The 57671-nt window shown below is 40.9% G+C and carries 53 protein-coding genes and 1 pseudogene (2 of these 54 cut by a window edge); 47 read left to right on the top strand and 7 right to left on the bottom strand.

Translation table 11 applies throughout. From position 1 onward, the window contains the following. The 14 genes and pseudogenes from KBU52_RS07670 to purB all read left to right on the top strand — a co-directional run. A protein-coding gene (locus KBU52_RS07670) for a phosphoribosylformylglycinamidine synthase (RefSeq protein WP_254724627.1) crosses the window boundary here: on the top strand, positions 1–634 show its 3' portion. 3092 nt of this gene lie to the left of the window's left edge; 634 of the gene's 3726 nt are visible here — the last part of the coding sequence; the start codon falls outside the window, past its left edge; its stop codon occupies positions 632–634. 168 nt (positions 635–802) lie between these two features. Next, on the top strand, positions 803–2245 hold the full coding sequence (purF, locus tag KBU52_RS07665; protein ID WP_254724628.1) for an amidophosphoribosyltransferase: 1443 nt from the start codon (positions 803–805) through the stop codon (positions 2243–2245). Positions 2246–2281: 36 nt separating this feature from the next. Further along, a complete protein-coding gene (purM, locus tag KBU52_RS07660) occupies positions 2282–3304 on the top strand; it encodes a phosphoribosylformylglycinamidine cyclo-ligase (protein ID WP_254724629.1) in 1023 nt (340 codons plus the stop codon). After that, positions 3304–3858: a phosphoribosylglycinamide formyltransferase gene (purN, locus tag KBU52_RS07655; RefSeq protein ID WP_254724630.1), complete on the top strand. Its 555-nt coding sequence runs from the start codon at positions 3304–3306 to the stop codon at positions 3856–3858. Before purM ends, purN begins: the two co-directional genes overlap by 1 nt. Positions 3859–3933: 75 nt before the next feature. Beyond that, entirely contained in the window at positions 3934–5481 is a 1548-nt protein-coding gene (gene purH, locus KBU52_RS07650) for a bifunctional phosphoribosylaminoimidazolecarboxamide formyltransferase/IMP cyclohydrolase (RefSeq protein WP_254724631.1), read from the top strand. A gap of 121 nt (positions 5482–5602) precedes the next feature. Beyond that, positions 5603–6865, top strand: coding sequence for a phosphoribosylamine--glycine ligase (purD, locus tag KBU52_RS07645; protein WP_254724632.1), 1263 nt, complete (start codon positions 5603–5605; stop codon positions 6863–6865). Between the two features lie 121 nt (positions 6866–6986). Then, positions 6987–7076, top strand: a pseudogene (locus KBU52_RS08875) (phosphoribosylaminoimidazole carboxylase). Between the two features lie 31 nt (positions 7077–7107). Then, positions 7108–7596, top strand: coding sequence for a 5-(carboxyamino)imidazole ribonucleotide mutase (gene purE, locus KBU52_RS07640; RefSeq protein ID WP_000805604.1), 489 nt, complete (start codon positions 7108–7110; stop codon positions 7594–7596). Further along, positions 7583–8656, top strand: a complete 1074-nt coding sequence (gene purK / locus KBU52_RS07635; RefSeq protein WP_254724633.1) for a 5-(carboxyamino)imidazole ribonucleotide synthase — start codon at positions 7583–7585, stop codon at positions 8654–8656. The genes purE and purK overlap by 14 nt, the downstream gene beginning before the upstream one ends. 19 nt (positions 8657–8675) lie before the next feature. Next, complete coding sequence (locus KBU52_RS07630; protein ID WP_254724634.1) at positions 8676–10442, top strand: AAA family ATPase; 1767 nt, start codon at positions 8676–8678, stop codon at positions 10440–10442. 14 nt (positions 10443–10456) lie between these two features. Further along, a complete protein-coding gene (locus KBU52_RS07625) occupies positions 10457–10702 on the top strand; it encodes a phosphoribosylaminoimidazole carboxylase (protein ID WP_254724635.1) in 246 nt (81 codons plus the stop codon). After that, positions 10699–12234, top strand: coding sequence for an AAA family ATPase (locus KBU52_RS07620; protein WP_254724636.1), 1536 nt, complete (start codon positions 10699–10701; stop codon positions 12232–12234). The genes KBU52_RS07625 and KBU52_RS07620 overlap by 4 nt, the downstream gene beginning before the upstream one ends. Beyond that, on the top strand, positions 12227–13084 hold the full coding sequence (locus tag KBU52_RS07615; RefSeq protein ID WP_254724637.1) for an HNH endonuclease: 858 nt from the start codon (positions 12227–12229) through the stop codon (positions 13082–13084). The genes KBU52_RS07620 and KBU52_RS07615 overlap by 8 nt, the downstream gene beginning before the upstream one ends. Before the next feature lie 105 nt (positions 13085–13189). Further along, positions 13190–14488 carry an adenylosuccinate lyase gene (purB, locus tag KBU52_RS07610; protein WP_254724638.1) on the top strand — a complete coding sequence of 433 codons (1299 nt, stop codon included), beginning with the start codon at positions 13190–13192 and terminating at the stop codon, positions 14486–14488. 45 nt (positions 14489–14533) lie between these two features. Here purB and KBU52_RS07605 read toward each other — a convergent pair whose 3' ends face one another. Both KBU52_RS07605 and KBU52_RS07600 read right to left on the bottom strand, forming a co-directional pair. After that, complete coding sequence (locus KBU52_RS07605; protein ID WP_254724639.1) at positions 14534–18679, bottom strand: family 20 glycosylhydrolase; 4146 nt, start codon at positions 18677–18679, stop codon at positions 14534–14536. A gap of 270 nt (positions 18680–18949) precedes the next feature. After that, entirely contained in the window at positions 18950–19666 is a 717-nt protein-coding gene (locus KBU52_RS07600) for a GntR family transcriptional regulator (RefSeq protein WP_006153065.1), read from the bottom strand. Positions 19667–19987: 321 nt separating this feature from the next. Between KBU52_RS07600 and KBU52_RS07595 the strand changes: the two genes are divergently transcribed. From KBU52_RS07595 to KBU52_RS07565, 7 genes are all read left to right on the top strand, one after another. Then, complete coding sequence (locus KBU52_RS07595; RefSeq protein WP_254724640.1) at positions 19988–21775, top strand: beta-galactosidase family protein; 1788 nt, start codon at positions 19988–19990, stop codon at positions 21773–21775. Beyond that, positions 21772–22248 carry a PTS system mannose/fructose/N-acetylgalactosamine-transporter subunit IIB gene (locus KBU52_RS07590; protein ID WP_006152970.1) on the top strand — a complete coding sequence of 159 codons (477 nt, stop codon included), beginning with the start codon at positions 21772–21774 and terminating at the stop codon, positions 22246–22248. The genes KBU52_RS07595 and KBU52_RS07590 overlap by 4 nt, the downstream gene beginning before the upstream one ends. A gap of 26 nt (positions 22249–22274) precedes the next feature. Continuing rightward, complete coding sequence (locus KBU52_RS07585) at positions 22275–23180, top strand: PTS mannose/fructose/sorbose/N-acetylgalactosamine transporter subunit IIC (RefSeq protein WP_254724641.1); 906 nt, start codon at positions 22275–22277, stop codon at positions 23178–23180. Further along, positions 23167–23988, top strand: a complete 822-nt coding sequence (locus KBU52_RS07580; protein WP_006152801.1) for a PTS system mannose/fructose/sorbose family transporter subunit IID — start codon at positions 23167–23169, stop codon at positions 23986–23988. The genes KBU52_RS07585 and KBU52_RS07580 overlap by 14 nt, the downstream gene beginning before the upstream one ends. 3 nt (positions 23989–23991) lie before the next feature. After that, complete coding sequence (locus tag KBU52_RS07575) at positions 23992–24396, top strand: PTS sugar transporter subunit IIA (RefSeq protein ID WP_000167445.1); 405 nt, start codon at positions 23992–23994, stop codon at positions 24394–24396. A gap of 219 nt (positions 24397–24615) precedes the next feature. Then, positions 24616–25779, top strand: a complete 1164-nt coding sequence (locus KBU52_RS07570) for an SIS domain-containing protein (protein ID WP_254724642.1) — start codon at positions 24616–24618, stop codon at positions 25777–25779. A gap of 13 nt (positions 25780–25792) precedes the next feature. Continuing rightward, entirely contained in the window at positions 25793–26830 is a 1038-nt protein-coding gene (locus tag KBU52_RS07565; protein WP_254724643.1) for an aldose epimerase family protein, read from the top strand. 40 nt (positions 26831–26870) lie between these two features. On the opposite strand, the gene KBU52_RS07560 is transcribed toward KBU52_RS07565, so the two are convergent. Both KBU52_RS07560 and KBU52_RS07555 read right to left on the bottom strand, forming a co-directional pair. After that, positions 26871–28550 carry a ribonuclease J gene (locus tag KBU52_RS07560; RefSeq protein WP_254724644.1) on the bottom strand — a complete coding sequence of 560 codons (1680 nt, stop codon included), beginning with the start codon at positions 28548–28550 and terminating at the stop codon, positions 26871–26873. Between the two features lies 1 nt (position 28551). After that, positions 28552–28785 (bottom strand): DNA-dependent RNA polymerase subunit epsilon, encoded by a 234-nt coding sequence (locus KBU52_RS07555; RefSeq protein ID WP_004250411.1) that lies wholly within the window; start codon positions 28783–28785, stop codon positions 28552–28554. Between the two features lie 272 nt (positions 28786–29057). Between KBU52_RS07555 and KBU52_RS07550 the strand changes: the two genes are divergently transcribed. The 13 genes from KBU52_RS07550 (at position 29058) to KBU52_RS07490 (ending at position 40950) form a co-directional block, all read left to right on the top strand. After that, complete coding sequence (locus KBU52_RS07550; RefSeq protein ID WP_025170512.1) at positions 29058–29264, top strand: hypothetical protein; 207 nt, start codon at positions 29058–29060, stop codon at positions 29262–29264. Between the two features lie 110 nt (positions 29265–29374). Continuing rightward, positions 29375–30058, top strand: coding sequence for a tRNA (adenosine(37)-N6)-threonylcarbamoyltransferase complex dimerization subunit type 1 TsaB (gene tsaB / locus KBU52_RS07545; protein WP_254724645.1), 684 nt, complete (start codon positions 29375–29377; stop codon positions 30056–30058). Further along, entirely contained in the window at positions 30055–30492 is a 438-nt protein-coding gene (rimI, locus tag KBU52_RS07540; RefSeq protein ID WP_254724646.1) for a ribosomal protein S18-alanine N-acetyltransferase, read from the top strand. Before tsaB ends, rimI begins: the two co-directional genes overlap by 4 nt. Beyond that, entirely contained in the window at positions 30482–31492 is a 1011-nt protein-coding gene (gene tsaD / locus KBU52_RS07535; protein ID WP_254724647.1) for a tRNA (adenosine(37)-N6)-threonylcarbamoyltransferase complex transferase subunit TsaD, read from the top strand. Before rimI ends, tsaD begins: the two co-directional genes overlap by 11 nt. Before the next feature lie 66 nt (positions 31493–31558). After that, positions 31559–32161: a hypothetical protein gene (locus tag KBU52_RS07530; protein WP_254724648.1), complete on the top strand. Its 603-nt coding sequence runs from the start codon at positions 31559–31561 to the stop codon at positions 32159–32161. 70 nt (positions 32162–32231) lie between these two features. Continuing rightward, positions 32232–32927, top strand: a complete 696-nt coding sequence (locus KBU52_RS07525) for an AzlC family ABC transporter permease (RefSeq protein WP_254724649.1) — start codon at positions 32232–32234, stop codon at positions 32925–32927. After that, positions 32917–33240, top strand: coding sequence for an AzlD domain-containing protein (locus KBU52_RS07520; protein WP_254724650.1), 324 nt, complete (start codon positions 32917–32919; stop codon positions 33238–33240). Before KBU52_RS07525 ends, KBU52_RS07520 begins: the two co-directional genes overlap by 11 nt. A 103-nt stretch (positions 33241–33343) precedes the next feature. Continuing rightward, the gene (locus tag KBU52_RS07515; protein WP_254724651.1) at positions 33344–34186 is read left to right on the top strand and encodes an amino acid ABC transporter substrate-binding protein; all 843 of its coding nucleotides are present in this window, start codon (positions 33344–33346) and stop codon (positions 34184–34186) included. Between the two features lie 139 nt (positions 34187–34325). Then, on the top strand, positions 34326–36668 hold the full coding sequence (locus KBU52_RS07510) for a hypothetical protein (protein WP_254724652.1): 2343 nt from the start codon (positions 34326–34328) through the stop codon (positions 36666–36668). Between the two features lie 185 nt (positions 36669–36853). Further along, positions 36854–37708: a MetQ/NlpA family ABC transporter substrate-binding protein gene (locus KBU52_RS07505; RefSeq protein WP_254724653.1), complete on the top strand. Its 855-nt coding sequence runs from the start codon at positions 36854–36856 to the stop codon at positions 37706–37708. Between the two features lie 120 nt (positions 37709–37828). Beyond that, positions 37829–39202 (top strand): M20/M25/M40 family metallo-hydrolase, encoded by a 1374-nt coding sequence (locus KBU52_RS07500; RefSeq protein WP_036755324.1) that lies wholly within the window; start codon positions 37829–37831, stop codon positions 39200–39202. Then, the gene (locus KBU52_RS07495; RefSeq protein WP_254724655.1) at positions 39195–40256 is read left to right on the top strand and encodes a methionine ABC transporter ATP-binding protein; all 1062 of its coding nucleotides are present in this window, start codon (positions 39195–39197) and stop codon (positions 40254–40256) included. Before KBU52_RS07500 ends, KBU52_RS07495 begins: the two co-directional genes overlap by 8 nt. 1 nt (position 40257) lies before the next feature. Beyond that, a complete protein-coding gene (locus KBU52_RS07490; protein WP_070676987.1) occupies positions 40258–40950 on the top strand; it encodes a methionine ABC transporter permease in 693 nt (230 codons plus the stop codon). Between the two features lie 22 nt (positions 40951–40972). On the opposite strand, the gene KBU52_RS07485 is transcribed toward KBU52_RS07490, so the two are convergent. After that, positions 40973–41545, bottom strand: a complete 573-nt coding sequence (locus tag KBU52_RS07485) for an MptD family putative ECF transporter S component (RefSeq protein ID WP_254724656.1) — start codon at positions 41543–41545, stop codon at positions 40973–40975. A 196-nt stretch (positions 41546–41741) separates the two neighbouring features. Between KBU52_RS07485 and hisS the strand changes: the two genes are divergently transcribed. The 13 genes from hisS (at position 41742) to KBU52_RS07420 (ending at position 56331) form a co-directional block, all read left to right on the top strand. Then, positions 41742–43022 carry a histidine--tRNA ligase gene (hisS, locus tag KBU52_RS07480; protein WP_254724657.1) on the top strand — a complete coding sequence of 427 codons (1281 nt, stop codon included), beginning with the start codon at positions 41742–41744 and terminating at the stop codon, positions 43020–43022. Positions 43023–43222: 200 nt separating this feature from the next. Further along, positions 43223–44848 carry an LPXTG cell wall anchor domain-containing protein gene (locus tag KBU52_RS07475; RefSeq protein ID WP_301798465.1) on the top strand — a complete coding sequence of 542 codons (1626 nt, stop codon included), beginning with the start codon at positions 43223–43225 and terminating at the stop codon, positions 44846–44848. 274 nt (positions 44849–45122) lie between these two features. Further along, positions 45123–46973 carry an LPXTG cell wall anchor domain-containing protein gene (locus KBU52_RS07470; protein WP_254724659.1) on the top strand — a complete coding sequence of 617 codons (1851 nt, stop codon included), beginning with the start codon at positions 45123–45125 and terminating at the stop codon, positions 46971–46973. A gap of 75 nt (positions 46974–47048) precedes the next feature. Continuing rightward, on the top strand, positions 47049–48008 hold the full coding sequence (locus KBU52_RS07465; protein ID WP_006153165.1) for a glycosyltransferase family 2 protein: 960 nt from the start codon (positions 47049–47051) through the stop codon (positions 48006–48008). Between the two features lie 22 nt (positions 48009–48030). Beyond that, on the top strand, positions 48031–50994 hold the full coding sequence (locus KBU52_RS07460) for a YfhO family protein (RefSeq protein WP_254724660.1): 2964 nt from the start codon (positions 48031–48033) through the stop codon (positions 50992–50994). A 162-nt stretch (positions 50995–51156) separates the two neighbouring features. Then, positions 51157–51360 carry a helix-turn-helix transcriptional regulator gene (locus KBU52_RS07455; RefSeq protein WP_000916944.1) on the top strand — a complete coding sequence of 68 codons (204 nt, stop codon included), beginning with the start codon at positions 51157–51159 and terminating at the stop codon, positions 51358–51360. Beyond that, positions 51360–51563, top strand: a complete 204-nt coding sequence (locus KBU52_RS07450; protein WP_006154979.1) for a hypothetical protein — start codon at positions 51360–51362, stop codon at positions 51561–51563. The genes KBU52_RS07455 and KBU52_RS07450 overlap by 1 nt, the downstream gene beginning before the upstream one ends. Further along, entirely contained in the window at positions 51560–51910 is a 351-nt protein-coding gene (locus KBU52_RS07445) for a PspC domain-containing protein (protein WP_254724661.1), read from the top strand. The genes KBU52_RS07450 and KBU52_RS07445 overlap by 4 nt, the downstream gene beginning before the upstream one ends. Before the next feature lie 14 nt (positions 51911–51924). Continuing rightward, positions 51925–52626: a DUF3169 family protein gene (locus KBU52_RS07440; RefSeq protein ID WP_254724662.1), complete on the top strand. Its 702-nt coding sequence runs from the start codon at positions 51925–51927 to the stop codon at positions 52624–52626. Between the two features lie 9 nt (positions 52627–52635). Continuing rightward, a complete protein-coding gene (locus tag KBU52_RS07435; protein ID WP_254724663.1) occupies positions 52636–53277 on the top strand; it encodes a CPBP family intramembrane glutamic endopeptidase in 642 nt (213 codons plus the stop codon). An 18-nt stretch (positions 53278–53295) separates the two neighbouring features. Next, positions 53296–53511, top strand: coding sequence for a hypothetical protein (locus KBU52_RS07430; RefSeq protein ID WP_004250454.1), 216 nt, complete (start codon positions 53296–53298; stop codon positions 53509–53511). Positions 53512–53648: 137 nt separating this feature from the next. Further along, on the top strand, positions 53649–55412 hold the full coding sequence (gene aspS, locus KBU52_RS07425) for an aspartate--tRNA ligase (protein ID WP_254724664.1): 1764 nt from the start codon (positions 53649–53651) through the stop codon (positions 55410–55412). Beyond that, on the top strand, positions 55390–56331 hold the full coding sequence (locus KBU52_RS07420; RefSeq protein ID WP_254724665.1) for a YitT family protein: 942 nt from the start codon (positions 55390–55392) through the stop codon (positions 56329–56331). The genes aspS and KBU52_RS07420 overlap by 23 nt, the downstream gene beginning before the upstream one ends. 53 nt (positions 56332–56384) lie before the next feature. On the opposite strand, the gene KBU52_RS07415 is transcribed toward KBU52_RS07420, so the two are convergent. Then, positions 56385–57371 carry a LacI family DNA-binding transcriptional regulator gene (locus tag KBU52_RS07415; RefSeq protein WP_254724666.1) on the bottom strand — a complete coding sequence of 329 codons (987 nt, stop codon included), beginning with the start codon at positions 57369–57371 and terminating at the stop codon, positions 56385–56387. A gap of 9 nt (positions 57372–57380) precedes the next feature. Beyond that, positions 57381–57671 carry the 3' portion of a DUF1189 domain-containing protein gene (locus KBU52_RS07410; protein WP_254724667.1) on the bottom strand. It continues 510 nt past the right edge of the window, so 291 of the gene's 801 nt are visible here — the last part of the coding sequence; its start codon lies off the right edge, out of view — the gene reads right to left on this strand; it ends in the stop codon at positions 57381–57383.

The raw sequence follows: 57671 nt of genomic DNA, 5'->3' as shown, positions 1-57671 counted from the left end.
TAATATTATCTTCTTTGCAGGTGGCTTCTCAGCAGCAGATGAACCAGATGGATCAGCTAAATTTATCGTTAATATCTTGCTTAATGAAAAAGTACGTGCAGCCATTGACAGCTTCATCGAAGGTGGTGGTTTGATTATCGGTATCTGTAATGGATTCCAAGCTCTTGTCAAATCAGGTCTTCTTCCATACGGTAACTTTGAAGATGCAAACAGTACTAGTCCAACTCTCTTCTACAATGATGCCAACCAACACGTGGCTAAGATGGTTGAAACACGTATTGCCAATACCAACTCACCATGGCTTGCTGGCGTGAAAGTTGGTGACATCCATGCCATCCCAGTATCACACGGTGAAGGTAAGTTTGTCGTGACAGCTGAGGAATTTGCAGAACTTCGTGACAATGGTCAAATCTTTACCCAATATGTTGACTTCGAAGGCAAACCAAGCATGGACTCTAAATACAATCCTAACGGATCTGTCAATGCGATTGAAGGTATCACAAGTAAGAACGGTCAAATCATTGGGAAGATGGGTCACTCAGAACGTTTCGAAGACGGTCTATTCCAAAATATTCCAGGGAATAAAGACCAATATCTCTTTGCATCAGCGGTTAAATACTTTACTGGAAAATAGGCTTTGCAGATTTTCTAATAGAGAACCATCAGTAAATGTAAAATCAAGTAGATCTAACTTACGACAATTGCAAATGATTTATTGTTGCGAGTGAAACGAGCTTCTGCCGTATCATTCCGCTCTAGTATCGTTAAGGAATGATACACAAATAAAAATTAGGTATATAAAATGACATACGAAGTAAAATCTCTTAATGAAGAATGTGGTGTTTTTGGTATCTGGGGCCACCCAGACGCTGCCAAATTAACCTATTTTGGGCTCCATAGTCTTCAGCACCGTGGTCAGGAGGGGGCAGGAATCCTCTCCAATGACCAAGGGAAATTGAAGCGTCATCGTGATATGGGGCTTTTATCAGAAGTCTTCAAAAATCCTGCGAATTTGGATAAATTGACAGGAACTGGAGCGATTGGGCACGTGCGTTATGCGACTGCGGGAGAAGCTTCTGTAGACAATATCCAACCTTTCCTCTTCCGCTTTCACGACATGCAGTTTGGTTTGGCTCACAATGGGAATCTGACCAATGCAGAATCGCTCAAGCAAGAATTGGAACAAAGAGGAGCGATTTTCAGCTCAACCTCTGACTCTGAAATCTTGGCTCACCTTATTCGCCGTAGCCACAATCCAAATTTGATGGGTAAAATAAAGGAAGCGCTCAGTCTTGTCAAAGGTGGTTTTGCTTATCTCTTGATGTTTGAAGATAAGTTAATTGCAGCGCTTGACCCAAATGGCTTCCGTCCACTGTCAATCGGGAAAATGGCCAATGGAGCGGTGGTGGTTTCGTCTGAAACCTGTGCCTTTGAAGTAATCGGTGCTGAGTGGATTCGCGACGTAAAACCAGGCGAGATTGTCATTATTGATGACAATGGCATCCAGTATGACAGCTATACAAACGATACTCAACTGGCTATCTGTTCCATGGAGTATATCTACTTCGCACGTCCTGACTCCAATATCCACGGAGTCAATGTCCATACGGCTCGTAAGAGAATGGGAGCTCAACTGGCACGTGAGTTCAAGTATGAAGCTGATATCGTAGTCGGGGTGCCAAACTCCTCACTAAGCGCAGCGATGGGCTTTGCCGAAGAATCAGGTCTACCAAATGAAATGGGGCTCATCAAGAACCAATATACGCAACGGACCTTTATCCAGCCGACTCAAGAATTACGCGAGCAAGGGGTTCGGATGAAGTTATCTGCTGTTTCTGGTGTCGTTAAAGGCAAACGCGTTGTCATGATTGATGACTCGATTGTACGAGGAACAACATCTCGTCGCATTGTCCAACTTTTGAAAGAAGCGGGGGCATCAGAAGTACACGTTGCCATTGGGAGTCCTGCTCTTGCCTATCCTTGTTTCTACGGGATTGATATTCAGACACGTCAGGAGCTGATTGCGGCCAATCATACCATTGAGGAGACTTGCCAAATCATTGGTGCGGATAGTCTGACTTATCTTTCTATTGATGGCTTGATTGATTCTATCGGCATCGAAACAGATGCGCCAAATGGTGGCCTCTGTGTGGCTTACTTTGATGGGAAATATCCAACTCCTCTCTATGACTATGAAGAAGAATATCGTAGAAGTTTGGAAGAAAAAACGAGTTTTTACAAATAAAATTTCCCATTGAAGGAAAGGAAAAGGAAAAAACAAATGACAAATAAGAATGCGTATGCCCAATCGGGTGTGGACGTTGAAGCAGGTTATGAAGTTGTTGAACGTATCAAAAAACATGTTGCCCGTACAGAGCGTGCGGGTGTCATGGGAGCTCTTGGTGGTTTTGGTGGCATGTTCGACCTTTCAAAAACAGGTGTTAAAGAACCTGTTTTGATCTCAGGAACAGATGGTGTTGGAACCAAGCTCATGCTAGCTATCAAGTATGACAAACACGATACGATCGGTCAAGACTGTGTTGCTATGTGTGTTAACGATATCATCGCTGCAGGTGCGGAGCCCCTTTACTTCCTAGACTATATCGCAACTGGTAAAAATGAACCAGCCAAACTAGAACAAGTTGTTGCAGGTGTGGCTGAAGGTTGTGTACAAGCTGGTGCAGCCCTCATTGGTGGTGAAACGGCTGAAATGCCTGGCATGTACGGCGAAGACGACTATGACTTGGCTGGTTTTGCAGTCGGTGTTGCAGAAAAATCTCAAATCATCGACGGTTCAAAAGTAGCAGCAGGGGATGTGATTTTGGGGCTTGCTTCAAGTGGTATCCACTCAAATGGTTATTCACTTGTGCGTCGTGTCTTTGCGGACTACACAGGTGAGGAAATCCTCCCAGAATTGGAAGACAAGAAACTCAAGGACGTTCTTTTGGAGCCAACTCGTATCTATGTCAAGGCTGTCTTGCCACTCATTAAAGAGGAATTGGTGAATGGGATTGCCCACATCACAGGTGGTGGTTTCATCGAAAATGTCCCACGGATGTTCTCAGATGATTTGGCTGCTGAAATTGACGAAAGTAAAGTACCAGTCCTTCCAATTTTCAAAGCTCTTGAAAAATATGGCCAAATCAAACACGAAGAAATGTTTGAAATCTTCAACATGGGGATTGGTCTCATGCTTGCGGTGAAACCAGAAAATGTGGAACGTGTCAAAGAACTTCTCGACGAACCTGTTTATGAAATCGGTCGTATTGTGAAGAAAGATGGCGCAAGTGTGGTGATTAAATAATGGCTAAAAAGATTGCTGTTTTTGCCTCTGGCAACGGCTCAAACTTTCAGGTGATTGCGGAACAATTTCCAGTAGAATTTGTCTTTTCAGATCACCGGGATGCCTATGTCTTAGAACGTGCAGAAAAGCTAGGGGTTTTATCTTATGCCTTCGAACTTAAAGAGTTTGAGAATAAGGCAGACTATGAAGGAGCCATCGTCGAACTCTTAGATGAGCACCAGATTGACTTGGTTTGTCTCGCAGGCTATATGAAAATCGTTGGCCCGACTTTACTAGCAGCTTATGAAGGCCGTATCATCAATATTCACCCAGCTTTTCTCCCTGAATTTCCAGGTGCTCATGGTATTGAGGATGCTTGGAATGCAGGTGTGGACCAGTCTGGCGTGACTATTCACTGGGTGGACTCTGGTGTTGATACCGGTAAGGTCATCAAACAAGTCCGTGTGCCAAGACTAGCTGATGATACCATTGACAGTTTTGAAGCTCGCATTCATGAGGCGGAGTATAAACTCTATCCAGAAGTCTTGGATAGTTTGGGGGCTGCACGAAAATAAGGAAGCCCTCGAGCTGAAAGAAAATTTTCGACTGTAGCAAATGAAGAACTTTTTTAAAAAAGGAAAAGAAATAACATGACTAAACGCGCACTAATTAGTGTTTCAGACAAAGCGGGCATTGTTGAATTTGCCCAAGAACTTAAAAAACTTGGTTGGGATATCATCTCAACAGGTGGTACCAAAGTTGCCCTTGACAATGCTGGGGTAGAGACCATTGCCATCGACGATGTGACTGGTTTCCCGGAAATGATGGACGGTCGTGTCAAGACCCTCCACCCAAATATCCATGGCGGTCTCCTCGCTCGTCGTGACTTGGATAGCCACTTGGAAGCGGCTAAAGACAACAAGATTGAGCTCATTGACCTTGTTGTGGTCAACCTTTACCCATTTAAGGAAACTATTCTTAAACCAGATGTGACCTATGCGGATGCCGTTGAAAACATCGATATCGGTGGTCCATCAATGCTTCGTTCAGCAGCGAAGAATCACGCCAGTGTGACTGTTGTTGTAGACCCTGCTGACTATGCTGTGGTTTTGGAGGAATTGGCAGCAAACCGGGAAACAAGTTATGTAACTCGCCAACGTTTGGCAGCCAAGGTTTTCCGTCACACAGCAGCCTATGATGCTTTGATTGCAGAATACTTCACAGCTCAAGTGGGTGAAGCAAAACCTGAAAAACTCACTTTGACCTATGACCTCAAGCAACCAATGCGTTACGGTGAAAACCCTCAACAAGACGCAGACTTCTACCAAAAAGCCTTGCCAACGGACTATTCGATTGCATCAGCGAAACAGCTTAACGGTAAGGAATTGTCCTTTAACAATATCCGCGATGCTGATGCTGCTATCCGTATTATCCGCGATTTCAAAGAACGTCCAACGGTTGTAGCTCTCAAACACATGAACCCGTGCGGTATCGGTCAAGCTGATGACATCGAAACAGCTTGGGATTACGCTTATGAGTCTGACCCAGTATCGATTTTCGGTGGGATCGTTGTTCTCAACCGTGAAGTAGATGCTGCGACAGCTGAGAAGATGCACGGTGTTTTCCTTGAAATCATCATTGCACCAAGCTATACAGATGAGGCGCTAGCTATTTTGACCAACAAAAAGAAAAACTTGCGCATTCTTGCCTTGCCATTTGATGCCCAAGACGCTAGTGAAGTGGAAGCAGAATACACAGGTGTTGTCGGTGGACTCCTCGTACAAAACCAAGACGTGGTCAAAGCAAGCCCAGCTGACTGGCAAGTGGTAACCAAACGCCAACCAACTGAGACAGAAGCGACTGCCCTTGAGTTTGCATGGAAAGCCATCAAGTATGTCAAATCAAACGGAATCATCGTGACTAATGATCACATGACACTTGGCGTTGGCCCTGGTCAAACCAACCGCGTGGCTTCCGTCCGTATTGCCATTGACCAAGCTAAAGATCGCCTTGACGGTGCTGTCCTTGCTTCGGATGCCTTCTTCCCATTTGCGGATAACGTGGAAGAAATCGCTAAAGCAGGTATTAAGGCCATCATCCAGCCAGGGGGGTCAGTCCGTGACCAAGAGTCCATCGAAGCCGCGGATAAATACGGCTTGACCATGGTCTTTACAGGCGTGAGACATTTTAGACATTAAGAAAATAAAAGGGAAGAAAACAGTTTCTTTCCTTTTTTTACTTTAAAAGCGAAACGAAACAAGATTAAAACGAACGTTTATGGTATAATATTAGTAAATAATTCGCAAAAGAGGTTGAAAGATGAAGCTGTTAGTTGTCGGCTCTGGTGGTCGTGAACATGCCATTGCTAAGAAGTTGCTTGAGTCAAAAGACGTTGAAAAAGTCTTTGTAGCTCCTGGGAATGACGGGATGACTCTGGATGGTCTGGAATTGATAAATATCTCTATTTCCGAACATTCTAAATTGATTGAGTTTGCAAAAGCCAACGATATCGCATGGTCCTTTATCGGGCCAGATGATGCCCTTGCGGCTGGGATTGTGGATGAGTTCAATGCAGCTGGTCTCAAATCCTTTGGTCCGACAAGATTGGCAGCGGAGTTGGAGTGGTCTAAGGATTTTGCTAAGGAAATCATGGTCAAGTACGGCGTTCCGACAGCAGCCTATGGCACATTTTCTGACTTTGAGGAAGCCAAGGCTTATATCGAAGAAAAAGGCGCTCCAATCGTAGTCAAGGCAGACGGTTTGGCCCTTGGGAAAGGTGTCGTCGTTGCTGAAACGGTTGAGCAAGCAGTCGAAGCAGCTCACGAGATGCTTTTGGACAATAAATTCGGTGACTCAGGTGCACGTGTGGTCATCGAGGAATTCCTTGACGGGGAAGAGTTCTCTCTCTTTGCCTTTGTCAATGGAGACAAGTTCTACATTATGCCAACGGCTCAGGATCACAAACGTGCTTATGATGGAGACAAGGGTCCCAACACTGGTGGGATGGGTGCCTATGCGCCAGTTCCTCACTTGTCACAGAGCGTGGTTGACACAGCGGTTGACACCATTGTCAAGCCAGTCCTCGAAGGCATGATTAAAGAAGGTCGTCCTTATCTTGGTGTACTTTATGCCGGTCTTATCTTGACAGCTGATGGGCCCAAAGTCATCGAGTTCAACGCTCGTTTTGGAGATCCTGAAACGCAAATCATCTTGCCTCGTTTGACATCTGACTTTGCACAAAATATTACGGATATCCTCGATGGCAAGGAGCCAGCTATTACTTGGACGGATAAGGGTGTGACACTAGGTGTGGTTGTAGCATCAAAGGGCTACCCACTCGCTTATGAGAAAGGTGTCAAGCTTCCTACCAAGACAGAAGGCGACATCATCACTTACTATGCCGGAGCTAAATTTGCTGAAAATGGGAAAGACTTTCTTTCAAACGGAGGCAGAGTTTACATGCTAGTCACCACAGCACATACCGTTAAAGAGGCTCAAGACACTATCTACAGCGAACTCGACAAACAAAACACAGAAGACCTTTTCTATCGTACGGATATCGGAAGCAAGGCAATTAGATAAAGATATAAGAAAAGGCGACGCAGTCGCCAAACCCGATAATGGTCGTTTAATTTGCGAGCATTAGCGAGCTGATATAGAGCAATCACCGCCGTTGTGAAAGAACGATTGGCTTAAAAAGCCAATCGTTTAGGGAAATCGGAAGACTTAAGGCTTCCGATTTAGGCATGAGACACCTTCGGTGGCTGCTGCCGTCCCTCACAACCTAAGGTGATTGTCAAAAAAAGGAAGAAAAAGGATTAAAAATGAAACCAGTAATTTCCATCATCATGGGCTCGAAATCCGACTGGGCAACCATGCAAAAAACAGCAGAAGTCCTAGACCGCTTCGGTGTAGCCTACGAAAAGAAAGTTGTCTCTGCCCACCGCACACCTGACCTCATGTTCAAACATGCCGAGGAAGCACGGAGTCGCGGTATCAAGGTCATTATTGCAGGTGCGGGTGGCGCTGCTCACTTGCCAGGTATGGTAGCAGCCAAAACCACTCTACCTGTTATTGGTGTACCAGTCAAATCACGTGCCCTTAGTGGTGTGGATTCACTCTATTCAATCGTTCAGATGCCAGGTGGTGTGCCAGTCGCAACCATGGCTATCGGTGAAGCAGGTGCGACTAACGCTGCCCTCTTTGCCCTTCGTCTCCTATCAGTAGAGGATCAGGCTATCGCGACAGCTTTAGCAGATTTTGCAGAAGAACAAGGAAAAATCGCAGAGGAGTCTACAAATGAGCTCATCTAAAACAATCGGAATTATCGGTGGCGGTCAGCTGGGTCAGATGATGGCCATTTCTGCTATCTACATGGGGCACAAGGTTATCGCGCTGGACCCTGCGGCTGATTGCCCGGCCTCTCGCGTGGCGGAAATCATCGTGGCGCCTTATAACGATGTGGACGCCCTCCGTCAGTTGGCTGAGCGTTGCGATGTTCTCACTTATGAATTCGAAAATGTCGATGCTGACGGTTTGGATGCGGTTATCAAGGATGGTCAACTCCCTCAAGGGACAGATCTGCTCCGTATTTCCCAAAATCGCATCTTTGAAAAGGACTTTCTCTCAAACAAGGCACAAGTCACTGTGGCACCCTACAAGGTTGTGGCTTCTAGCCAAGACTTGGCAGATATTGATTTGTCGAAAAACTATGTCCTCAAGACTGCGACTGGTGGCTACGATGGCCATGGACAAAAGGTCATTCGTTCAGAAGCAGATTTGGAAGAAGCCTACGCTCTAGCAGATTCAGCAGACTGTGTCTTGGAAGAATTTGTCAATTTTGACCTGGAAATTTCTGTCATTGTGTCTGGGAATGGTAAGGATGTGACGGTTTTTCCCGTTCAGGAAAATATTCATCGCAACAACATTCTTTCAAAAACCATTGTACCTGCTCGTATTTCAGAAAGTCTAGCTGAAAAAGCCCAAGCTATGGCGGTGCAAATTGCTGATCAACTCAATCTTTCTGGAACGCTCTGCGTGGAAATGTTTGCGACCGCTGACGACATCATCGTCAATGAGATTGCTCCACGTCCACACAACTCTGGGCATTATTCTATCGAATCCTGCGACTTCTCCCAGTTTGATACCCATATCTTGGGCGTTCTGGGAGCACCATTACCAACTATCAAGCTGCATGCTCCGGCTGTCATGCTCAATGTCCTCGGCCAACATGTCGAGGTCGCTGAAACATATGTGACAGAAAATCCAAGCGCTCACCTCCACTTATATGGTAAACTAGAAGCAAAGCACAACCGCAAGATGGGACATGTGACTTTGTTTAGTGATGCGCCGGATGAGGTATGGGAACTGTGAACGAAACATTGGAGTTATTATGAAAATCTCGAATATAAAATTACATAATTGGAAGTCATTTAAAGACTTAGATATAAGTATAAATGATTTAATGATAATCATTGGACAAAATAATCATGGAAAATCTAACTTGTTATCTTCTCTGTTATTCTTCTTTGACGGAATAAAAATTAAGGAGGATGATTATTTCAAAGGGACTGAGGAGTTATTTGTTGAGATCGAATTTAAAGAATTAACTAATGAAGAGCAAACGACATTTTCAAAATATGTTACGGAAGCTTGTGAGATGAAAGTAAGAAAAACTGTAAAAATGTCGGGTAATCCTACTTATAATGGTTATACTAAGAGATATACTGAAGAAAATGCGTGGCTTGAGGATGATGAATTTAAGAAATTACTTAGAAATATTGATCTTGAGAATAGTCCGCTTTCTAAATTAAAAAAAATGATATCCTCTGAATTTGAGGGCAATTCAAAAACTAAGCAAGTTGAAGAACTCAAAAGCTTGAGGGAAGAGTATATCAGGTCTCATGGTATTGAAAAAAACTATGTTTTAGAAGAGTCAAATTTTTTAGGAAAAGCAAATATTGCTCAAGGTTTACTTGGTGATGTTTACTATCTTCCGGCCTTGAAAGATACTTCTGATGAGTTAAATTTAAAAGCAAGTTCAATGTTCGGTAAATTATATAATGAGATCCTATTATCTGATGTGAATCAAAATTACTCACAAGCTGTAAGGAATCTGCAAGATGCTATTTCAGTATTGAATCAGAGAAATGCTTCGGTAGAAAAAGAGGAAGATCTGGATGAGATTTCAAAATTAGAAAATGACTTGTCAAATCAACTCAAAGATTGGGGAACAGAAGTTAAAATACAATTCAAGACTCCGGACGTCCCAGAGGTTATGAAATCTTATATTGAAATCTTGTTTGATGATGGAGTTGAAACTGATATATCTCATAAGGGAAATGGTTTACAGCGTACATTTTATCTGTCTTTGATTAAACTTTTAGCTGAAAGATCAAGTAAAGAGGTTAGTGAAAATGAAACCTCCACTAGACAAGCCTCTAAATCAAAATATTTTTTGTTTGAGGAACCTGAATTGTTTCTGCACCCTCAAGCACAAAAGCAATTATTTGATGATTTAGTAAGTTTATCTGAGGGTAATCAGGTCTTTGTTACTACCCACTCCAATAACTTAATTGATTTAGAAAAGTATAAATCTATTTGTATTGTGAGAAAGACTGATAGCGGAGAATCTGAAGTTTCAAAGTGTGATGAAGAACTTTTTCAACAAGAAAATGACAGGGATAAGTGGAAGTATCTAAATTGGATAAATGCTGAAAGAAGTGAGTTGTTTTTTGCTGATAAGGTTATCTTAGTGGAGGGAGATACTGAGGCAGTTAGCATTCCAAGTATTGCAAAGAAGCTGGGAGTCTATAAGCATAGTTTTACTATAATTAATTGTGGAAGTAAGGATAATATCCCACTGTATATGAAGTTGTTAAATAAATTTAAAATACCTTATGTTGCGATTTATGATGTGGACCATCAAGAAGGAAAGTCTATAGAAGCTATTGCAGTTTCTGATAGAAGTACAAGAGCAATTAGAGAGTGTCTTGATGAAAGCTTGGGTTCAACAATTAGTATGGAGAATGATTTTGAAGATGTACTTGGATATAGACCAAGTGGGAACTCAAAACCACTGGCAGCATTAGAATGGATTAATAATAATCAAATACCTGTAATACTGGAAAATAAGATTAATGAAATATATGTGAATTAACAGAGGAAAAATCTATGATTCAACTCATTATCAACGCATTTGTCGAAAAAGAGAAGACAGGAGCAGCCGTCGAACTCTTGTATGCTAGTAGTGATCACGAAAAGGTGAAAGCTAAGTATGAAGAGCTAGTTGCGCGATACCCTGAAAACTACTTAGCTATCTATGATTTACCGTTAGATACGGATTTGAATACCCTGGATCATTATCCATCTGTGTGGATTGGGAAAGAGGAGTTTGAAGGAAATGAGAAAGAAATATGACTTTTAAATTAGTTGATTCTTATGATGAAATTAGATTGGGTGATGATGGATATTATCTAATTCATAGTAATTGGGATGACTGGTTCAAATATGAAACTACTTATTCTTTTTATATTAAGAAAAATGTATCTATAATAAACGTTGGCTCGCTGAAGATAGGCGAAATGGTGATGCTAGGAAGGGTTCCGCGCTTACCTTCGGAATTTGAAAACTTACCAGACAACTTCTTCTCATTAGTTACAGATGAAAGCTTTTATTATGAAATTGATAGGATAGCTAAGGAACAGAGAGAATATATTTTAACTTCTTTAAGGGATGTGGCATTCAATAAAGCTTTGTATGAAAAAGTAAAGGGTACAGATGTTTTTCAGGTTTCTTTAACTAGAGGTATATTAAGTTCAACAATTGAAAATAAATATTTTCGTTTAGCTGAAGGGGATACTAAGCTATCAGACTATGATTTCTCGTTTAGAATGACAGAAAGTTGTTCATTGAATTTTAGAGTGAATCCTCAAAAATTTCCAGCTTCAAATATACATGCAATTATTGGGAGAAACGGAGTTGGGAAATCTTATCTATTAACAGAGATGGTCGACAGTGCAATAAACAAAGATGAGCGATTTTCATTTAATACAGAGTATCAAGATAATTTTTTTTCAAACATAATCTCAGTAAACTTTAGTAATTTTGAAAATAAAAAATTATTTGAAGAGAGTGAAGATAGAAGCAATGGTTATTTATATTATCATTTATCAAATAAAACTGAAGCTAAAAAACCAGAAAAATGTAATTTTTTAAGGGAACAAGATGGAGAAATCATTAACTATGTTCCTGAGGGATGGAATGCGGTATTTATTGAAAGTTTAAGGTTAACATTGAGAAAAAAACCTAAACTTTGGAGAGATTGTATAAACATATTGTATAGCGATCCTATCTTTAGCCAAACAAATGTTCATCTACTTTCTGATACTTTTCAAACTTACTCAGATCTTCGTAAGTTCAACATGGAATCATATAAAATATTTAATAGTTTAAGTTCAGGGCATAAAATTGTATTACTTACAATTACAAAGTTAGTAGAACTGGCATTTGAAAAGACATTAGTTATTCTAGATGAACCTGAATTACATCTACATCCCCCATTGTTAAGTAGTTTTATAAGGAGCCTATCTCATCTACTTATAAAGAGAAACGGAGTTGCGATTTTGGCTACACACTCGCCAGTAATTCTTCAAGAGGTACAAAAAGATTGTGTTTATAAACTAACGAGGGATGTTAAATCTGATGCGATGGATGCTCATAGACCAGATATTGAGACATTTGCTCAAGATATTGGTAGTTTAACTTTTGAAGTTTTTAATTTAGAAGCGAAAGAATCAGGATTTAATACGCTTATTAATCAAATTGCGAGAGAGGGGCTTGATTTTGAAGAATCTTTAAGCAGATTTGATAATAAAATGGGGTCTCTAGGATATAAATTATTATTGTCGAAAATTTTAGAGAGAGAGTTAGGTGATGGACCTGATGCGTAAATTAGAGATTCCATATCTGACACTGGATGATATTTTTTATGACTTAACTCATGGTATTCAAAAGAAGAAATTGATTAATGGTGAGGAAGTAGATTATTTTAATCTATTTGAATTATGTAAAGATAGAATAGTTATATTCGAAGAATTTTATCGTTCTTTAGCATCTACAGGTGAATTGTATTTATTAAAAGAGGAACAATGTATAGTTTCAAGAGATGTGGGCTTTGAAGAGATGAAATATCTTTATGAGGAAAGATTACGTAAAAAGTTCAATGATAGTTTATATACATGGTTAAAAACAAATGATAAAAGAAATTTTCATAAGTGTTCATACTGTGAACAGGGAGACGTTAGTGAGCTAGATCATCTTTTACCCCAATCAAAGTTTCCTATCTTTGCAGTAACACCAATAAATCTAATACCATCTTGCCATGAATGTAATCTTAATAAATTGGATGACGATAGTATGTTGATAAATCCGTATTTTGAAGATACTACTAATGAACACTGGTTGATTTGCAATATTATCAGTCACTCTGGCATTTGTATAGCTCAATACAGATTAGATTTTTCGAATACTCAATATACTCCAGAAATGAAACAAAGTATTCGAAATATTTATGAAAACGGGAAAAATAGCATTATGAAGCGCTATTCAATCTGGGGAAATAATAAGTTAGCTGATAAAATTACAATATGGAAAGAGATTTTTAGAAATAATGGTTCAAAAGAACTAATAAAAATGTTAAAATCAGAAAATTCATCGAGAAAAACAAGCTCTAAGAATTCTTATGAATCTTCTCTTTATGAAGGAATGATTAAATTTATTGATTCAGGTGGAAGCATTTAAATATGAAATTATTTATAGAAAGGAAGAATAGCCTCGTTTTCATTTAACTGAATACGAGCTTCCTTGAACTGAAGCTTTAAACAAAAGAAAGGAAAAATAAACAACATGATTGAAAGATATAGTCGCCCTGAGATGGCGAACATTTGGAGTGAAGAAAATAAATACCGTGCTTGGCTTGAGGTGGAAATCTTGGCTGATGAGGCATGGGCTGAGTTAGGAGAAATCCCTAAGGAAGATGTGGCTTTGATTCGTGAGAAAGCGGACTTTGACATCGACCGTATTTTGGAAATCGAGCAGGAGACTCGCCACGATGTGGTTGCCTTCACACGTGCGGTTTCTGAGACTCTTGGTGAAGAGCGTAAGTGGGTCCACTATGGTTTGACTTCTACTGACGTAGTCGATACTGCCTACGGTTACCTTTACAAGCAAGCCAACGACATCATTCGTCGTGACCTTGAAAACTTCACCAACATCATCGCTGACAAGGCTAAGGAACACAAGTTCACCATTATGATGGGTCGTACCCACGGTGTGCACGCTGAGCCGACAACTTTTGGTCTTAAATTAGCAACTTGGTACAGCGAAATGAAGCGCAACATCGAGCGTTTCGAGCATGCGGCTGCTGGTGTGGAAGCTGGTAAGATTTCTGGTGCGGTGGGTAACTTTGCCAACATCCCACCATTCGTTGAAAAATACGTCTGCGACAAATTGGGTATCCGTGCTCAAGAAATCTCTACACAGGTGCTTCCTCGTGACCTTCACGCTGAGTACTTTGCAGTTCTTGCTAGCATCGCAACTTCTATCGAGCGTATGGCGACTGAGATTCGTGGTCTGCAAAAATCTGAGCAACGTGAAGTGGAAGAGTTCTTTGCTAAAGGTCAAAAAGGTTCTTCAGCAATGCCTCACAAACGTAACCCTATCGGTTCTGAAAATATGACAGGTCTTGCGCGTGTTATCCGTGGTCACATGATTACGGCCTATGAGAATGTTGCTCTCTGGCACGAACGTGATATCTCTCACTCATCAGCTGAGCGCATCATCACACCAGATACGACTATTCTGATCGACTACATGCTCAACCGTTTTGGAAATATCGTCAAGAACTTGACTGTCTTCCCAGAAAACATGATCCGCAACATGAACTCTACATTTGGTTTGATCTTCAGCCAACGTGCCATGCTTGCTTTGATTGAAAAAGGTATGACGCGTGAGCAAGCTTACGACCTTGTTCAACCTAAGACAGCCTACTCTTGGGATAACCAAGTTGACTTCAAACCACTTTTGGAAGCAGACCCAGAAGTAACATCACGTTTGACTCAAGAAGAAATCGACGAAATCTTCAACCCAACTTACTACACCAAACGAGTGGATGAAATCTTCGAACGTATTGGTTTGGGTGACTAATCATAAAACAAAAAAGCGAGATTGTATCTCGCTTTTTATTTATGCTTAATCTTTTTTCTTGCTAAGTCCATATGCTGTGAGTGCAGCCATAAGACCAGTAGCAATCAACCATTCTGAACCCTGGCTTCCTGTCTCAGGAAGTTTATTTTCTTTTGCCACAGGAGCTAGGGCTTGAGGAAGAGCTTTGTTTTCCTCGGCAGGAACAGTTGCTGGAGCTGGTTTACTTGGAATTTCTAATTTTGGTTTTTCTTCTGCAATAGGAGCCGGTATATTTGGAATCTCTAGTGCTGGTTTTTCTTCCGCAACAGGAGCTAGACCTTTTTCATCTCCCACATGTGTTACAGGAGTCCCAACTTCGATGATTTGAGTAACTGGTTCTTGAGCAACAACGCTAGTAACCAATGTTTTCACTTCGCTTCCGTCAGCAGCAGTAGACACCGAGTAGAAATGACTACGACGTCCCTTAACACCTTCAGTTACGACACGAGTTTCTCCCTTAGGTAATGCATCAGTTTCCCGAGTGATAGTTGTAAACGGAATTTCTTCGTCCTCGATGACAACACGTGGTTTGGCATCTGCAACAGGGGCAACTCCTTCTTCGTCTCCTACGTGAGTGACTGGAGTTCCGATTTCGATGATTTGAGTAACTGGTTCTTGAGCAACGACACTAGTAACCAATGTTTTCACTTCGCTTCCGTCAGCAGCAGTAGACACAGAGTAGAAATGACTACGACGTCCCTTAACACCTTCAGTTACGACACGAGTTTCTCCCTTAGGCAATGCATCAGTTTCACGAGTGATAGTTGTAAACGGAATTTCTTCGTCCTCGATGACAACACGTGGTTTGGCATCCGCAACAGGAGCAACTCCTTCTTCGTCGCCGACATGAGTAACAGGAGCTCCAACTTCAACCACTTTGTTGACAGCTTCTTTTGTGACTTTTTCTTCAAGAACTGTTTCGGTTTCCTTACCATTTTCAGTAGTAACTGAGACGTAGATTGTACGTTCACCTTTTGCACCTTCAGTGACAACTTTTTCTTGTCCTGCTGGAAGGTTAGGGTTTTCCTTCTTGACAGTTTCAAATGGAATTTCTTCCGTTCTTGTGATAAGCTCTGGTCGGTTTTCAACGTTGGCAGCAACTTCATTTTCATCAAGGCTTCCTGAGTGAGTTGCAGCTGGTTTGAGACCAAGTCTTGCTGCTTTAAGGTTAGCTACAAGTGTATCCAACTCAGCTTGTTTATTACGGTTGAGATTGTAGTTTAGTGCTTCTTTAGCAGCCTTGAGAGCATCGAGACTTTCTGTGCTATATCCTTCTAAGTTTTCAGGGATTTGAGCAAGTTCCTCGCGTAGAGCCTTGTAATCGGCACGGAAGTAGTCTTTGTTGTGATCTGCAAATGCAGTCATGAGCTCAAAGATTTCTTCTTCTTTGTACTCAGCGCTTGGTCTATCTGCCCAGATAGCTACCATACTACCAACAGTAGGTAGATCAACCTCAGGATATTTAGTTGAAGCTAGCTGGTTGAATGGAGTTTTTTCAGTATTTTCGATAGCTTTCTTGAGGAAGCCTCCACCATCTTCAGGTTTTTGACCGAGGATATAGTACCAGTCTCCGTTAGTGTTAAGGAACTTATACCCCTTGCTTGCTAGATATTGAGGAGATGCAAGGTTATAACCCCACCAACCTTTAGACCAGTAAGAGATGATAACATCTTTATCAAACTCAACATCGTCCTTATCTTCATAGTAGAAACCATCGTTAAAGGCCATTGGTTGCAGACCTTTTTCTTTAGCCATGGCAGCTAGACCATTAGCATAATCTGCAAACTTACCATAGAGTCCATACCACTTGAGGTAGTACCAACCTTGAGCGTTAGTAGCGTCGTTGGCATACTCATCTGTACCATAGTTAAAGATCTTAGTCTTGCCTGCAAAGAAGTCCATGTATTTGCCGATAAGGGCTTTTGTAAAGTTCATTGCTTCTTCGTTTTCAAGGTCCATGGTTGTTTTTGAAACCTTGTCAAAGTTAGCTTGAGGGTTTGCAATGCCCAATTTTTCCATAGCGACAAGCATAGCATCCATGTGGCCAGGACTGTTGATGGCAGGGATAATTCCAATGCCTCTATCTTTAGCATACTGGATAAGTTCAGTGATTTCAGCCTGGTTCAAAGTTGTTCCATTTGGATCGTCGTAGTAAGATTTTGTTCCTTCAATGATGGCATTTTTAACATCGTCACTTGCATAGGTCTTGCCGTTTGCAGTGATCGTCATGTCATCCAAGAGGAAGCGAAGTCCATCATTTCCAAGGAGGAGATGAAGGTCAGAGTAACCAAGTTCGCTGGCTTTATCTACGATACGTTTGAGTTGGTCTAGAGTGAAGTATTTACGTCCAGCATCGATTGAGATAACCTTGTTTTTGGCAAGTTTTTCAACTTCACGTTTGGCATCTTCTTCTTTTTGAGCTTCTGGTGTGAAGGTTAAGTTGCTAACTGCTTCTTGAAGTTTTGCAATTGCTTGGTCAATGCTATCTTGTTCAGCACGGCTAAGGTTGCTATCAAGAGAGCGAATGACTTTTTCAGCTTCTTTAACGGCAGCAATGCTTTCTGCAGTATAGCGACTAAGGTCAGTTGGTACTTCTTTAAGAGCTTGTTCAGCAGACTCGTAGTCAGCAGCGAAATATTCAGCATTTGAATTTGCAAATTGACGCATGAGTTTGAAGAGGCGAGATGGAGAGTAGCGGGCAGATGGAGTATCGGCCCAAGCAGCTACCATACCACCGATGATAGGGATATCGGCACCTTCAGTTTTTGGAACAGAAGTAATCGGTGTGCTCTTAATACCGTTCAAACCTTGGTCTAGGTTATACCAACCCTGTCCATCAGCATTACGGCCGAGAACGTAGTACCAAGCATCATTAGTATTGAGGATTTCGTGCCCTTTTTCAACAAGTAGTTTAGAAGAAGCGACATCGTAACCGCCCCAGCCACCAGTCCACATAGACACGATGATGTCTTTGTCAAAGGTACCAAAAGTAGTATCGCTATTATAGTAGATACCGTCATTGAAGGCCATTGGTTTCAGACCGTGAGATTTGACGATACGAGCTAGGTCATTAGCATAGGCGATGAATTTATCATAACCCTTGTCTGGGAAACCATCTTCTGGATACCATTTATAGGCTTGAAGTACACTCCATCCTTTGGCATTAGTAGCATCGTTAGCATACTCATCCAAACCGATGTTAAAGATTTCAGACTTGCCAGCAAAGTAAGCAGCGTATTTATCAATCAAAGCTTTTGTGAAGGCAACAGCCTTTTCGTTGTCAAGGTCAACTGTACGTTCTGATTCTTTACCAAAGTAGTTGAAGTTAGGTTTTTCAATGCCAAGTTCTTTCATGGCGTTAAGGATAGCATCCATATGACCAGGGCTATTGACTGTTGGGATAAGTCCAATACCTTTATTCTTAGCATAACCAATCAAGTCGGTCATTTCACTTTCAGTTAGATGATTACCGTTTGGATCATTGTAGTAGGCATTGGTTCCATTTTCAACAGCACGTTTGACATCATCGCTTGCGTAAGTTTTGTCACCTACAGTTAGAGACATATCATCAAGCATGAAGCGCAAGCCATCATTTCCGACTAAAAGGTGAAGATCAGTATAACCATAGTGTTTGGCTTTGTCGATGATTTCTTTCAGTTGGTCTGGAGAGAAGTATTTACGTCCAGCATCGATAGAAACAATTTTCTTTTTAGCCAGTTTTTCATTCACTTGAGCTGCTCGTTCTGTAGCGACTGCGGGTGCTTCGACCTTAGCAACTTCTTTGTTTTCTTCTTTTTCAGATTCTGTCTTCTTAGCTTCTTCAGTAATTTCTGCCTTAGCTGGAGTTCCTTCTGCTGTGACTGGTTCTGCTACGGCAGGTGCAGGAGCAACTTCAACTTTTGGAGCTTCAGTAGTTGCTACTGGAGCAGCTGGAGTAGCGTTTTCTGTTGTTGGAGCAGTCTCGAGTTTTTCTTCACTCGTTGGTGGAGTGACTTCTCCAGTGGTTTGGACAGCAGGCTGATTTTCTGTTGGAGCAGGTACGACTCCGTCAGCAGTAACGGCCTGCGCCTGAAAGGCAAATCCGATCAATACAGAAGCTGCTCCGATTGCATATTTACGAATAGAGAAGCGCTGTTTATTTTCTGGTTTCATTAAAAAACCTCCCCTTTTATATTTTTGATAGCGTTTTCACATACTAACTCTATTTTATGTTCTAACTAAAATAAAGTCAAGTTTTTGAGGAAATTACTATAAAAAATAGAATAATTTATAAATTAAGATATATTTTTCTAATTTTGACTATTTTTTAGTAAAAAGGTTACTAATTATAGAATTGCTTGAAATGCTATTTCCAGGGAAGGGAGCTGATGCTATAATGGGTATATAAAAACCCTGAGACAGTTGCCTCAGGATTTTTATAAATTAGTGACCACGGTCACAAGAAATGAATTTAATTTTGTAGAAATCAGAACGTTTATAAGTTTCGATGTATTCCAAAACTTGACCAGTTGCTTCAAGCTGAGTTGTCTTAGTTTGGAAAACAGTTGGGAATTTAGTGTCGATTCCTAAAATAGAAGCGGCATGTTTTGGAGTCGGAAATACAATTTCGTTAATTTCTTCAAAATGCTCGTCATTCATGTGAATGTGGTAGTCCAATTTGAAACGAGTATAGATAGAACTATAGTATTCAAGATTTGGATAGTTGGCATTGATGTATTGTTCAGGAATGTATGAATTGTGATAGATATAGGTAACGCCATTTGTTTCACGAACACGTTCAATCTTATAATAGAATTGATCGCCGCGTAGGCCAAGTTTTTCTAAATATTTAAGATCGTTCCCACGTTCGATAGAAAGAACAGTTACTTTATCATCTTTGGTTTCGAAGATTTCTACATCAGAAAATTCAACGAGTTTATGTTTACGTGCACGAGCTACGAAAGTTCCTTTACCTTGTTGGCGGACAATATATCCATCTTTGGCAAGGTCGTTCAAGGCACGAACGACTGTGATTGAACTAACATCATACATGGAAATCAATTCTGCTTCAGTGTAGAACTTATCTCCACTAGCAAATTGACCAGAAATGATCTTATTTTTCAATTCATCTTTAATGTATTGGTACTTTGGAATTGCCATATTTTCACCTCATTTTTTTCCTTCTCCACTTATCATTTTAACATAAAATCTAAAAAATAGCTGAAAAGCACAAAAAAAATTAAAATATCGGAATAAGAATTTAGGATAGATATAAATAATTCGTGTTTTCCTCCTTAATTTCATTAGTTTTTCAGAATGTTGATTTTATGGGATTTGAGAAGAGTTTTAGAAAAGATTCAGTAAAAAAATAGAAAAATTTTAAAGAAAATTTCAAAAAGTATTGACATTAATCCCCGATTAGTTTATAGTTGATATAACAATACATGAAAGCGCAAACTTTTCGCTTTTAGGGGAGGAAGAATGGCAAGATTTGAAATTAAAGATGATTTCTATCTGGATGGGAAACCATTCAAGATTTTGTCTGGCGCCATTCACTATTTTAGAGTTCCTGCGGAAGATTGGCATCATTCATTGTATAACCTCAAGGCACTAGGTTTCAATACGGTTGAGACTTATGTTGCTTGGAACATGCATGAACCTGCTGAAGGTAACTTTAACTTTGAAGGCAATCTTGATTTAGAGAGATTTCTTCAAGCTGCACAAGATTTGGGCTTATATGCAATTGTACGTCCTTCTCCATTTATCTGTGCAGAATGGGAATTCGGTGGTTTACCAGCATGGCTCTTGACCAAGGATATGAGAATACGGTCATCTGACCCAGCTTTCATTGACACGGTTGGTCGCTACTATGATCAGTTGCTTCCACGTCTAGTTCCGAGATTATTGGAAAACGGTGGGAATATTCTCATGATGCAAGTCGAAAATGAGTACGGATCCTATGGCGAGGACAAGACCTACTTGAGGGAAATTCGACGTTTGATGGAAGAACGAGCAGTTACTTGTCCGCTTTTCACATCAGATGGACCATGGAGAGCAACTCTTAAGGCTGGAACCTTAATTGAGGATGATCTCTTTGTGACAGGGAACTTTGGTTCCAAGGCTGCTTATAATTTCTCACAGATGCAAGAATTCTTTGATGAGCACGGCAAGAAATGGCCACTCATGTGTATGGAATTCTGGGATGGATGGTTCAATCGATGGAAAGAACCAATCATCAAGCGTGAACCTGAGGAATTAGCAGAAGCTGTCCACGAGGTTTTAGAGCAAGGCTCTATTAACCTTTACATGTTCCATGGCGGAACCAACTTTGGTTTTATGAATGGTTGTTCAGCTCGAGGAACCATTGATTTACCACAAGTAACATCTTATGATTATGACGCTCTTCTTGATGAAGCTGGTAACCCAACTGCTAAATATTTCGCAGTGAAAGAAATGATGGCGACTTACTATCCTGAGTATCCGCAATCTGAACCGCTTTACAAAGAGAGTATGGAAGTAGAAGCAATTCCGCTAGTTGAAAAAGTTTCCTTGTTTGAAACCTTGGATAGCCTGACAAGTCCTATCGAAAGTCTCTATCCTAAGAAAATGGAAGAGCTAGGACAAGGTTACGGCTACCTACTCTATCGTACGGAAGCAAGTTGGGATGCGGATGAAGAACGCATTCGAATTATTGACGGACGTGATAGAGCTCAGCTCTTTATCGATGGTAAATGGGTGGCAACACAGTACCAAACAGAAATCGGTGAAGATATCTTTTATCAAGGTGAAAAGAAAGCGCTCTCTAGATTTGACATCCTCATTGAAAATATGGGGCGTGTCAACTATGGACACAAATTCTTAGCAGATACGCAGCGAAAAGGAATTCGCACAGGTGTTTGTAAAGATTTGCATTTCTTGCTCAACTGGAAGCAATATCCACTTCCTCTTGATACCCCAGAGAATATTGATTTCTCTAAGGGATGGACAGAAGGGCAACCCGCCTTTTACGCCTTTGACTTTGAAGTTGAGGCGCCAAAGGATACTTACTTAGACTTATCTGAGTTTGGTAAAGGGATTGCTTATATCAACGGACATCATCTAGGTCGTTTCTGGAATGTCGGTCCAACCTTATCTCTTTATATTCCACATAGCTATCTCAAAGAAGGTGCCAACCGCATCATTATCTTTGAAACAGAAGGGGAATATAAGGAACACATACATTTAACTTGTAAACCTACACTAAAACTTATAAAGGGGGAAAACTTATGACAATTGTAGGATGCCGTATTGATGGGCGCTTAATTCACGGACAAGTAGCAAACCTTTGGTCTGCTAAACTTAATGTTTCACGTATCATGGTCGTTGACAATGATGTTGTGAACAACGACGTTGAAAAAAGCGGCTTGAAACTCGCAACACCACCAGGTGTAAAACTTAGTATTTTGCCAGTTGATAAAGCAGCAGCGAATATCCTTGCTGGTAAATACGATAGCCAACGTCTTTTGATTGTAGCACGCAAACCTGACCGTTTCCTCGGTTTGGTAGAAGCAGGTGTGCCACTTGAAACTGTCAATGTCGGCAACATGTCTCAAACACCAGAAACACGTGCGATCACACGTTCTATTAACGTTGTTGATAAAGATGTAGAAGATTTCCGTAAATTAGCGGAAAAAGGTGTTAAACTTACTGCTCAAATGGTTCCAAATGATCCAGTTTCAGACTTTTTGAGCTTATTAAAATAGGAAAAAATTTTTAGGAGGTCATTGTTATGATACAATGGTGGCAAATTTTACTTCTCACTCTGTACTCAGCTTATCAAATCTGTGATGAGTTGACGATCGTTTCTTCTGCAGGTTCCCCTGTATTCGCTGGTTTCATTACTGGTTTAGTCATGGGAGATTTGACAACTGGTTTGTTTATCGGTGGTAGCTTGCAGTTGTTCGTACTTGGGGTAGGTACCTTCGGTGGTGCTTCTCGTATTGACGCAACTTCTGGTGCGGTTCTTGCGACTGCTTTCTCAGTTTCACAAGGAATCGAAACAGACCTTGCGATCACTACAATCGCTGTACCAGTAGCAGCACTTTTGACTTACTTCGACGTACTTGGTCGTATGACTACAACATTCTTCGCTCACCGTATTGACGCTGCGATTGAACGCTTTGACTACAAAGGAATCGAACGTAACTATCTTCTTGGTGCGCTTCCTTGGGCTCTATCTCGTGCCCTTCCAGTATTCTTCGCCCTTGCTTTCGGTGGAGAATTCGTACAAGGTGTTGTAAACCTTGTTAAAGAATACCAATGGGTTGCAGACGGTTTGACTCTTGCAGGTCGTATGCTTCCAGGTCTTGGATTCGCTATCTTGCTTCGTTACCTTCCAGTTAAACGTAACCTTCACTACCTTGCTATGGGATTTGGTTTGACAGCAATGTTGACTGTTCTTTACTCAAACGTAACAAGTCTTGGTGGAGCAGTTGCTGGTATCATTAGCACTCTTCCTGCTGAAGTTGCTGAAAAAATTGGCTTTGTTAACAACTTCAAAGGATTGTCTATGATCGGTATCTCTATCGTGGGTATCTTCCTTGCAGTTGTTCACTTCAAGAACAGCCAAAAAGTTGCTGTAGCAGCACCTTCTACACCATCAGAAAGTGGGGAAATTGAAGATGACGAATTCTAATTACAAATTAACAAAAGAAGATTTTAATCAAATTAACAAACGTAGCTTGTTCACTTTCCAATTGGGATGGAACTACGAACGTATGCAAGCATCAGGTTACCTATACATGATCTTGCCACAATTGCGTAAAATGTATGGAGATGGAACTCCTGAGTTGAAAGAAATGATGAAAGTTCATACTCAATTCTTCAACACTTCACCATTCTTCCACACAATCATCGTTGGTTTTGACCTTGCCATGGAAGAAAAAGATGGCGTTGTCTCTAAAGATGCGGTTAACGGTATCAAGACAGGTTTGATGGGACCATTCGCTCCTCTTGGAGATACTATCTTTGGTTCACTTGTACCTGCTATCATGGGATCTATCGCTGCAACAATGGCTATCGCTGGTCAACCTTGGGGTATCTTCCTTTGGATTGCAGTTGCAGTAGCGTATGACATCTTCCGTTGGAAACAGTTGGAATTTGCCTACAAAGAAGGGGTTAACCTTATCAACAACATGCAAAGTACTTTGACAGCTTTGATTGAAGCTGCATCTGTACTTGGTGTGTTCATGATGGGTGCTCTTGTAGCAACAATGATCAACTTTGAAATTTCATACAAATTGCCAATCGGTGAAAAGATGATTGACTTCCAAGATATCTTGAACTCAATCTTCCCACGTTTGCTTCCAGCAATCTTCACTGCCTTCATCTTCTGGTTGCTTGGTAAGAAGGGTATGAACTCTACAAAAGCTATCGGTATCATTATCGTGCTTGCCTTGGCTCTTTCTGCCTTTGGTAAATTTGCACTTGGAATGGGCGCATAATTTATGACTAAATCATTAATTCTAGTGAGCCACGGTCGTTTCTGTGAAGAACTTAAAGGTAGCACAGAGATGATTATGGGACCACAAGACAATATTCATGCGGTTGCTCTTCTTCCAGAAGATGGACCAGAAGAATTTACTGCTAAATTTGAAGCTGCTGTTGAAGGATTGGATGATTTCCTAGTCTTTGCGGATCTTCTTGGCGGAACTCCATGTAACGTGGTGAGCCGTTTGATTATGGAAGGTCGTGACATTGAACTTTATGCAGGAATGAACCTTCCAATGGTCATTGAGTTTATCAATGCAAGCCTAACTGGAATGGATGCGGACTATAAGAGTCGTGCTTCAGAAAGCATTGTGAAAGTTAATGATTTATTGGCGAGCTTCGACGACGATGAAGATGAATAATACTCTTCAAAAATCAAATTCAAACCACGTCAGCTTCGCCTTGCCGTACTTGAGTACAGCCTTCGGCTAGCTTCCTAGTTTGCTCTTTGATTTTCATTGAGTATAAGATGTGATTGCGTTAAAACGTTAAATCATCTTATAGAAAATATACATGGGAATGGGAGCGACTCCCATTCCCATGTTTTCAATCATGAAACAATATTAGATTAGAGGTTTTCAATGCTAGATTATACAAAAGAAGATTTGCTTGAGTTGGGAGCAGAGATCACCACACGCGAAATTTACCAACAACCAGATGTTTGGAAGGAAGCTTTTGAATCATACCAAGCACGCCGTGATGAAATTGCAGCCTTTTTGCAAGGAATTGCAGATAAACATGACTACATTAAGGTTATCCTGACTGGTGCTGGGACTTCAGCTTATGTAGGCGACACCTTAGTTCCATACTTCAAGGAAGTCTATGACGAACGTAAATGGAATTTCAATGCTATTGCTACAACAGATATCGTTGCAACCCCACAAACCTATTTGAAAAAAGACGTGGCAACTGTTTTGGTATCATTCGCACGTAGTGGAAACTCACCTGAGAGTGTAGCAACCGTTGACTTAGCAAAAGCCTTAGTTGACGAGCTTTATCAAGTAACGATCACTTGTGCAGCTGAAGGGAAATTAGCACTTCAAGCCCACGGTGACGATCGCAACCTCTTGCTTTTGCAGCCGGCAGCTTCTAACGATGCTGGCTTTGCAATGACATCAAGCTTTACTTCAATGATGTTGACCGCACTTTTGGTCTTCGATCCAACTGAATTTGCTCTTAAAGCTGAACGTTTTGAAGTGCTTTCTAGTCTTGCTCGTAAAGTTCTTGACAATGTGGCAGATGTGAAAGAGTTGGTTGACCTAGACTTTAACCGAGTGATTTACTTAGGTGCAGGTCCATTCTTCGGACTTGCTCATGAGGCACAACTGAAAATTTTGGAATTGACTGCTGGTCAGGTTGCGACAATGTATGAAAGTCCAGTCGGCTTCCGTCACGGTCCAAAATCTCTTATCAATGAAGATACTGTAGTTTTAGTTTTTGGTACTACAACGGACTATACTCGTAAGTATGACTTAGACTTAGTTCGTGAAGTTGCAGGTGATAAAATTGCTCGTCGCGTTGTTCTCTTGAGTGACCAAACTTTTGGACTTGAAAATGTCAAAGAAGTAGCACTTGGTTGTGGCGGTGTCTTGAACGATATTTACCGTGTCTTCCCTTACATCGTTTATGCCCAACTCTTTGCCCTTTTGACTTCGCTTAAGGTTGGAAACAGACCTGATACACCATCACCTACAGGTACAGTAAACCGCGTCGTTCAAGGTGTTATTATTCACGAATTCAAATAATAAGGAGAAAAGGATGAAAACATACACAGAACGTGTATTTGGGAAAGTTGATGACAAGGATGTTGTCGCTTATCGCTTTGAAACAGAAGCAGGATACCAACTAGAAATCATGACCTATGGTGCAACGATTCTACGCTATGTAACTCCTGATAAGGCTGGTAATTTTGCAAATGTTATCCTAGGTTTTGATGATTTCGAAAGCTATGTGGGAAATAGCCCTAAACATGGAGCGAGTGTAGGTCCAGTGGCAGGTCGTATCGCAGGTGCGACATTCGAATTGAATGGGAAGACCTATGAACTCGAAGTCAACAATGCTAGCAACTGTAACCACAGCGGTTCAACAGGTTGGGATTCTAGTCTGTTTGAGCTAGTGGAGGTGAGCGATCATGGCTTGACTCTTTACACAGAAAGAACAGACGGGACAGGAGGTTTCCCTGGAAATCTTAAAATCTGGATTAGCTACTACTTGGAAGAAACGGGTGCCTATGAAATCAGCTACAAGGTAACGACAGATCAAGATACCTTGGTCAATCCAACCAATCACAGCTACTTTAACTTGTCAGGTGATTTTACTCAGACGGTTGATCGCCATGTCTTCCAACTGAATACAGAAGGTATTTATCCAATCGCTCCTGATGGTGTCCCAGCTAAAACTCCAGATGCCGATCGTGATGTGGTTAAACACATCTACAATGGTGCCTTGTTGAAAGATATATTTGCAGAAGAAGATGAGCAAATCCAACTCGTATCTGGATTGGACCATCCATTTGCTCTTCCGGAAGGACATGACAATGCTGGTTTCTTGTATGACCAAGGTTCAGGTCGCTTCCTGCTCTTCAAGACAGAGGCTCCTTGCTTTGTAGTTTATACCGCAAACTTTGTGGATGAGAGTGTCATCATCGCTGGTCAACCAATGATGCAGCACAATGGGATTGCTCTTGAAGCACAGGCTTTACCAGATGCTATTCACAGTGACCTGAAAGATCAAGTCATTCTAAAAGCAGGTGAGACTTTCACTAGCAAAACTCGTTACGAAATTGTCGTTAAATAATAAAAATTCTCTGAAGTCATAGGATTTCAGAGAATTTTTCTTATTCTTCATCTGGTGTGAGAATCATCGGAATGATGATTGGTTCACGTTCAGTGTTTTCGTAAAGGAATGGTCGAATGGCGTTTACGATAGCACCATTGACAGATTGGACGCTGGCATCCTTGTTTTTCAAAGCGATACGAATAGCATTGAAAAGGATGCGCTGACTTTGACGGATCAAGTCGCCAGATTCGCGCATGTAGACGAAACCACGACTAAGGATATCTGGTCCAGAAATAATCATCTGAGACTCAAAGTCTACCGTTGCGACAGCAAGTACGACACCATCTTCGGATAGGTCTCGGCGGTCTTTTAGGACTGCCGCCCCGATTTCGCCGATCCGATTTCCATCGACGTAGATATCTTGAGCATTGAAATGACCTGCGATACGAGCAGAGTTTGCAGTAAGGGCAAGGACATCACCATTGCTCATGATAAAGATATTGTCTTTCTCAACTCCAGTATCTACGGCAAGTCCAGCGTGGACTTTTTGCATGCGATATTCACCGTGAACAGGCATGAAGTATTTTGGTTTGATGAGGCGGAGCATGAGTTTTTGTTCTTGCTGACCACCATGTCCTGATGTATGGATGTTGTTAATCTTACCATGGATGACTTCAACACCAGCTTCAGAAATGATGTTAATCAGCTTGTTAACACTAGTGGTGTTTCCTGGGATTGGACTAGATGAGAAGATAACCGTATCGCCAGGTTGGAGTTGCACTTGACGGTGGGTTCCGTTAGCTATACGAGAGAGAGCCGCCATAGGTTCACCCTGGCTACCTGTACAAAGGATAAGAATTTCACCTGCAGGGTAATCTTTGATTTCATTTGCTTCGATGAAGGTTCCTTTTGGCGCTTTGATGTAGCCAAGTTCGATTCCGTTAACAATAGCCTTTTCCATAGAACGACCAAAGACAGCAATCTTACGACCTGTTTTGACAGCGGCATCAGTTGCTTGTTGGAGACGGAAGATGTTTGAGGCAAAGGATGCAAAGATGATACGTCCCTCGATACCTTGGATAATCTTCATAATAGACTGACCAACGACCTTTTCAGAGTTTGTAAAGGTTGGCACTTCAGCATTTGTTGAGTCTGAGAGTAAGCAAAGTACTCCGTCTTCACCTAGGGCTGCCATACGATGCAAGTCTGCAGGTTCACCAACTGGTGTAAAGTCAAACTTGAAGTCACCGGTACAGACGATTTTTCCTTGAGGTGTGTGGATAACAATTCCCAAAGGTTCTGGGATTGAGTGAGTTGTTCTAAAGAAAGTTGCTTTAAGATTTTTAAAGGTCAACTCAGTGTTGTGGTTGATTTCGTGAAGTGTAGCATTGCGCAAAAGGCCATGTTCTTCGAGTTTTCCACGGATCAAAGCGAGGGCTAGTGGACCTGCATAGATAGGGATATTTGCTTGCTTGAGCAAGAAAGGAATCCCACCAATATGGTCCTCGTGTCCGTGTGTAATCAAGAGAGCCTTGACGCGGTCGATATTTTCGACAATGTAAGAGTAATCAGGGATAACGTAGTCGATACCAAGCAAGTCATCCTCGGGGAATTTAATCCCTGCATCAACGATGATGATTTCGTCTTGGTATTCGATTCCGTATGTATTTTTACCGATTTCTCCTAGACCACCAATGGCAAAAACGCCCACTTCTTCTGGTTTAAGAGTATAGGCCATATTAGAACTCCGTAATTTCGAATGAGCCAGTTTCTTTTTCGTAGTCTAGCAATTTGTCAGACAAGAGCTCGATATATTCAACGTTAAATTCTGGACGGTTTTTTTCAACAAGTTCACGGGCAATGATACGTCCCTCAAGTTCTGAGCTGGCATCAATGTCTAAGTAAAGTGAGCGTGTTGTTTCACGACGTGGGCTACGGTCTTTTGTTTCTTGATAAAAAACTTTGTAAATCATGTGTTTCCTTTCTGTTTTCAGGTCAGCTGTATTCAAAAAATTACCAGCTTGAAGCTGTTTGTTTCTATTTCATTTTCTGCCTGTATTGACCTTGATTCGTTACAATTATCTCAATTATAACATAAAAAGGGGAATTAGTAAAAGCAGGAAACATGAAAGTAAGGAGCTTGAAATGTGTTTCATTTTGCCCGATACAAGTATTTGAAGACTTTGAAATCACGTGCTATAATAAAGTTAGAAAAGAGGTTTTTCCTTATGAAGGAGGGCAGGATATGTTTCAACTAGCTATTATCATTCGTCTTCTGGCCTTTGCGGGATTTGTTGCCTGTGTTTACGGAGGAAATATTTTGTATACTCGGCTAGAGTATCGGAAGGCCAAATTCCTATGGAAGATTGGCTTCGTGACTCTGTATTCGTTTTTCCTTCTCCTAGTGACCTATGTGGTCTGGTTCGTATTTTACTTTGGTTTGAATTCTTGAGTGCTTGTCCTGTCTGTTTGGCAGGGCATTCTTGTTTCAAAACAAAGAAAATTCCCATGTGTCAGCTTTTGTAGTATAATAGTAAACAGACAAAAAGATAGGAATGTGTTATGAAAGTATTAGCTTTTGATACGTCCAGTAGGGCTCTGTCTTTAGCCATTTTAGAGGATAAGCAAGTTCTTGCCGAGACGACAATTAATGTCAAGAAAAATCACAGTATTACCCTCATGCCTGCTATTGATTTTTTGATGGCGAGTTTGGATTTGACGCCAAAGGATTTGGATCGAATCGTCGTAGCAGAGGGGCCGGGTAGCTATACAGGTTTGCGAATCGCAGTAGCAACTGCCAAGACCTTGGCTCATACCTTAAACATTGAGTTGGTAGGTATGTCGAGCCTTTTAGCTCTGCTACCGAATCAAGAGGAAGGTCTGGTTGTTCCTTTGATGGATGCACGTCGTAATAATGTTTATGCAGGATTTTATGAAAATACCCATCCCGTTTTTCCTGAAGCTCATTTGTCTTTTGCAGAAGTTTTAGAGAAAGTTAAGGATGCTGATCAGGTAACCTTTGTCGGAGAAGTTGGAGCCTTTGTGGAGCAGATTCAAGAACAATTGTCGCAGGCTAGCTACCAAGAAACCTTACCAAATGCAGCCAATCTAGCTCTTTGGGCCTGGGACAAGGAAGCAGACTCCTTGCATGATTTTGTGCCAAACTATCTCAAACGTGTCGAAGCTGAGGAAAATTGGCTCAAAAATCACACTGAGTCTGGCGAATCTTACATCAAACGCCTATGATTGAAATCAAACGAATCCAACAGCAACCTGACTTGGTACAGGCAATTTACGCTGTCATGACGGATGTTTACACAGTTAGCCCTTGGAACTTGGAACAAATCCAAGCAGACCTATCTCAAGATCAGACCTGGTATGCTCTTGCTTTTGATGGGGTAGAAGTGATTGGTTTTCTAGCAGTTCAGGAGAATTTTTTTGAAGCAGAAGTCCTGCAAATCGCTGTCAAAAAAGCCTATCAAGGACAGGGGATAGCATCAGACTTGTTTGCAACTTTACCGACGGACAAGGAGATTTTCCTCGAAGTCAGAAAGTCCAACCACCGAGCGCAAGTATTTTACAAGAAAGAAAAAATGGCAGTTATCGCTGAGAGAAAGGCCTATTATCATGATCCAGTCGAGGACGCCATTATCATGAAGAGAGAAATAGATGAAGGATAGATACATTTTAGCATTTGAGACATCTTGTGATGAGACCAGTGTCGCCGTCTTGAAAAATGATGACGAGCTCTTGTCCAATGTCATTGCTAGTCAAATTGAGAGTCATAAACGTTTTGGTGGCGTAGTGCCAGAAGTGGCTAGCCGCCACCATGTTGAAGTCATTACAGCCTGTATCGAGGAGGCGCTAGCAGAAGCAGGAATTAGCGAAGAGGATGTGACAGCTGTTGCGGTTACTTACGGACCAGGCTTGGTCGGAGCCTTGCTAGTTGGCTTGTCAGCTGCTAAGGCTTTTGCTTGGGCTCATGAACTACCTCTAATTCCCGTTAATCACATGGCTGGTCATCTCATGGCAGCTCAAAGTGTCGAGCCTTTGGAATTCCCCTTGTTAGCCCTTTTAGTCAGTGGTGGACACACAGAGTTGGTCTATGTGTCTGAGGCTGGTGATTACAAGATTGTTGGCGAAACCCGAGATGATGCAGTTGGTGAGGCCTATGATAAGGTCGGTCGTGTTATGGGCTTGACCTATCCAGCAGGTCGTGAGATTGACGAGTTGGCCCATAAAGGTCAGGATGTGTATGATTTCCCACGTGCCATGATTAAGGAAGACAATCTGGAGTTTTCATTCTCAGGATTGAAGTCTGCTTTTATCAATCTTCACCACAATGCCGAGCAAAAGGGAGAAAGTTTGTCTAAGGAAGATTTATCTGCATCCTTCCAAGCAGCAGTCATGGATATTCTCATGGCAAAAACCAAGAAGGCTTTGGAGAAATACCCTGTTAAAACCCTAGTCGTGGCTGGTGGTGTGGCGGCCAATAAAGGTCTCAGAGAACGCTTATCAGCTGAAATCACCGATGTCAAGGTTATCATTCCACCTCTACGTCTTTGCGGAGATAATGCAGGTATGATTGCCTATGCTAGCGTTAGTGAGTGGAACAAAGAAAACTTTGCAGGCTTAGACCTCAATGCCAAACCAAGTCTCGCTTTTGATACTATGGAATAAAGAGTTAGCTCAGCGTTAACTCTTTTATCTTGGACAAATGCGCGAGTTTTTTAGTATAGTAGAAATATGAGATTTAAAAAAATAATCAGTATGGCACTTGCCCTAGGGATATTGTTGCTGTCTCTAATGGTTTTTCAGATGTTTCAAAAGACGCAATTGGTCATGTTTGACTCTATTTCACTTAACATGCCTGTCGAATCTGTTGAAAAAGTGTTTGGAAAACCTAATGAGATAGTAGAAGAGACAGAAACAGGCTATCACAATCCTTGGCGTGCAAAAGATCCCTATCTCTTTAAAACTGGGCGCCTTTTCTACGACTATGAAAATTTTAAATGGAAAGGTTATAGTGGTCGCGTGACCTTTACTTTTTCAAAATCACATCGTTTACAAAGGGCGTCGGTTTATTTCCCTGTGACTTCCAAAGCTCAACAGAAAGAAATCTTTTATCAGATGACCCAAGACATGAAAGCTGAAATCGAAGCTCTACCAAATTTTCAGTCTTTGAAAGTTGATGCCTTGATCGGGGGTGATGTCGGTTATCGGTTTAAGGTCAAACTGAAAGGGCAACTGAGAGAACCCTGGATCGATGTTTATCCTACAAAATATGAGGATGATGACAGACCTGAGATTAACCAATATAATATTCGCATAGATCAATCTCAGTGGTAGTCGCCCTAGGGTTCTTGTTTTGAACGCTTTGTGACAATAGAATGCTGTATTTGTAAGAATGAGGAGGTTTATGAAAGAAAAAGGATTTTGGGAGGGGGCACAGGCTGCAGTGCCGACCGCTTTAGGCTATGTCAGCATCGGACTTGCTTGTGGGATTATCGGGGCTCCATATGTAACCCCTGTAGAGATGGGCTTGATGAGTCTCTTTGTCTATGCTGGGAGTGCCCAGTTTGCCATGATAGCCTTGATAGCAGTTCAAGCCCCTGTAGTAGCCATTGCCATGACGGTCTTTTTGATCAATCTGCGTCTCTTTTTATTGAGTTTACATGCGTCGACCTATTTCCGTCATACTAGTCTCTGGCATAATATCGGAATGTCTAGTATCTTGACCGATGAGACCTATGGTGTCTTGATGGGCGAGCTGGTTCATAGGGACAAGGTCAATCCTATGTGGATGCACGGGAACAACCTTAACAGCTATCTGGCTTGGTTTGTCGGGACTGTTTTCGGGACTGCTCTAGGTGGACTTTTGCCAAATCCGGAGATTTTCGGTCTTGACTTTGCCTTGGTCGGAATGTTTATTGGAATTTTTGCATCTCAGTTTCAAATTATGCAAAAACGGATTCCCTTGTGCAACCTCTTCATCATTTTAGGAGTTGTTGCCCTTTCCTTCTTTATACTTTTGACAGTGGTGTCCCAGTCACTAGCTGTACTGTTTGCGACCTTGCTAGGTTGTACCATGGGGGTGGTCTTAGATGGTCAGTAAGTATATTTTAATGGCAATTATCTTATCTGGCTTGGTGACATGGATTCCAAGAATGATTCCTTTCATCCTTGCTAAGTACAAAGGATTACCAGTAATCGTAGAGCGTTTTTTGAAATTTCTACCTGTATCTATTATCTTTGCTTTGATTTTATCAAGTGTGGCAACAGGTAAGGTCGGTAATTTTCCTCAAATCAAATGGTTAGACTTGATAGTAGTCTTTCCAACAGCCTTTGTTGCCTTCCGTTACCGCAATTTGGTTGGTACAGTTCTTTTTGGAGTAGTCTTGATTGCTGCCTTACGTTTTATCTTTTAAATCAGCTATAAAGAAAACTTATGGCAAAGATAGAAATCATATAATAGCGCAATTGCTTTTTTTCTGTTAAGATAAGACTATATTCTATTTTGGAGGAAATATTATGAAGAAAATCGTCAAATATTCATCTCTTGCTGCTCTTAGTTTTGTTGCTGCAGGTTTACTAGCAGCTTGCTCAGGCGGTGAGAAGAAAGATGCAGCATCAGGTGAAGCAGCATCAGCGAAAAAAGAAATCGTCGTAGCAACTAACGGATCACCAAAACCATTTATCTATGAAGAAAATGGTGAATTGACTGGTTACGAAATTGAGCTTATTCGTGCTATCTTTAAAGACTCAGACAAGTATACTGTCAAGTTTGAAAAGACAGAGTGGTCAGGGATTTTCCCGGGACTTGATAGCGATCGTTATCAAATTGCCGTTAACAACCTCAGTTATACCAAAGAACGTGCAGAGAAATACCTCTACGCGGCGCCAACTGCTAAAAACCCTAACGTTCTTGTTGTGAAGAAGGACGATACTAGCATCAAGTCTCTTGATGATATCGGTGGAAAATCTACGGAAGTCGTTCAAGGAACAACCTCAGCTAAACAATTAGAAGCATACAACACAGAACATGCGGACAATCCAACTATCCTTAATTACACAAAGGCTGATTTCCAACAAATCATGTCTCGTTTGAGCGATGGACAATTTGACTACAAGATTTTTGATAAAATCGGTGTAGAGACAGTTATCAAAAACCAAGGTTTGGATAACTTGAAAGTCATCGAACTTCCAAGCGACCAACAACCTTACGTATACCCACTTCTTGCCAAAGGTCAAGATGAGTTGAAGGCATTTGTGGACAAACGCATCCAAGAACTCTATAAAGACGGAACCCTTGAAAAACTATCTCAACAGTTCTTTGGTGGTTCTTACCTGCCAGCAGAAGCTGACATTAAATAGTTAAAAATTACCTCTGTTAGTGACAGGGGTATTTTTTATGTAAGCACATTCAAAAAAACGACTGGATTGCCTCATATTCTTTGACAGAAGGCGTTTACATAGATTATAATAGTATATAATACCTTTAAAGGAGATTGTCATGAAATATAAAAAATTTCTATCCTCATTTACATTAGCGACTGCTTTGTTAGCAGCAAGTGCGATAAATCAGGAAGTTCAAGCTAATGAAAAGCCTGTAGATGCTAAGGAAAAAGCTGTTACACCATCATCATCTGAAAAACAGATTACAGATGCGCAAAAGGAAGTTAAGAAAGCTCAAGCGTCTGTAGATGAAAAAGCTTCAAAAGAAGCGGAGGCTAAAAAGGACTTAGCCAAGGCTGATAAAAAGGTTGCTGAGACAAAAGAATCTATCAATATCGCTAAAAATGCTGATGCTATCATCGAAGAAGAATCAAAAGTAGCATCTGAGAAGAGCGCTGAAAAAACAGAAGCTGACAAAGCTTTGGCAAATGCAGAATCTACAGCAACAGCAGCTAAATCTGCAGAAACTGCAGCTAAAGAAGCTAGCCAATCTGCCAATGAAAAGCGTGATGCTAAAGCGGCAGAGGTAAAAGCTAAACAAGCTGAACTAGATGGTATGACTGATGAAAGTCTTAAAAATCAAATCTCTAATGCAGAAAACGAGGTTAAAAAGGCAAATCAGTCTCTTCAAGAACAGACTAAAGCAGCAAGTGAAGTAGCGAATAAGATAGCAGATAAACAAAAGGAACTTGACAATTACAAACCAACAGTCTTGAAAAATGTCTTGAATCCAGAAGAACAAGGTCGTAAAGCTCCAGCATCTGAGGATGGTTATGACTATAACAAGCAATATCGTCCTAAAGACGCCTCAGGTAATCCTTTGATGGAGAATGTTGCCTTCCAAGGTGTTCGTGAAGTTGAAGTAGAAGCAACTGAAGAAATGAAACGCTTCACTAAGGCTTTAGCTGATTATAATGCAAATCCATCCAAATATAAAACAAGACCAGTCTTTAAGTTTGTTGTGGATAATCGCAAATTGACAGAAGCTTTCATTGAGGTAGCAAATGAACTCCGTCGTGCGAATGGTGTTACACAAGACTTAGCTCTAGACGAAGCCTACATTAAACATGCAGAAGAACGTTCAAATGAAATGGCTACTACTGGTATCCTAAGCCATGATACCAAGTTATCACACCCAGATGGAGAAGATGTTCGTGTAGAAAATATCGGAATGGATTATGCAATTCCTGGAACAGATGGTGGACCAAACTTTGTGGAAGTTAAAAATGGTCAAACGATTTATAATTACGATAAGATTATGAGTTATAAACAGTATGCTTATAAAATCCTTTTAGCTTGGTATGCAGACTTTAATAATATAAAAGGAATCGACTACGGACACCGCAGAGCCCTTCTTACACCGGTTGGAGGGAAAGTAGGAGTTGCCCAAGGAACGATTGAAGGAAAAAATCCTAATAACATTTATTATACATATACAAGTAATGCCTATTCACCTGAAACAGTGAAGGAATACACGTCTAATTTCTATGCCTTTAAGGACGATGATAAATTGCATCCGACTTTCTATGGTAAACGCATGAAGTTCTTGCCTGAGCATCACTTTGTATACGTTGAAAAAACAGTTATTGACAAATCTGCTGACCTTAAGGCTGAACTTGCATCATTGAAAGCAGAAAAAGCTGACAAAGATGCGAAAAAAGTAGCTGCTGAAACTAAAAAAGCTGACTTGTTAGTAGCTTTGGATAAATTAAATAAACAAGCCAATAATTTATCAAGTTCACGTGAACAAGTTAAAAAAGACTTGGAACAAGCGAAATCTGATTTGGCAACCTTGACTGCAGATGCGAAAGCAAAAGCTGACTTAGTTGCTACAAAATCACAAGAAGCAACTAAAGCAAGTCAAAATCTAAAAGCCTTGCAAGCCAAGGTAGCAGAATTGGCTACAGCTATTAAAAATGCAGAAGAAAAACGCGATAAAGCAATGACCTTGAAAGGTCAAGCATCAGCCTTGGAAACAACCTTGAAGCAAGCAGAAACTGATAAAGCAAATGCACAGAAAGTTAGTGATCAAGCAGAAGCTGAGTTGAAATTGGCTCAAACAGCCTTGGCAGAAGCTAAAGCGAAGCTACAAGCTTTATTAGATGTACTTGAAGCAGAGAATATGCTGAAAGTGGCAGAAAAAGACGGAATGATTATTGGGCTACCAAAAAATGCACCAATTCAAGACCCACTTCCAGAATTTGATCTTCGTAAACTTGCTGACAAACCTCAAGGAGCAGAAACTAAAAAACCTGGAGAAAAAGCTTCTACTAAAGTATTACCAAATACAGGAACAAACTCAGGTGTAGATGAACAAGCGACTCTGTTTGGAGTTTACGGTTTACTTGCGAGTCTCGGCTTAGCAGGCATCGTAACACGACGCAGAAGACAAGGTGAATAAATCTTAAAAGCTATCTAGTAATCAGCTAGATGGCTTTTTTGTAGAATGATAGATCCGAGGATAGGTCTAATATCAGCTTAATATGTATAGTTTCAAACTATATGTCTGTCTATCTAATAACAATTTGCTAAATCAAATAAAGTATGAGATACTATTACGGTATTATTTTTAAAGGAGAAAGAATCATGAAAATCAAAAAATGGTTAAGCGTAGCAGCGATTGCTACAGTAGCAGGCCTTACACTTGTAGCTTGCGGAAATTCAGACAAGAAAGCGGACAATACAACTACAGTTAAAATTGCGACTGTTAACCGTAGCGGTTCAGAAGAAGCACGTTGGGATAAAGTCCAAGAATTGGTTGAAAAAGACGGAATTAAATTGGAATTCACAGAGTTTACAGACTACTCACAACCAAACAAAGCAACTGCTGATGGTGAAGTAGACTTGAACGCTTTCCAACACTACAACTTCTTGAACAACTGGAACAAAGAAAATGGTAAAGATCTTGTAGCGATTGCGGATACTTACATCTCACCAATCCGTCTTTACTCAGGTTTAAACGGAAGTGAAAACAAGTACACTAAAGTGGAAGAAATCCCAGATAACGGTGAAATCGCAGTACCTAACGATGCTACAAACGAAAGCCGTGCCCTTTACCTTCTTCAATCAGCTGGTTTGATTAAATTGGATGTTTCAGGAACTGCACTTGCGACAATCGCAAACATCACAGAAAATCCAAAGAACTTGAAAATCACTGAATTGGACGCTAGCCAAACAGCTCGTTCATTGTCATCAGTTGATGCAGCTGTTGTAAACAACACTTTTGTTACAGAAGCAAAATTGGACTACAAGAAAGCACTCTTTAAAGAGCAAGCTGACGAAAACTCAAAACAATGGTATAACATCATCGTTGCGAAAAAAGATTGGGAATCATCACCTAAAGCTGATGCAATCAAGAAAATTATCGCAGCTTACCACACTGACGAAGTGAAAAAAGTCATCGAAGAAACTTCAGACGGCTTGGATCAACCAGTTTGGTAATAAACACAGGGAGGTGGGAGAGATTTTTCCACCTCTTGCTTTTATATAGAGCCTAAAACAAATGAAATCCACTTGTATTGATTCTAAAGGTACAAGTCCTAGTAGAAAGGTAGAGAGAAAATGGTTTTCCCTAGCCAAGAAGAACAAATTGAAAAGTTTGAAAAGGATCATGTAGCGCAACATTATTTTGAAGTTTTGCGTACTTTGATTTCTAAAAAATCAGTCTTTGCCCAACAAGTCGGCCTGAAAGAGGTAGCTCGTTATCTAGGTGAGATTTTTAAACGTGTTGGTGCAGAAGTTGAGATTGACGAGAGCTATACAGCGCCTTTTGTCATGGCACATTTCAAAAGTTCACGACCAAATGCCAAGACTATCATTTTCTACAACCACTATGACACAGTGCCAGCAGATGGTGATCAAGTTTGGACCGAGGATCCCTTTACACTCTCTGTGCGTGATGGCATTATGTATGGACGCGGGGTTGACGATGACAAGGGGCATATCACTGCTCGCTTGAGCGCTCTGAGAAAATACATGCAACATCATGATGATCTCCCAGTCAATATCAGCTTCATCATGGAAGGGGCAGAGGAATCGGCCTCTATGGATTTGGATAAATATTTAGAAAAACATGCGGACAAACTCCGAGGCGCAGATTTATTAGTCTGGGAACAAGGAACAAAGAATGCTTTAGAACAGTTAGAAATCTCTGGTGGAAACAAGGGGATTGTGACCTTTGATGCCAAGTTCAAAAGTGCAGACGTCGATATCCATTCTAGCTATGGTGGAGTCATCGAATCAGCTCCATGGTATCTCATTCAAGCTTTGACAAGTCTTCGCGCTACCGACGGCCGTATCTTGGTAGAAGGTTTGTACGATGATGTGCAGGAACCAAACGAACGTGAGTTAGCCTTGGTTGAAACCTATGCCCAACGCAATCCAGAGGAAATCAGTCAGATTTATGGCTTGGAATTGCCACTTTTACAAGAGGAACGTACCGCCTTTCTAAAACGTTTTTTCTTTGAACCAGCGCTCAATATCGAAGGAATTCAGTCTGGTTATCAAGGTCAAGGAGTTAAAACGATTTTGCCAGCAGAGGCTAGTGCCAAGCTAGAAGTCCGTTTGGTTCCAGGGCTTGAACCCCATGATGTTTTGGAGAAAATCCGAAAACAACTAGACAAAAATGGCTTTGATAAGGTAGAATTGTACTATACTTTGGGTGAGATGAGTTATCGAAGCGATATGAGTGCACCATCCATTCTCAATGTCATTGAGCTGGCCAAGAAATTCTATCCACAGGGTGTATCTGTCTTGCCAACAACAGCTGGTACAGGTCCAATGCATACGGTATTTGATGCCTTAGAAGTACCTATGGTTGCCTTTGGTCTAGGGAATGCCAATAGCCGAGACCATGGTGGAGATGAAAATGTGCGAATCGCAGATTATTATACCCATATTGAATTAGTAGAGGAGCTGATTAGAAGTTATGAGTAGAGACATTATCAAATTAGACCAGATCGATGTGACTTTTCATCAAAAGAAAAGAACCATCACAGCGGTCAAGGATGTGACCATTCACATTCAAGAAGGGGATATCTACGGGATTGTAGGATATTCTGGAGCAGGGAAATCAACCCTGGTTCGTGTTATCAACCTTTTGCAAAAACCATCTGCAGGTCGAATTACTGTAGATGATGATGTGATTTTCGATGGTAAAGAAACCTTAACTGCCGGGCAATTACGTCGTAAGCGTCAAGATATTGGGATGATTTTCCAACACTTTAACCTTATGAGTCAGAAGACAGCAGAGGAAAACGTAGCTTTTGCCCTCAAACACTCTGGACTCAGTGAGAAAGATAAGAAGGCTAAAGTGGCTGAATTATTAGACTTGGTCGGATTGGCTGACCGTGCTGAAAACTATCCTTCGCAACTTTCTGGTGGACAAAAACAACGTGTGGCTATTGCGCGTGCCTTGGCTAATGATCCAAAAATCTTGATTTCTGACGAGTCAACTTCAGCTCTTGATCCAAAGACGACGAAACAAATCTTGTCACTCTTGCAAGAATTGAACCGTAAACTAGGCTTGACTATTGTTTTGATTACGCATGAGATGCAGATTGTCAAAGACATTGCTAATCGTGTGGCAGTTATGCAGGATGGTCGCTTGATTGAAGAGGGCAGCGTTCTTGAAATCTTCTCAGATCCTAAGCAACCATTGACCCAGGACTTTATCTCAACGGCTACTGGTATCGATGAAGCTATGGTCAAGATTGAAAAGCAAGAAATCGTGGAGCACTTATCTGAAAATAGCATTTTGGTACAACTCAAGTATGCAGGCGCTTCTACAGATGAGCCACTTTTGAATGAATTATACAAACACTACCAAGTAACAGCCAATATTCTCTATGGGAATATCGAAATTTTGGATGGCACTCCTGTTGGTGAGCTTGTAGTTGTCTTGTCAGGAGAAAAAGAAGCACTGGCAAAAGCTCAAGAAGCTATCCATCAGGCTGGTGTGCAACTAAAAGTATTGAAGGGAGGACAGTAAGATGGCAGACTTGATTCAAACATATTTACCAAATGTCTATAAGATGGGCTGGTTAGGCCAAGCAGGCTGGGGAACAGCAATCTACTTGACTCTTTATATGACAGTTCTTTCCTTTATCATTGGAGGATTCCTAGGGCTAGTTGCAGGACTTTTCCTCGTCTTAACTGGACCTGGTGGCGTCTTAGAAGATAAATTTGTCTTTTGGGTTTTGGATAAGATTACCTCAATCTTCCGTGCGGTTCCATTTATCATTCTCTTGGCAGTCTTGTCTCCCTTTTCTCATCTAATCGTAGGAACAAGCATTGGTCCAAATGCGGCTATCGTACCACTTTCTTTTGCAGTTTTTGCCTTCTTTGCTCGTCAGGTTCAAGTAGTTTTATCAGAGCTTGATGGTGGTGTCATTGAGGCGGCTCAAGCAAGTGGAGCGACATTTTGGGATATCGTAGGAGTTTACCTATCAGAAGGACTTCCAGATTTGATCCGCGTGACGACTGTGACCTTGATTTCACTAGTCGGTGAAACAGCTATGGCGGGAGCAGTTGGGGCTGGAGGTATCGGTAACGTAGCTATCGCTTATGGTTTTAACCGTTACAATCACGATGTGACTATTCTTGCGACCCTCATCATTATCTTGATTATCTTTTCTATCCAATTTTTGGGAGATTTCTTGACCAAGAAATTAAGTCATAAATAAAAAAGAGCCACCTGGCTCTTTTTTATGATGTTTTATGTGCTAATTTCTTACTAAGTGTTTGTCCAATCAGGGCACCAAGTAGAGCGCCGATGAGAATACTTGTGATAAAGAGGAAGATATTAGTAGGATTCGGTGCAACCATAATGCGATCGATATAGTCCTGAGATTTTCCACGAGCGACTAGAGTTGCGATATAGGCTTGAGGGGTCAACCACATGAGTAGGATGGGACCAGTAGTACCAAAGGCAAAAACTAGGAAGGAAAGAAGGTTCTTGACCTTATCCTTGTAATGTCCTAGGTGAGCGATGCCATCTGCTGCAAGACCGCAGATAATACCTGGCAGAAAGGCTCCAGCACCATGCTTACTCCCGAGGAAAAAGAGAGCAATCACAAGTCCTATCGATGTAATCGCTCCGAAACGAGGCACTTTGGCTAAAAGAATCATATAGACGCTACCACCTACAAGAGCAGAAAAGGCAGGGGCGTAAAACATATTTCCAGTGTGGTCGACGAGGTTCCCTAGTAGAACCCCCACTCCGATACAGAGAAAGTAGACAAGGGCAGCAACAAGGGTTGTCAAGATATTCTTTTTCATAAGTTCTCCTTCGTATATCTGATGGTTTTCATTGTATCATGCCTGGCTTAGATTGTAAATACTGGCTGATATTTGCTATTTGTCCGGAAACTAGATGAAAGAGGAATAGACTAAAGCTATTTCTTTACTCCTCTGACTGTCCCAATCCCTTTATTTATGGTAAAATAGGACTATTAAGTTAGAAAGAGGATTCTCTATGAAATTACAAAAACCAAAAGGAACGCAGGATATTTTACCTGCTGACTCTGCCAAATGGCAGTACGTTGAAGGATTTGCGCGTGAAATCTTCAAACGCTACAACTACGCAGAAGTACGTACCCCAATTTTTGAGCACTACGAAGTCATCAGTCGTTCTGTTGGAGACACAACCGATATCGTAACCAAGGAAATGTATGATTTCTATGACAAGGGTGACCGCCATATTACCCTCCGTCCAGAAGGAACTGCTCCAGTCGTTCGTTCTTATGTGGAAAACAAACTCTTCGCACCAGAAGTGCAAAAGCCAAGCAAGTTCTACTACATGGGCCCAATGTTCCGCTATGAGCGCCCACAAGCAGGGCGTTTGCGCCAATTCCACCAGATTGGTGTGGAGTGCTTTGGCTCTAGCAATCCAGCTACCGATGTAGAAACGATCGCTATGGCAGCCCACTTCTTGAAAGCAATCGGCATACAAGGTGTCAAACTACACCTCAACACTCTTGGAAATCCTGAGAGCCGTGCAGCCTATCGTCAAGCCTTGATTGACTACTTAACACCGCTCAAAGATAGTTTGTCTAAAGATAGCCAACGTCGTTTGGAGGAAAACCCTCTTCGTGTCTTGGACTCGAAGGAAAAAGAAGACAAGGTAGCTGTGGAGAATGCACCATCTATCTTGGATTACCTGGATGCAGAAAGCCAAGCTCACTTTGATGCTGTTCGTCAGATGTTGGAGAATCTAGGAGTAGACTATATCATCGATACCAATATGGTGCGTGGTTTGGATTACTATAACCACACCATTTTCGAGTTCATCACAGAGATTGAGGGCAATGCTCTAACAGTCTGTGCAGGTGGTCGCTACGATGGCTTGGTTGCTTACTTCGGTGGTCCTGAAACTGCTGGATTTGGTTTTGGACTTGGTGTAGAGCGTCTTCTTCTAGTCCTTGAAAAGCAAGGTGTGGCCCTACCTATCGAAAACGCCCTAGACGTCTACATTGCTGTCCTTGGTGAAGAGGCTAATCTGAAGGCTTTGGAGTTGGTACAAGCTCTTCGCCAACAAGGCTTCAAAGCGGAGCGTGATTACCTCAATCGTAAACTTAAAGCTCAGTTTAAGTCAGCAGATGTTTTTGGAGCTAAGACTCTTATCACTCTTGGAGGGAGCGAAGTCGAAAGTGGACAAGTCAAGGTTAAGAACAACCAAACGCGAGAAGAAGTTCAAGTTTCGCTTGAAACTATTAGCAAAAACTTCTCAGAAGTATTTGAAAAATTAGGATTTTAATAGTCAAGTAATAAACCAGGGATTTTCCCTGGTCTTTTTACTTAGTAATAAAAAAGACGACCGTTAAAATCAAATTTTACAAAAAAGGTCTCAGAAAAACTGAACATTTAATAGAATAAAATGCTAAAAAATAAGAAAAACTCTTGTAAACGAATTCAAAAAATGCTATGATATATCTGATTAATAAAGAGGAGTCAATCATGAATCATTTTAAAAAGAACGCGATGCGGATGTTTGCATTTTTAGGTATAATCGTGTTATCTTTGACAGTACTGACAACAGTATTTGCGGCTGATGTTACAGACTATACCAATAAAACAACAATCACTGTTGATGGTCAACCATTGACATCGGAAACTCAAATCAGCACAGGTAAAGTGTTGGAAGCAACCAATACCATTTCTTTCCCTGATACTCAACAAATTAAAGAAGGCGATGTACTGGTGCTTGATCTTCCTAAAGAATTGGGCTTGATTACTAAACTAGAATTTCCAATTACCCATAGCAGTGGTGAAGTAATTGGGAATGCAGTAACAGACCCAAGTACTCAAAAAGTAACGATTACCTTTACCGATTATTTCTCTAAGAATTACAAAGATAAGGTAATGACTTTGAAATATTCAGTGCGTCCAAATGTAACCAACTTACCAGAATCGGGTAAATATACTTTCCAATTCGGGACAGAAAATTATACCCTTAATTATGATAAAACAGACGGTGAAGCTGGTGACTATGAAATGAAATATGGTTACCAAGATTCAGAAAATCCTAAACGTATCAAGTGGCGTGTTGTTTTGAACGCAGTTCAAGATAAATTAAACAACATGGTTATCAAGGATGACTTTAGTGATAGTGGACAAGTCTTGGTAGAAAGCTCTTTCCGTGCCGTTCGTTATGCAACTCAACCAGAGAAGATTCCAAATGAAGCAGCTCTTCTTAAATTGGAACCAATCGATAACTTTAGCAAAAAAGCTGAATTCACTCGAAATGCGGATGGTAAAATCACAGGGTTCACCATTAACTTTGGTGACAACTGGAACTGGGCAATGTACATTGAGTACACAACAGAATTGACTTCAGAACTTCCAAAAGGTACTAAAGTTGCCAATGTTTTGGAATGGTCAGCAAGTAACTTCCAAAAATCTCGTTCAGTCAGTGCATTGACTCGTTTAGAAACAGGTTCAGGTGAGGGTAGTGGAGATAAGACTACTACTACAACTACGACCACAACAACCACGACTACAACAACCACAACGACAGAAGAACCAACGACCACTTCAACAACTACAACGACAGAAGAACCAACGACCACTTCAACAACTACAACGACAGAAGAACCAACGACCACTTCAACAACTACAACGACAGAAGAACCAACGACCACTTCAACAACTACAACGACAGAAGAACCAGCGACCACTTCGACAACTACAACAACAGTAGGTCCAGCGACCACTTCAACAACTACAACGACAGAAGGTCCAGCGACAACTTCTACAACCACAACGACAGAAGAACCAGCGACAACTTCTACAACCACAACGACAGAAGGTCCAGCGACAACTTCAACAACTACAACGACAGAAGAACCAACGACCACTTCAACAACCACGACAAAAGAGCCAACGACAACTTCTACAACAACAGAAGAATCAACAACCACGACTACGACAACCTCAAAACCAGACGTTCCTGGGACATCTACTACGGAGGAGAAACCAAAACTTCCTCAAACTGGTGAATCAGTAGAAACTGGTTTGGTGTTTGCGGGAATCGTCATCTTATCAAGTACAGTTGTATTGAAACGTAAATATTCTAACAAGTAATAGTTTCGTTTCTTAAAAAAGGAGAGAACAAGATTCTCTCCTTTTAATATTATAAGAATTCATGTATAAAAAATCCGAACTTTATTAGTCTGTTTTTGACTAAAATAATAATTTTTTTGTACTTTAGAGCTACAAAAAATCTAAATGTATCTAAATAAGGGTGAAAAAAATACTTTAATACTTTCAATCACTTGCAATAATAAATAAATATGATATAATCAATTTTAAAATTGATAATTTTATATTGTCATTTTAAAAAGAAAAGGGAGCCATAATGAAAAAGTTTGTAAAAACTAGTTTTGTGCTGTCATTATTTATCTCTATATTGGCAGTATTTTTTGTTGTGTCATCTGGAAAGGTGCACGCTGATACATCTAAAAAAGTGGATGTTATCACAGAAGTCAAGATTCAAAATGACAAGGGTGGGGCTTTGACAGGACCGGTTGGCCGGTTTGACACTTTCCGTCTGAATGCAAAATTTGCTTTAGAGGGGAAAAATGTTAAAGCTGGAGATACAACAGAAGTTAGCATAGCTTCTCCGATTGATATTAAGTCTCAGGATTTTGAAATTAATGACTCAATTACCGGTAAATTGATAGCTAATGCAAAGGTTGATGCCACTGCTGGTAAAATTATCTTGACCTTTACAAAATTTGTAGAAGAAAAAAATGACGTTTCAGGTTCTTTCTTCTTCTATGCTCAAGTCAATAAAGTGAAATCTCCAAATGATGGAGAAGTTCCGGTTAAAGTATCTGTAAATGATAAAGAGAAATTCACTGGTAAAGTCACAAGTGGGACGATTGGTGGAGGCTACCGCTACTCTATCATTAAATCAGGTTGGAGCGAAGTAGGAAACAAAGAGCTTGGTTTCCGAATTTCTGTAAATAGAACCAATGAAGTTATCAATGATGCTGTTGTTACAGATACCTTGAAATCAAAAGGTATCACATACAAGCCAGGAAGTTTCAAGATTAAAAAAGGAACTTGGGAATATACCAATGGTAAATGGGTACTCAAGAACGCAAAAGATGTTACAGCTGACTATAAAGTGATTATTAATGGAGATTCATTTTCTATTAACCTAGGTAACATTGCTGCAGACGACCAATTTGCCATTGAATATTGGGCAGATGTGAACTATGATGTTGTTGATGGTGAAAGAATTCTTAACCAAGCTACTATCAAGGGAAGTAATAAGGATGAATACGCATCAAACAGTACAGTGAAAATCCAAATTGCCGGTGGTGAAGGGATTGGTTACGAATTTAGTATCAAAGTTACTAAGGTAGACGACCAAAACGGCCCTCTTAAGGGTGCGAAATTCCAAGTTGTTCGTCAAGCAACTGGTCAAGTTATTGGTGAATTTGAGTCAGATGCGAATGGTGAATTTACTGTTCAAAATATCTTGCGTGACAAATACATCATTAAAGAAATTAAAGCGCCAGAAGGTTATGAGTTGGCGGCAGATACTGTTGTGGAAGCTGGTGAATTTAAAACACCCAAAGCTCCAGTAGAGAAGACGATTGTAGACCAAAAAACGACAACTACAACCACAACAACCACAACAACAACTACGACCACAACGACAACAACAACTGAAGAGCCGACGACAACTTCAACGACAACAACGACAGAAGAGCCGACGACAACTTCAACGACTACAACGACAGAAGCGCCGACTACAACTTCGACGACAACAACAACCGAAGCGCCGACTACAACTACGACAACCACAACGACAGAAGCGCCGACTACAACTACAACAACGACAACAACAGAAGAGCCGACGACAACTTCAACAACAGAAGCAACAACTGAGGTGACTACAGGTTCAACTTCAGAAACAACAGAAGCGACAACTGAGGAAACTACTGTTTCGACAGAAGAGCCAACGACAGCTTCGACAACAGAAGAACCAACAACCACTTCAACAACTACAACAGAAAAATCAACGACAACAACAACGACTACGACAACCTCAAAACCAGACGTTCCTGGAACAACTACGGAGGAGAAACCAAAACTTCCTCAAACTGGTGAATCAGTAGAAACTGGATTGGTATTTGCGGGAATCGTCATCTTATCAAGTACAGTTGTATTGAAACGTAGATATTCTAACAAGTAATAGTTTAGTTTCTTTAAAGAGGAGAGAGCAAGGTTCTCTCCTTTTTTAAAAGTGAATAGTATATGGAGCATTTAGATGAAACTATCAATTCTTATTACTCTTTTAAATGAAGAATTAGTTCTAGCTCAAACGCATAAAGCCATCTCTGAGAAGTTAGAGAGTATGATTTTATCGGAAGAACTATCTGACTACGAAATTCTCTATGTGGATGACGGCAGTAGCGATAGCACACTAAAACTAATCGATGCTATTGCGGATGAAAATCCACGGGTCAAGTATATCAGCTTTAGTAGAAACTTTGGTCGCGAGAGTGGAATTCTTGCTGGTTTTAAGTATGCAACTGGCGATGCGGTTATGGTGATGGATGGAGACTTGCAACATCCGCCTTATCTGATTCCTCTCTTTGTAGAAGCTTATAAAGAAGGATACGATATTGTCAGTGGTCAGAGAAGTCGAGAAGGGGAGTCATTTGTAGGAAGCTTCTTTGCTCGTAGTTTCTATAAATTCTCGAACCATTCCATGGATGTCAAGTTAACAGACGGGAAATCTGAATTACGACTCCTCAGCAAGAGAGCTGTGGATGTGTTTGTTTCGCTGCCTGAGTACAATCGATTTAATAAAGGGCTCTATGAGTGGATTGGTTTTAAAGAGAAGGTTATCCCTTATAAAAACGAAGTTCGTAAAGCAGGAAAAAGCAAATTCGGCTTTAAGAAGTCTATGAACTATGCTTTCCAGGGGATTATCTCATTTAATGATCGTCCTCTTAGAATTTGTATCCAATTTGGATTTGTCAGCATGGCTCTGTCTCTTCTCTACATTGTTTATGAGTTTTGTAAATTTATCTTTTCTTCCGACTATACGAGTGGATATTTCACCACAATAGCAGCCATTATCTTGTTTAGCAGTGTGCAGCTGATCTTCATCGGTGTGCTTGGAGAGTATATCGGAAAGATTTATTACGAGGTGAAGCAACGTCCTCACTTTATCGTCGCGAAAAGTAATATTGACCAAGCTGAAAAAGATAAGATTGGTTAAGAAGACATAGGAGAAAACAAACATGGATAAGTGGTTAACGCGTTGGCAAGAGTTAAAAGGGAAACACCCTAAAGCCTTGCTTTATACGATAAGTGCCTTACTACCGATGACCATCATGCTGGTTGTTTGGTTCTTCATGGGTAGCTATCCCTTTGGGAATAAAAGTCTGATGGCAGTTGACTTTGGTCAGCAGTATATCAGCTTTTTTGGCTTACTTAAACATGCGGTACTTACTGGTGATTTGAGTAGTCTGACTTACTCTTTTACTAAATCTCTCGGTGGAGACATGATAGGGGTTTTGGGCTATTACTTGATGAGTCCCTTTAATATTTTTTATATTATTATCCCCTTCAAACACTATGGTTTAGCAGTTTTCCTGACTATTTGGCTTAGATATGGAGCGATTGGATTATCTTTCTCTCATTTCCTGATTAAGCGCTATAAGGGAGCAGAATCTCGTGTGTGGTTGGTGCCTTTGTTTGCAACAGCCTATGCTCTTTCAGGGATGCTCGTTTCCTATCAGATGAACGTCATTTTCTATGATGCCATGATTATGCTACCGCTCGTTATCGTTTATCTGGAAGAGCTCTTGGATGGAGGAAGACCCTATCGTTATGCCTTTATTTTAGGGCTAACAGTCTTTCTGCAGTTCTATATGGGGTATATGATTTCGATTTTTATCGTCCTATACTCTTGCTATTATGTTTCATCACGCCTCTCTATCCAGGGAACTCTGAAACAGAAGCTGAAACACTTCTTGAGTCCTTTGGTAAAAACATTTGCCTTCTCTGTCATTGGGGTTGCTACGGCATCGGTGTTGATTGTGCCAGTTTTCTACAATCTCCTTGAGAGTAAGGGGCAGGTTGGAGATGCCATGAAGTTCTCCTTCGCCTTTCAGATCAATCCTGTGGATATCCTGTCGAAGTTAGCTATCGGTGGTTTTGATACTGCCTCAGGCTGGTCGGCTGGACCTAACCTTCCAAATATCTACATTGGTGCTTTAGGATTTCTAGGTTTTATCCTCTACTTTACATCGAAGCAGGTAGCCAAGGAAAAACGTTGGGCTGCAGGTGCGGTCACCCTTGTCTTCTTCATTTCCTTTGTCAATGAATTTGTAAGTAAAATCTGGCATATGGGACAAAACCCAGCTGGATTCTTCTTCCGTTTCTCATGGTTATTCTCGTTCTTTATGCTCGTTTTAGCCTATCAGGTAGTTAAGGGACAAGTAGAAATTTCTCGCAGAGGGAAGTTGCTTTCAGTGGTGTTGCTCGTTTTATCAGCAATTTATCTCTATACAAAGAAATTCACCTATCTTCCAAAAACTCAGCCAGAAGCTTTGACTCAATTTCTATCAAAGAATGTTCTTGTGTTTTGGGTTTTACTAATAGCTATCACTGCAGCTTGCTCTTATCTCTATTGGAGTCGTTCTCGTAAAGCTCCTCAAGTGAAAAAAATGGTGCTATTGATAGCTGGTGCTGTCGTCCTTCTTTTAGGAATTCTTCTCCAAACAGGTTATTTCTTATCTCAGGTTGTATTAACCTTGTTGGTCTATTTGGCAGTTATCTTCTTATTGCGCACAAGAATGACCAGACTAGCCATTCTTGCCGTGTCTGCCCTAACAATCTTTGAGTTAGGCTATAATGCCTATCTTTCTCAAGTGACCTTTGGGTATGCAGATGTAGACAAGTTTGTAGATGCAACGGTATCTGTAAAACAAGTGACAGACGATGTTCAGAAACAAGCAGATCAACCATTCTACCGAATTGCTACAACCTTTGCCTATTCAAAAACAGTGCCATCGCTTGTTTCCTACCCAGGTTTAAGTACCTTCAGTTCAAGCTTAGAGCGTACGACCATGGATCAATTTGCCTTTATGGGTGACCAAGGGATTAATGCAGCGACAGAGTATGAAAATGGGACTCCTCTGACGGATGCATTATATGGGATTCGCTACTATATGGATGTCAAAGACCTGGATCCTACTGAGAAAGAAGCTCATCCTGAGAGAATGTATTTCACACGTTTTGCCAGTCGTTTTGATATGAACCGTTATTTCACGCAGAAGGTCTACGAAGATGAACGTTATATCGTGTACGAAAATCCAAATTCTTTCCCATTAGCCTATGGAACAAATGATTTAGTAAGAAACATCAACTTTGGTAGAAATAACGCTATCCAAAATCAAAATATCATCCTTAACTCTATGGAAGGCGTGAAAAAAGGCGAAGAGAATTACCTCGACTACTTCAAACCCCTAGCCTACGGAGATGTTGAAACAGAAAATCTTACTGAGGAAAATGTCGATAAAGAAAAAGGAACTGCAGTCTACAAGCGGGTGGATTCTTCTAAGGATGCAGTCGTTCGCTACCGAATTACTCCGCGAACAAACTTGACCTATTATTTCTTCGTACCAGCAAGTCTAAATTCAGAGAAAGATTACTCCGTCCTTCTGAACGGCAAGTGGTTCACTCATTCCAAGAGAAATACGCAACGTCAACTATGGCAAATCGCTGACAATGCAGAGAATCAAGAGTCTGTACTGGAGTTCCGCTTTAAAACAGACAAGGTTGACCTTTCAAACGCAGGAGTTTACCGAGCAGAAATCAGTCAAATTCAAAGTGCTTTAGAAAAGCGGAAGGAACAAGGTCTACAAGTTGAGAAGTTCTCGAATACTCATATCGTCGGTTCAGTGAATATTACTGACGATAGTAAATACATGATGACCTCTATTCCTTATAGTGAGGGTTGGAAGGTGAAAGTAGATGGCAAGGATGTCCCTGTGACAAAAGCATGGAACAGCTTTATTTCATTCCCGATTACTTCCGGACAACACAAAGTAGAATTTGTCTTCTCTCAAAAAGGAAGGATTACAGGTGCTGTATTGACTCTCATCAGTCTAGCAACCCTTTATATCGTCAGAAGAGATTACAAGAAGGATGATAAAAACCAGCTGAAAGAAAGTCAAGACGCTCCATCAGCTGAGTAAGCAATCTTTTATCAACTATAAAAAATACGGTCAGGATACCATTCCTGACCGTTTTCTTTTACAAAATGACAAAAATCTTAAACTTTTTGACAAATATGCTTGTCAAAAATAAAAAGATGTGTTACAATAAAATCAAGATAAAGAACAAAGGAGAAAAAAGACATGCTAAAAAATCGTCTAAAAGAGCTTCGGGCTCGCGATGGCCTGAATCAAACAGAGCTAGCCAAACTAGCTGGCGTGTCCAGGCAAACCATCAGCTTGCTAGAGCGGGATGAGTACACGCCATCCATCGTCATTGCCCTGAAGATTGCTCAGATATTCCATGAGCCAGTCGAGTCAGTCTTTCGCTTAGAGGAGGATGAGTGATGAACAAATATAAAGTGATTTATTATCTATCTATAGTTGTGTTTATCGTAAATCTTTTGGCTATGATTGGAAGCCTATTTGGTTGGTTTACAATTGTTGAAAGTAAATATCTCTTCTGGATTAACATAGTTTTACTATTAGTCTTTAGATGGGTAGAGAAAAAGATAAAGTTTAAAGAGATCTTAAAAGGAGAAAAGTTATGAAAGAGTTTTTAGCGGGTTTTCAAGTCGATACAGAGAACAAAGCACTTGCAGGTGTTTGTGCAGGTTTAGGAAATTATTTTAACATTCAAGCCAATATCGTTCGTTTGGTGACAGTCTTGTTATTCCTCTCTTCGACGGAGATTGGGATTATAACAGTTACAGCCTATGCTTATCTAGCAGGTTGGCTTGGCAATGAACCCTTGGGAGATGGAGCGAAGAAAGCAAGAAAGCAAGCTATTCTCTTATTAGTTGTATGTTTGCTTTTGGTATCGCTTGGAGCAGAAGGTTTGACAGCTATTTTTGAATCAGGGAAAGCCTTTGGTCAATGGTTGTCTGGCTTGTTTTAGAAAGAGGTTAAAAGATGGAAAAGAAACATGTTATTTTTGCACTCAAGCTTTTTATAGCAGGAGTTTTATTAGGAATACTTGCCGGTTTTCTTGGTGTTAATCCTTTAGGGATCAGTCAAGAGCAAGTAATCATTGCCTTGAGCTCACTCTTTCTTGGTCTGGGGCTGATTACGGCAATCCTAACATTTTATTTCACTAGAAAAAGTCATCAGGCTTATCAGAATTATCAAAGAGAGGAAGAGGATGAAGGAAATGAGCAAGACTACCTTGCTACGTATCGCTTCTTAGATTATGCTACAGTAGCTTGGAATGTTTGCCAAATTAGTATGCTTTCCTGCCTACTGATAGATTTGGGAGGTTTAGGCCCATCAGCAGCATCCTTACTTTTGATAGTTTTAGGTATCTGGGCGGGTGCTTACTGTCTAAAAATCACCAGCAAGATTCGTAACTACAAACTTTCTGTTATGGCGACTCCAAAGGAAGTTTTGGACTACCTTGACACTTATGATGAGGGAGAAAAACAGGCTGAGATGGAAGAAGCTTACTTGATCTTATTCAAGGTCAATCAGCTCCTCATTCCTGGGATCTACGTTGTCTTAGTAGTTCTATCTGTAGTATTAGGTCAAGTACAGTTGGTTGCTCTGCTGGTGGCAGTTGTCATCCATTTGTATACCAATGTTGCACAATTGCGCAAAACAAAACGTTATTTCAAATAGGAGAATATTATGAAAACACTTAAAAATATTGGCTGGTATAGCCTTGCCTTCTTATCATTTCTTATGGTCTATAGTTTTATTCAGGGCGTAGGTTTAGCTGCCTTGATATTGGGAGCACCTAGCTACGTTGCTGTCCCTGTTTATGTCTTATTAGCAGGAATCTTTACCTTCGTTACCTACAAGTGGTATAAGACAGGAACTGTTACAATAGAAAAAACGGCCCTTAACAAATACATCTGGCTACCAGCTTTGGTATGGGTCCTTGTCATTGTTGCAGAAAACTTTTTACCACATGATCCATCAGCCAATCAAAAGATGGTAGAAGAATTGACTCATAATCAACCTCTTTTCTCTTTCTTTATGGTGGTTGTCTTTGCACCTCTGACAGAAGAGTTAACATTTAGAGGTATGTTAGCTCGCTTTGTCTTCCCTCAGCAAGATAACATCAAGCAAACAGCTATCTTTCTTCTTGTAAGTAGTCTCATTTTTGCTCTTGTTCATTTTCCTGGAACTCCACTACAGTTCCTAGTTTATGCTTCACTTGGATTTAGCATGGGCTTGGCTTATATCAGTAAAGGTGGTTTGGCTTATAGTATAGCCCTACATGCTTTGAATAATTTAATCGCATTTTTAATGATAGTCATGCTATAATAGACTCAGGAGGAAATCATGAAACGAGTACTATTATTAGCAGTTATTCAGGCTGTATTTCTCTTCTTTGTCATCGGCCTACTTGTCTATTTCATTAAGGGGGATTTCTTTTATAACAATCTAGCGATTATCTTTGCTCCTATCGCAGGAGTGATACGATTTGCGACAGCTTATGTGACAGAAATTGTCCTTCCTAAGAAAACAGAAGGGATTGCTGAAAAGCGTAAAAAATAAAGAAAACCTAAATCCAGCGAATGACTTTGCTGGATTTTTTCATTTATAAGAGGATTCTCTCAACTTTTCTGCTGATTTTCATGAAGAGCCTGCGCTTTTATGGTAAAATAGTAACAGAATACAAGAGGAGAGAAAACATGAAACGTAGTATGTATGCTGGTCGTGTTCGTGAGGAGCACATCGGACAAGAAATTACCTTGAAAGGATGGGTTGCCCGTCGTCGTGACTTGGGTGGATTGATCTTTATCGACCTTCGTGACCGTGAAGGGATCATGCAGTTAGTTATCAACCCTGAAAAAGTTTCTGCAGATGTGATGGCAACAGCTGAAAGCCTTCGTAGTGAATTTGTCATCGAGGTTACTGGTCAGGTTGCAGCACGTGAGCAGGCAAATGATAAACTGGCGACTGGAGCGGTTGAACTGAATGTAACGGCTCTTACTGTGCTTAATACAGCCAAAACAACACCATTTGAAATCAAGGATGGCATTGAGGCAAACGACGATACACGCCTACGTTACCGTTACCTTGACCTTCGTCGTCCAGAGATGTTGGAGAACCTTAAGCTTCGTGCCAAGGTGACACATTCGATCCGCAACTACTTGGACGAGTTGGAATTTATCGATGTGGAAACGCCATTCCTTTCTAAGTCAACACCAGAAGGGGCGCGTGACTACTTGGTGCCATCTCGTGTCAATAAAGGGCATTTTTACGCACTTCCTCAAAGTCCGCAGATTACAAAACAGTTGTTGATGAATGCTGGATTTGACCGTTACTACCAAATCGTCAAATGTTTTCGTGACGAAGACTTGCGCGGTGACCGCCAGCCTGAATTTACTCAGGTTGACTTGGAAACTTCATTCCTTACTGAGCAAGAAATCCAAGATATCACAGAAGGCTTGATTGCGCGCGTGATGAAGGAAACAAAAGGGATTGAAGTAACGCTACCATTCCCTCGTATGAAGTATGATGATGCCATGGCTCTTTATGGTTCTGACAAGCCTGATACTCGTTTTGACATGTTGCTTCAGGACTTGACAGATCTTGTCAAGGGAGTAGATTTCAAAGTCTTCTCAGAAGCTCCTGCAGTTAAAGCTATTGTGGTCAAAGGTGCTGCAGATAACTACTCACGTAAAGACATCGACAAAATGACAGAAGTAGCCAAACAGTATGGTGCCAAAGGTCTTGCTTGGGTTAAGGTTGTTGATGGGGAATTGAACGGACCTGTTGCTAAATTCTTGACAGCTATTCAAGGCGATTTAACAAGTGCGCTTGGTCTTGAAGATAAAGACTTGGTTCTCTTTGTGGCTGATACGCTTGAAGTAGCCAATGCAACACTTGGTGCCCTTCGTGGACGTATTGCCAAAGAGCTTGGCTTGATTGATAACGACAAATTTAACTTCCTCTGGGTAGTTGACTGGCCAATGTTTGAATGGTCTGAAGAAGAAGGTCGTTATATGAGCGCCCACCATCCATTTACTCTTCCTCAAGCAGATACTGCGCATGAGCTTGAAGGAGATTTGGCTAAGGTTCGTGCTATTGCCTACGATATCGTCTTGAACGGTTATGAGCTTGGCGGTGGTAGCCTTCGTATCAACCAAAAAGAACTCCAAGAACGCATGTTCAAGGCCCTAGGATTCTCAGTTGAAGAAGCTAATGACCAGTTTGGATTCCTTTTGGAAGCCATGGACTATGGATTCCCACCACACGGTGGCTTGGCTATCGGACTTGACCGCTTTGTAATGCTCTTAGCAGGGGAAGAAAATATCCGTGAAGTGATTGCCTTTCCTAAGAACAACAAAGCAACTGACCCAATGACCCAAGCGCCATCAACAGTAGCTCTTAAACAATTAGAAGAACTCAATCTACAAGTAGAACAAGATGAAACAAACGAAACTAACTAAAAAGTGGCACTATTATTTGCGCCGCTTTGCTTATCAGATAAAAATCTTACGAGTTTTACAAAGTATCTCTCGGGAAAAATATGATGAGAAAGTATCGGCTTCTCTGGTTTATGGCTTTTTGTCAGCAGTAGCAGTCAATTTCTTTTTTCAACCAGGACACGTTTACTCCAGTGGCGCGACGGGTCTGGCACAGATTATCTCTGCCTTGAGTAATCACTGGTTTGGTTTTTACATACCGATATCGCTAACCTTTTATGCTATCAATTTTCCGTTGATGATTTTGGCTTGGTATCAGATTGGGCATAAGTTTACAATCTTTACCTTTATCACAGTATCCATGAGTTCCCTCTTTATCCAGATTGTACCAGTTATGACCTTGACAGAGGATCCCATTATCAATGCCCTTTTTGGGGGAGTCGTCATGGGACTGGGAATCGGCTTTGCTTTACGCCATAACATCTCCAGTGGTGGAACAGATATTGTCAGTCTGACTATTCGCAAGAAGACAGGTCGTAACGTTGGAAGCATCTCCTTCCTAGTGAACGGGACAATCATGCTGATTGCTGGCTTGACCTTTGGTTGGAAATATGCCCTTTATTCCATGATTACGATCTTTGTCTCAAGCCGTGTAACAGATGCAGTTTTCACCAAACAAAAACGCATGCAGGCTATGATCGTCACTAGCAATCCTGATGCAGTCATTGAAAAAATCCATCATAAATTGCACCGTGGTGCGACCATGATTCACGATGCTGAAGGGACTTATAACCACGAGCGTAAGGCGGTTTTGATTACAGTTATCACTCGTGCAGAGTTTAATGATTTTAAACTCATCATGAAACAAGTTGATCCGACAGCCTTTGTATCTGTCTCAGAAAATGTCCATATTCTTGGGCGATTTGTCGAAGTTGAAAACTAGTTGTTCAGGTAAATAGGATACAAAAAAACCAACTCAAAATAGAGAGTTGGTTTTTATTTTTCAACGATTTTGTGGGCAATCAACTGGCGGTAACAAATTTGTTTGTTGTTTTTAGCATCATCGATGATCTGGAGAATAGTTTCAAAGGAAACACGACCAAGCTCCAAACTATTGATATCGACATAGGCCGCCAAGTTGAGCTTGGGATTGACTGAGTCGAAGCTGAGGACAGGGACATCCAGTTGGTGTTTTGCGATGTAATCACAGACCCCTGCAGCAAGGAGACTATCAATGGTAATAATAGCGTCAATATTTGGATTGTGTTTGAAGAGAAGTCTACTAAAGCGATAACCATTATCTTCAAGAAATTCAGTAGCAAAGTAAGTCAGATTAGTATCAAGAGGCAGATTGTGTTCTTGAAGTGCTTGCTCGTAACCTGTCAGACGGTCTAGTGTTACGAAGAGTCGCTTAGTACCTCCTATAAAGGCAATGCGCTTGCATCCTTTTTTGATGAAATACTCTGTCGCATCAAAACCAGCTTGGACATTGTCATTATCGACAAGTGGAATGAAGGGAGAAAGTGATTTTCCAAGAATGAGGAAGGGGAATTGCTCCTCGACAACCAGTTGCACCAAGGGATCATTTTCTTGAGCGTACAAGAAGATAAGCCCATCCACACGTTTTCCGTAGACCATTTGTGAAATGGCGTTTAAACGCTCTTTGGCATCTTTACCTGTCGCAATCTGAATGGCGTAGTGGTTTTCAGAGGCGACTTGGGCGATACCACGGAGGACAGATGGGAAGAAAGGATTTTGATAGAAGGCATCTGAGTCGTCAGGAAGGACCAAGCCAATAACTTGGGTATAACTGCTAACAAGACTTCGAGCATTTAGATTAGGATGATAATTGAGTTCTTTCATTGCTTTTCGAACTCGTTTTTTTGTTTCGTCACTAATCGTTGATTTGTTTTGAATAACACGGGTTACGGTTGAAGGAGAAACTCCTGCAGCTTTGGCCACGTCTTTAATCGTAACAGGCATAATAATCTCCTACTTTTTGTAGTCTGGATCACGATAATGAGTCTTATAAAAGATAGTGACCAGATATAGAACAAATAAAATGTTTTGAACAGTGATCAAAGTCGCCATATTCTGCCCCAAGAGACCTAGAACCAGGGTCAGTAAAGTTGGTAATCCTAAACAGTTCAAAATAAAATGATAGCACTCTTTATAGGTCTTAAATGAGAAGAGACGAGATTTTTTCGTGAAGTAGAGCAGAAGGCTAGCACCTAAAGCTACAATGAAAAAATTAAGTCCAAAGAGAAAACTAGCACCTAAGAC

Origin of the sequence: Streptococcus sp. 9.1(2021) (assembly GCF_030466425.1) — a bacterium.
Lineage (GTDB): Bacteria > Bacillota > Bacilli > Lactobacillales > Streptococcaceae > Streptococcus > Streptococcus wuxiensis.
This window is presented reverse-complemented; position numbering and strand designations above follow the sequence as displayed.

Coding starts and splice junctions, on each gene's coding strand:
- purF (WP_254724628.1), top strand. CDS start 803: ATGACATACGAAGTAAAATCTCTTAATGAAGAATGTGGTGTTTTTGGT.
- purM (WP_254724629.1), top strand. CDS start 2,282: ATGACAAATAAGAATGCGTATGCCCAATCGGGTGTGGACGTTGAAGCA.
- purN (WP_254724630.1), top strand. CDS start 3,304: ATGGCTAAAAAGATTGCTGTTTTTGCCTCTGGCAACGGCTCAAACTTT.
- purH (WP_254724631.1), top strand. CDS start 3,934: ATGACTAAACGCGCACTAATTAGTGTTTCAGACAAAGCGGGCATTGTT.
- purD (WP_254724632.1), top strand. CDS start 5,603: ATGAAGCTGTTAGTTGTCGGCTCTGGTGGTCGTGAACATGCCATTGCT.
- purE (WP_000805604.1), top strand. CDS start 7,108: ATGAAACCAGTAATTTCCATCATCATGGGCTCGAAATCCGACTGGGCA.
- purK (WP_254724633.1), top strand. CDS start 7,583: ATGAGCTCATCTAAAACAATCGGAATTATCGGTGGCGGTCAGCTGGGT.
- KBU52_RS07630 (WP_254724634.1), top strand. CDS start 8,676: ATGAAAATCTCGAATATAAAATTACATAATTGGAAGTCATTTAAAGAC.
- KBU52_RS07625 (WP_254724635.1), top strand. CDS start 10,457: ATGATTCAACTCATTATCAACGCATTTGTCGAAAAAGAGAAGACAGGA.
- KBU52_RS07620 (WP_254724636.1), top strand. CDS start 10,699: ATGACTTTTAAATTAGTTGATTCTTATGATGAAATTAGATTGGGTGAT.
- KBU52_RS07615 (WP_254724637.1), top strand. CDS start 12,227: ATGCGTAAATTAGAGATTCCATATCTGACACTGGATGATATTTTTTAT.
- purB (WP_254724638.1), top strand. CDS start 13,190: ATGATTGAAAGATATAGTCGCCCTGAGATGGCGAACATTTGGAGTGAA.
- KBU52_RS07605 (WP_254724639.1), bottom strand. CDS start 18,679: ATGAAACCAGAAAATAAACAGCGCTTCTCTATTCGTAAATATGCAATC.
- KBU52_RS07600 (WP_006153065.1), bottom strand. CDS start 19,666: ATGGCAATTCCAAAGTACCAATACATTAAAGATGAATTGAAAAATAAG.
- KBU52_RS07595 (WP_254724640.1), top strand. CDS start 19,988: ATGGCAAGATTTGAAATTAAAGATGATTTCTATCTGGATGGGAAACCA.
- KBU52_RS07590 (WP_006152970.1), top strand. CDS start 21,772: ATGACAATTGTAGGATGCCGTATTGATGGGCGCTTAATTCACGGACAA.
- KBU52_RS07585 (WP_254724641.1), top strand. CDS start 22,275: ATGATACAATGGTGGCAAATTTTACTTCTCACTCTGTACTCAGCTTAT.
- KBU52_RS07580 (WP_006152801.1), top strand. CDS start 23,167: ATGACGAATTCTAATTACAAATTAACAAAAGAAGATTTTAATCAAATT.
- KBU52_RS07575 (WP_000167445.1), top strand. CDS start 23,992: ATGACTAAATCATTAATTCTAGTGAGCCACGGTCGTTTCTGTGAAGAA.
- KBU52_RS07570 (WP_254724642.1), top strand. CDS start 24,616: ATGCTAGATTATACAAAAGAAGATTTGCTTGAGTTGGGAGCAGAGATC.
- KBU52_RS07565 (WP_254724643.1), top strand. CDS start 25,793: ATGAAAACATACACAGAACGTGTATTTGGGAAAGTTGATGACAAGGAT.
- KBU52_RS07560 (WP_254724644.1), bottom strand. CDS start 28,550: ATGGCCTATACTCTTAAACCAGAAGAAGTGGGCGTTTTTGCCATTGGT.
- KBU52_RS07555 (WP_004250411.1), bottom strand. CDS start 28,785: ATGATTTACAAAGTTTTTTATCAAGAAACAAAAGACCGTAGCCCACGT.
- KBU52_RS07550 (WP_025170512.1), top strand. CDS start 29,058: ATGTTTCAACTAGCTATTATCATTCGTCTTCTGGCCTTTGCGGGATTT.
- tsaB (WP_254724645.1), top strand. CDS start 29,375: ATGAAAGTATTAGCTTTTGATACGTCCAGTAGGGCTCTGTCTTTAGCC.
- rimI (WP_254724646.1), top strand. CDS start 30,055: ATGATTGAAATCAAACGAATCCAACAGCAACCTGACTTGGTACAGGCA.
- tsaD (WP_254724647.1), top strand. CDS start 30,482: ATGAAGGATAGATACATTTTAGCATTTGAGACATCTTGTGATGAGACC.
- KBU52_RS07530 (WP_254724648.1), top strand. CDS start 31,559: ATGAGATTTAAAAAAATAATCAGTATGGCACTTGCCCTAGGGATATTG.
- KBU52_RS07525 (WP_254724649.1), top strand. CDS start 32,232: ATGAAAGAAAAAGGATTTTGGGAGGGGGCACAGGCTGCAGTGCCGACC.
- KBU52_RS07520 (WP_254724650.1), top strand. CDS start 32,917: ATGGTCAGTAAGTATATTTTAATGGCAATTATCTTATCTGGCTTGGTG.
- KBU52_RS07515 (WP_254724651.1), top strand. CDS start 33,344: ATGAAGAAAATCGTCAAATATTCATCTCTTGCTGCTCTTAGTTTTGTT.
- KBU52_RS07510 (WP_254724652.1), top strand. CDS start 34,326: ATGAAATATAAAAAATTTCTATCCTCATTTACATTAGCGACTGCTTTG.
- KBU52_RS07505 (WP_254724653.1), top strand. CDS start 36,854: ATGAAAATCAAAAAATGGTTAAGCGTAGCAGCGATTGCTACAGTAGCA.
- KBU52_RS07500 (WP_036755324.1), top strand. CDS start 37,829: ATGGTTTTCCCTAGCCAAGAAGAACAAATTGAAAAGTTTGAAAAGGAT.
- KBU52_RS07495 (WP_254724655.1), top strand. CDS start 39,195: ATGAGTAGAGACATTATCAAATTAGACCAGATCGATGTGACTTTTCAT.
- KBU52_RS07490 (WP_070676987.1), top strand. CDS start 40,258: ATGGCAGACTTGATTCAAACATATTTACCAAATGTCTATAAGATGGGC.
- KBU52_RS07485 (WP_254724656.1), bottom strand. CDS start 41,545: ATGAAAAAGAATATCTTGACAACCCTTGTTGCTGCCCTTGTCTACTTT.
- hisS (WP_254724657.1), top strand. CDS start 41,742: ATGAAATTACAAAAACCAAAAGGAACGCAGGATATTTTACCTGCTGAC.
- KBU52_RS07475 (WP_301798465.1), top strand. CDS start 43,223: ATGAATCATTTTAAAAAGAACGCGATGCGGATGTTTGCATTTTTAGGT.
- KBU52_RS07470 (WP_254724659.1), top strand. CDS start 45,123: ATGAAAAAGTTTGTAAAAACTAGTTTTGTGCTGTCATTATTTATCTCT.
- KBU52_RS07465 (WP_006153165.1), top strand. CDS start 47,049: ATGAAACTATCAATTCTTATTACTCTTTTAAATGAAGAATTAGTTCTA.
- KBU52_RS07460 (WP_254724660.1), top strand. CDS start 48,031: ATGGATAAGTGGTTAACGCGTTGGCAAGAGTTAAAAGGGAAACACCCT.
- KBU52_RS07455 (WP_000916944.1), top strand. CDS start 51,157: ATGCTAAAAAATCGTCTAAAAGAGCTTCGGGCTCGCGATGGCCTGAAT.
- KBU52_RS07450 (WP_006154979.1), top strand. CDS start 51,360: ATGAACAAATATAAAGTGATTTATTATCTATCTATAGTTGTGTTTATC.
- KBU52_RS07445 (WP_254724661.1), top strand. CDS start 51,560: ATGAAAGAGTTTTTAGCGGGTTTTCAAGTCGATACAGAGAACAAAGCA.
- KBU52_RS07440 (WP_254724662.1), top strand. CDS start 51,925: ATGGAAAAGAAACATGTTATTTTTGCACTCAAGCTTTTTATAGCAGGA.
- KBU52_RS07435 (WP_254724663.1), top strand. CDS start 52,636: ATGAAAACACTTAAAAATATTGGCTGGTATAGCCTTGCCTTCTTATCA.
- KBU52_RS07430 (WP_004250454.1), top strand. CDS start 53,296: ATGAAACGAGTACTATTATTAGCAGTTATTCAGGCTGTATTTCTCTTC.
- aspS (WP_254724664.1), top strand. CDS start 53,649: ATGAAACGTAGTATGTATGCTGGTCGTGTTCGTGAGGAGCACATCGGA.
- KBU52_RS07420 (WP_254724665.1), top strand. CDS start 55,390: ATGAAACAAACGAAACTAACTAAAAAGTGGCACTATTATTTGCGCCGC.
- KBU52_RS07415 (WP_254724666.1), bottom strand. CDS start 57,371: ATGCCTGTTACGATTAAAGACGTGGCCAAAGCTGCAGGAGTTTCTCCT.